At 68.0% G+C, this 57671-nt stretch carries 38 protein-coding genes (1 of these 38 running past the window's edge); 21 read left to right on the top strand and 17 right to left on the bottom strand.

Annotated features, from left to right (window positions below; all coding sequences use genetic code 11):
* The 4 genes in view from AC0IZJ_RS19850 to AC0IZJ_RS19835 are tightly spaced (at most 28 nt apart) and all read left to right on the top strand, a layout consistent with a single transcriptional unit that may run on beyond the window.
* Positions 1-1634: the 3' portion of a putative bifunctional diguanylate cyclase/phosphodiesterase gene (locus tag AC0IZJ_RS19850; RefSeq protein ID WP_471853059.1), read on the top strand. 616 nt of this gene lie to the left of the window's left edge; 1634 of the gene's 2250 nt are visible here — the last part of the coding sequence; its start codon lies beyond the left edge, outside the window; the stop codon is at positions 1632-1634.
* The gene (pyrF, locus tag AC0IZJ_RS19845) at positions 1631-2434 is read left to right on the top strand and encodes an orotidine-5'-phosphate decarboxylase (RefSeq protein WP_471853058.1); all 804 of its coding nucleotides are present in this window, start codon (positions 1631-1633) and stop codon (positions 2432-2434) included. Before AC0IZJ_RS19850 ends, pyrF begins: the two co-directional genes overlap by 4 nt.
* A 2-nt stretch (positions 2435-2436) precedes the next feature.
* Positions 2437-5745 (top strand): PAS domain S-box protein, encoded by a 3309-nt coding sequence (locus AC0IZJ_RS19840; protein ID WP_471853057.1) that lies wholly within the window; start codon positions 2437-2439, stop codon positions 5743-5745.
* A 28-nt stretch (positions 5746-5773) separates the two neighbouring features.
* Positions 5774-6487, top strand: coding sequence for a queuosine precursor transporter (locus tag AC0IZJ_RS19835; protein WP_471853056.1), 714 nt, complete (start codon positions 5774-5776; stop codon positions 6485-6487).
* A 68-nt stretch (positions 6488-6555) separates the two neighbouring features.
* Here the strand turns inward: AC0IZJ_RS19835 and AC0IZJ_RS19830 are convergent, their stop codons facing one another.
* On the bottom strand, positions 6556-8628 hold the full coding sequence (locus AC0IZJ_RS19830; RefSeq protein WP_471853055.1) for an alpha/beta hydrolase family protein: 2073 nt from the start codon (positions 8626-8628) through the stop codon (positions 6556-6558).
* Positions 8629-8700: 72 nt separating this feature from the next.
* Positions 8701-11736 (bottom strand): TonB-dependent receptor domain-containing protein, encoded by a 3036-nt coding sequence (locus AC0IZJ_RS19825; protein WP_471853054.1) that lies wholly within the window; start codon positions 11734-11736, stop codon positions 8701-8703.
* 428 nt (positions 11737-12164) lie between these two features.
* Between AC0IZJ_RS19825 and AC0IZJ_RS19820 the strand changes: the two genes are divergently transcribed.
* Positions 12165-12833, top strand: a complete 669-nt coding sequence (locus AC0IZJ_RS19820; RefSeq protein WP_471853053.1) for an alpha/beta hydrolase family protein — start codon at positions 12165-12167, stop codon at positions 12831-12833.
* Positions 12834-12903: 70 nt separating this feature from the next.
* Here the strand turns inward: AC0IZJ_RS19820 and AC0IZJ_RS19815 are convergent, their stop codons facing one another.
* The 3 genes from AC0IZJ_RS19815 to AC0IZJ_RS19805 all read right to left on the bottom strand — a co-directional run bounded on the left by AC0IZJ_RS19815 (position 12904) and on the right by AC0IZJ_RS19805 (position 16557).
* Positions 12904-14622, bottom strand: a complete 1719-nt coding sequence (locus tag AC0IZJ_RS19815) for a M14 family metallopeptidase (protein ID WP_471853052.1) — start codon at positions 14620-14622, stop codon at positions 12904-12906.
* A 109-nt stretch (positions 14623-14731) separates the two neighbouring features.
* Positions 14732-15490, bottom strand: coding sequence for a LytR/AlgR family response regulator transcription factor (locus AC0IZJ_RS19810; RefSeq protein ID WP_471853051.1), 759 nt, complete (start codon positions 15488-15490; stop codon positions 14732-14734).
* Positions 15487-16557, bottom strand: coding sequence for a sensor histidine kinase (locus AC0IZJ_RS19805; protein ID WP_471853050.1), 1071 nt, complete (start codon positions 16555-16557; stop codon positions 15487-15489). Before AC0IZJ_RS19805 ends, AC0IZJ_RS19810 begins: the two co-directional genes overlap by 4 nt.
* 115 nt (positions 16558-16672) lie before the next feature.
* On the opposite strand from AC0IZJ_RS19805, the gene AC0IZJ_RS19800 reads away from it, so the two are divergent.
* From AC0IZJ_RS19800 to pcaF, 3 genes are read left to right on the top strand one after another with little or no spacing between them, the layout of a single operon-like run.
* Entirely contained in the window at positions 16673-17467 is a 795-nt protein-coding gene (locus AC0IZJ_RS19800; RefSeq protein WP_471853049.1) for an enoyl-CoA hydratase-related protein, read from the top strand.
* Complete coding sequence (locus AC0IZJ_RS19795; protein WP_471853048.1) at positions 17464-18876, top strand: 3-hydroxyacyl-CoA dehydrogenase NAD-binding domain-containing protein; 1413 nt, start codon at positions 17464-17466, stop codon at positions 18874-18876. The genes AC0IZJ_RS19800 and AC0IZJ_RS19795 overlap by 4 nt, the downstream gene beginning before the upstream one ends.
* Positions 18873-20075: a 3-oxoadipyl-CoA thiolase gene (pcaF, locus tag AC0IZJ_RS19790; protein ID WP_471853047.1), complete on the top strand. Its 1203-nt coding sequence runs from the start codon at positions 18873-18875 to the stop codon at positions 20073-20075. Before AC0IZJ_RS19795 ends, pcaF begins: the two co-directional genes overlap by 4 nt.
* Positions 20076-20090: 15 nt before the next feature.
* Here the strand turns inward: pcaF and AC0IZJ_RS19785 are convergent, their stop codons facing one another.
* The 4 genes from AC0IZJ_RS19785 to AC0IZJ_RS19770 all read right to left on the bottom strand — a co-directional run bounded on the left by AC0IZJ_RS19785 (position 20091) and on the right by AC0IZJ_RS19770 (position 30203).
* A complete protein-coding gene (locus AC0IZJ_RS19785; RefSeq protein ID WP_471853046.1) occupies positions 20091-21284 on the bottom strand; it encodes an NAD(P)/FAD-dependent oxidoreductase in 1194 nt (397 codons plus the stop codon).
* 133 nt (positions 21285-21417) lie between these two features.
* Complete coding sequence (locus tag AC0IZJ_RS19780) at positions 21418-24132, bottom strand: TonB-dependent receptor (protein WP_471853044.1); 2715 nt, start codon at positions 24130-24132, stop codon at positions 21418-21420.
* Positions 24133-24944: 812 nt separating this feature from the next.
* Entirely contained in the window at positions 24945-27662 is a 2718-nt protein-coding gene (locus tag AC0IZJ_RS19775; protein WP_471853042.1) for a TonB-dependent receptor, read from the bottom strand.
* A gap of 360 nt (positions 27663-28022) precedes the next feature.
* Positions 28023-30203, bottom strand: a complete 2181-nt coding sequence (locus AC0IZJ_RS19770) for a malate synthase G (RefSeq protein ID WP_471853041.1) — start codon at positions 30201-30203, stop codon at positions 28023-28025.
* Positions 30204-30362: 159 nt separating this feature from the next.
* Here AC0IZJ_RS19770 and AC0IZJ_RS19765 point away from each other — a divergent pair, with 159 nt between their 5' ends.
* Positions 30363-31268: a LysR family transcriptional regulator gene (locus AC0IZJ_RS19765; protein WP_471853040.1), complete on the top strand. Its 906-nt coding sequence runs from the start codon at positions 30363-30365 to the stop codon at positions 31266-31268.
* A 332-nt stretch (positions 31269-31600) separates the two neighbouring features.
* On the opposite strand, the gene AC0IZJ_RS19760 is transcribed toward AC0IZJ_RS19765, so the two are convergent.
* The 5 genes from AC0IZJ_RS19760 to AC0IZJ_RS19740 all read right to left on the bottom strand — a co-directional run bounded on the left by AC0IZJ_RS19760 (position 31601) and on the right by AC0IZJ_RS19740 (position 38347).
* Entirely contained in the window at positions 31601-33295 is a 1695-nt protein-coding gene (locus AC0IZJ_RS19760; RefSeq protein ID WP_471853039.1) for an AMP-binding protein, read from the bottom strand.
* A 141-nt stretch (positions 33296-33436) separates the two neighbouring features.
* Positions 33437-34021 carry an ECF-type sigma factor gene (locus tag AC0IZJ_RS19755; protein ID WP_471853038.1) on the bottom strand — a complete coding sequence of 195 codons (585 nt, stop codon included), beginning with the start codon at positions 34019-34021 and terminating at the stop codon, positions 33437-33439.
* Position 34022: 1 nt separating this feature from the next.
* The gene (locus AC0IZJ_RS19750) at positions 34023-35306 is read right to left on the bottom strand and encodes a tryptophan--tRNA ligase (protein ID WP_471853037.1); all 1284 of its coding nucleotides are present in this window, start codon (positions 35304-35306) and stop codon (positions 34023-34025) included.
* Positions 35307-35343: 37 nt separating this feature from the next.
* The gene (locus AC0IZJ_RS19745) at positions 35344-36366 is read right to left on the bottom strand and encodes a LacI family DNA-binding transcriptional regulator (protein WP_471853036.1); all 1023 of its coding nucleotides are present in this window, start codon (positions 36364-36366) and stop codon (positions 35344-35346) included.
* A 40-nt stretch (positions 36367-36406) separates the two neighbouring features.
* On the bottom strand, positions 36407-38347 hold the full coding sequence (locus AC0IZJ_RS19740) for a glycoside hydrolase family 3 protein (RefSeq protein ID WP_471853035.1): 1941 nt from the start codon (positions 38345-38347) through the stop codon (positions 36407-36409).
* 217 nt (positions 38348-38564) lie between these two features.
* Here AC0IZJ_RS19740 and AC0IZJ_RS19735 point away from each other — a divergent pair, with 217 nt between their 5' ends.
* From AC0IZJ_RS19735 to AC0IZJ_RS19700, 8 genes are all read left to right on the top strand, one after another.
* Positions 38565-41312 carry a TonB-dependent receptor gene (locus AC0IZJ_RS19735; RefSeq protein ID WP_471853033.1) on the top strand — a complete coding sequence of 916 codons (2748 nt, stop codon included), beginning with the start codon at positions 38565-38567 and terminating at the stop codon, positions 41310-41312.
* A 70-nt stretch (positions 41313-41382) separates the two neighbouring features.
* Positions 41383-42729: a GH1 family beta-glucosidase gene (locus tag AC0IZJ_RS19730; protein ID WP_471853032.1), complete on the top strand. Its 1347-nt coding sequence runs from the start codon at positions 41383-41385 to the stop codon at positions 42727-42729.
* Between the two features lie 133 nt (positions 42730-42862).
* On the top strand, positions 42863-44107 hold the full coding sequence (locus tag AC0IZJ_RS19725) for an ABC transporter substrate-binding protein (protein ID WP_471853031.1): 1245 nt from the start codon (positions 42863-42865) through the stop codon (positions 44105-44107).
* A 244-nt stretch (positions 44108-44351) separates the two neighbouring features.
* Entirely contained in the window at positions 44352-45227 is an 876-nt protein-coding gene (locus tag AC0IZJ_RS19720) for a carbohydrate ABC transporter permease (protein WP_471853030.1), read from the top strand.
* Entirely contained in the window at positions 45227-46090 is an 864-nt protein-coding gene (locus AC0IZJ_RS19715; RefSeq protein WP_471853029.1) for a carbohydrate ABC transporter permease, read from the top strand. The genes AC0IZJ_RS19720 and AC0IZJ_RS19715 overlap by 1 nt, the downstream gene beginning before the upstream one ends.
* Positions 46087-47142 (top strand): ABC transporter ATP-binding protein, encoded by a 1056-nt coding sequence (locus AC0IZJ_RS19710; protein WP_471853028.1) that lies wholly within the window; start codon positions 46087-46089, stop codon positions 47140-47142. Before AC0IZJ_RS19715 ends, AC0IZJ_RS19710 begins: the two co-directional genes overlap by 4 nt.
* A gap of 11 nt (positions 47143-47153) precedes the next feature.
* Complete coding sequence (locus tag AC0IZJ_RS19705) at positions 47154-48536, top strand: glycoside hydrolase family 30 protein (RefSeq protein ID WP_471853027.1); 1383 nt, start codon at positions 47154-47156, stop codon at positions 48534-48536.
* A 100-nt stretch (positions 48537-48636) separates the two neighbouring features.
* Positions 48637-50880, top strand: coding sequence for a putative bifunctional diguanylate cyclase/phosphodiesterase (locus AC0IZJ_RS19700; protein WP_471853026.1), 2244 nt, complete (start codon positions 48637-48639; stop codon positions 50878-50880).
* Here the strand turns inward: AC0IZJ_RS19700 and asd are convergent.
* A complete protein-coding gene (gene asd, locus AC0IZJ_RS19695) occupies positions 50877-51710 on the bottom strand; it encodes an archaetidylserine decarboxylase (protein WP_471853025.1) in 834 nt (277 codons plus the stop codon). The two genes, AC0IZJ_RS19700 and asd, sit on opposite strands and share 4 nt — an antisense overlap.
* Positions 51711-51745: 35 nt before the next feature.
* On the opposite strand from asd, the gene trhO reads away from it, so the two are divergent.
* Positions 51746-52546, top strand: coding sequence for an oxygen-dependent tRNA uridine(34) hydroxylase TrhO (gene trhO, locus AC0IZJ_RS19690; protein ID WP_471853024.1), 801 nt, complete (start codon positions 51746-51748; stop codon positions 52544-52546).
* 12 nt (positions 52547-52558) lie between these two features.
* Here the strand turns inward: trhO and AC0IZJ_RS19685 are convergent, their stop codons facing one another.
* Both AC0IZJ_RS19685 and AC0IZJ_RS19680 read right to left on the bottom strand, forming a co-directional pair.
* A complete protein-coding gene (locus AC0IZJ_RS19685) occupies positions 52559-53107 on the bottom strand; it encodes a TOL_0243 family YfiR-like periplasmic protein (RefSeq protein WP_471853023.1) in 549 nt (182 codons plus the stop codon).
* Positions 53095-55005, bottom strand: coding sequence for a TOL_0244 family TonB-dependent receptor (locus AC0IZJ_RS19680; protein ID WP_471853022.1), 1911 nt, complete (start codon positions 55003-55005; stop codon positions 53095-53097). Before AC0IZJ_RS19680 ends, AC0IZJ_RS19685 begins: the two co-directional genes overlap by 13 nt.
* 164 nt (positions 55006-55169) lie before the next feature.
* On the opposite strand from AC0IZJ_RS19680, the gene AC0IZJ_RS19675 reads away from it, so the two are divergent.
* The 3 genes from AC0IZJ_RS19675 to AC0IZJ_RS19665 are packed head-to-tail and all read left to right on the top strand — an operon-like array spanning position 55170 to position 57626.
* The gene (locus AC0IZJ_RS19675) at positions 55170-56498 is read left to right on the top strand and encodes a UDP-N-acetylglucosamine 1-carboxyvinyltransferase (RefSeq protein WP_471853021.1); all 1329 of its coding nucleotides are present in this window, start codon (positions 55170-55172) and stop codon (positions 56496-56498) included.
* A gap of 2 nt (positions 56499-56500) precedes the next feature.
* Positions 56501-57391, top strand: coding sequence for a hypothetical protein (locus tag AC0IZJ_RS19670; protein ID WP_471853020.1), 891 nt, complete (start codon positions 56501-56503; stop codon positions 57389-57391).
* A 40-nt stretch (positions 57392-57431) separates the two neighbouring features.
* Positions 57432-57626 (top strand): hypothetical protein, encoded by a 195-nt coding sequence (locus tag AC0IZJ_RS19665; protein ID WP_471853019.1) that lies wholly within the window; start codon positions 57432-57434, stop codon positions 57624-57626.
* Positions 57627-57671 lie beyond the last annotated feature (45 nt).

Below are 57671 nucleotides of genomic sequence, written 5' to 3'. Positions count from 1 at the left end.
ACGCGCCGCTCGCGCGCGGCGACGCCTTCCATGCCGAGATGCTGCTCGCCCGCAAGGACGGCACGTCCATCTATTGCGAGGTGCGCAGCAAGGCCATCGACCGTAGCGACCTGTCGCGAGGCTCCATCTGGATCACGCAGGACATCAGCGCCCGCAAGCAGGCCGAGATGGAGCTGGTGCAAGCCAAGGCCCAGCTGGAGGCGCTGGTGGAGCAGCGCACCGAGCAGCTCAGTCAGACCGTTGCGGAGCTGGAGCTCAAGGTCGCCGAGCAGCAGGCGACCGAGGCGCGTGCCGAGCGCCTGGCCCTGTTCGACGGCCTGACCGGCCTGCCCAACCGCCACCTGCTGGCCGACCGCGCCAGCCAGGCCATCGACATCGCCCGCCGGGGCGACGAGCCGCTGGCCGTGCTCTTCCTGGATCTGGACCACTTCAAGAACGTCAACGACTCGCTGGGCCACCGCATCGGCGACGCGTTGCTGGCCCAACTGGCCGCGCGGCTGCGCGGCGCGGTGCGCGAGCAGGACACCGTCGCCCGCATGGGCGGCGACGAGTTCGTGCTGGTGCTGCCGCTGACCGACATCGCCGGCGCCGCCCACCTGGCCACCAAGCTGATGGGGCTGGCGAGCGCGCCCTTCCAGGTCGAGCAGCAGGAGCTGACCGTCACGCCGTCGATGGGCATCGCCATGTTCCCGACCGACGGCGACGACTTCGACACGCTGTGCAAATGCGCCGACGCGGCCATGTACCGCGCCAAGCGCGACGGCCGCAACGCCTACCGCTTCTTCACCAGCGAGATGCAGGCGCAGTCGGCGCGCACGCTGCAGCTGGAGAACGCGCTGCGCCGTGCGCAGGAGCGCCACCAGCTCAGCCTGCACTACCAGCCGCAGTTCGTGTTGGAGGCCGATGGCGAGGCCCGCATCGTCGGCGCCGAGGCGCTGCTGCGCTGGCATCACCCCGACCTGGGCTGGGTGTCGCCGGCCGAATTCATTCCCATCGCCGAGACCTCCGGCCTCATCCTGCCCATCGGCGAATGGGTGCTGACCGAGGCGCTCAACCAGCTGCGCCGCTGGGACGACGCCGGCCTGCCGGAGCTGTCCATGGCCGTGAATCTGTCGGCCGTGCAGTTCCGCCACGACGACCTGCCCGAACTCGTTGAGCGCGTGCTGGGCGAGGTCGGCATGCCCGCCAGGCGCCTGGAGCTGGAGCTGACCGAAGGCGCCGCGATGGACAACCCGACCGTGGCCATCGCCGTCATGAACAGGCTGCACGAGCGTGGCGTGCGCCTGTCCATCGACGATTTCGGCACCGGCTATTCGTCGCTGAGCTACCTGAAGAAGTTCCGCGTCAGCAAGCTCAAGATCGACCAGTCCTTCGTCCGCGACCTGACCGACGATGCTGAGGACCGCGCCATCGTCGACGCCGTCATCCGCATGGCCGGTGCCCTGGGCCTGGAGACGCTGGCCGAAGGCGTCGAGACCGAGGGCCAGCTGGCCTTCCTGCGCCGCCAGGGCTGCCAGGCCGTGCAGGGCTATCTGTTCAGCCGCCCGCTGCCGGCCCAAGCTTTTGCAGAATTCGTGCTGGCCCGAATGTCGACGGCCCCCGCCTCCCTCTCCGCCTACGCCGCCCTGCCATGAGTTTCGTTTCCCAACTGCAAGCCCTGACCCCTCAATCGCGCCTCTGTGTCGGCCTCGACCCCGAGCCCAGCAAGCTCCCCGGTGCCTGGGCCGGCGACGCGAGCAGGTTCTACGACTTCTGCGCCGCGATCGTCGATGCCACGAAGGACCTCGTCTGCGCCTTCAAGCCGCAGATCGCCTACTTCGCCGCTCACGGCGCCGAGGCGCAGCTGGAGCGCCTCATCTCGCACATCCACGAGGTCGCGCCCGGCGTGCCCGTCATCCTCGACGCCAAGCGCGGCGACATCGGCTCCACCGCCGAGCAGTACGCGCGCGAGTGCTTCGTGCGCTACCAGGCCGACGCCGTGACGCTGTCGCCCTTCATGGGCTTTGACTCCATCGAGCCCTACCTCGCCTATGAAGGCAAAGGCGCCATCCTGCTGTGCCGTACGTCCAACAAGGGCGGCGACGACTGGCAGATGCAGCGGCTGGCTGACGTGCCCGGCCAGCCGCGCCTGTTCGAGCACCTCGCTCATCTGGCCGAGACACAGTGGAACCGCAACGGCCAGCTCGGCCTCGTTGTCGGCGCGACCTATCCCGAAGAGATTGCCCGCGTGCGCGCGCTCGCACCGACGCTGCCGCTGCTGGTGCCGGGTGTTGGCGCCCAGGGCGGTGATGCGGCGGCCGTCGTGCAGGCCGCCGGGCGCAGCGCGCCGCTGGTCGTGAGTTCGTCGCGCGCCATCCTCTATGCGAGCAGCGGCGCCGACTTTGCCGCCCGCGCCCGCGCCGTGGCCGAAGCCACCCGCATCGCTCTCGCCTGACCATGCCGCGCGTCGCCAGCGACGACCTGAGCAGCCTCGTCGGCCACGCGGCGCCGCCCGAGCAGCAGCGCGAGCGCCTGCAGACCAGCCTGCGCCTGCAGGCCTCGCGCATCTTCCTGCTGGCCTGCGGGCCCGTCTTCGTGCCGGTGGCGCTGCTGCTCTGGGTCACCCGCGAGACGCATGAATGGCAGGGCGGCTGGCTGCCGCCCGGGCTGGCGTTGCTGATCGCGGTGCTGGCCCTGCTGCGGCTGTTGTCGCTGGCGCGCGCGCCACGGCGCCCGGAGCAGCCGCTGGCCGCGCTGGCCATGCTGACCCTGGTGCTGGCGCTGCCGGTCGTTGTGGCGGTCTCGCGCGACCTCGGGCTGTGGTCGCTGAGCCTGCCGTTGATGAGCCTGGTGATCGCCTTCGCGACCGGCCTGCACGGCCTGGCGGCGGGTTTGGCGCTCGCCGCGCTGGCGGCCGCCGCGCTCGCGGGCCTGGGCGTGGCCGAGTCCCTGGGCTGGGCCACGCATCCGATGGGCTCGTCGGCCCTCGGCTTGCGTGCCTTCGTGCAGGCCGCCCTGCTTGCGTCGGGCCTGGTGTCGGGCTACGGGCTGCTGAAGATGGTCAAGCGTTCGCTCGCCGAGGCCGACGAGCGCACGGCGCGCTTCCGCGGCCTGCTGGGCATGGCCGTTGACTGGTACTGGGAGATGGACCGCGAATTCCGCTTCACCCATGTGGCCGAGGAGCGCCCGGGCAGTTCGGGCCTGGACCTGGAGGCGCGCCTGGGCAAGACGCCGTGGGAGATCGACGGCATGGGCATCAGCGAGGACGAGCTCGACGCCCACCGCGCCGATCTCGAATCGCACCGCCCCTTCCACGGCATGGTGGCGCGCCGCCTGGGCCTGGACGGCAGCACGCGCTGGGTGTCCATCAGCGGCGAGCCGCGCCTGGACGCGCAGGGCAACTTCCGTGGCTACTGGGGCGTGGGCCGGGACGTGACGCACGAGGTCACCGCCGAGCAGACCGTGCAGGCCACCGAGACGCGCTACCGCGAGCTGTTCCGCCGCTCGCCCAGCCCGCTGGTGCTGCACCGCTGGGGCCGCGTCGTGGACGCCAACCCGGCGGCGATGGCCATGTTCGGCTATGCGCAGCGCTCCAGCATGATCGGCCAGGACCTGTTCAGCCACTACGAGCCGGGCGACGACGAGACGGCCCGCCAGCAGGCAGCGCGCCTGGAGGGCCTGGCACCCGGCGCCATGCAGCCCATGGCCGAGTACCGGCTGCGCACGCTGTCGCGCCGCCGCCGCCTCGTGCAGGCCACCAGCGTGCGTGTCGAGACAGCCTCCGGCCCCGCCACGCTGACCTTCTTCACCGATCAGACCGAGCAGAGCCGCGCCCAGGATGCACTGCGGCGCTCGGAAGGCTTGCTGTCCCACCTGGTGGCTACCAGCCCCGACGTCATCACGCTGACCGAGGCCGAGAGCGGGCGCTACGCGATGGTGAACAAGGCCTTCGAGGCCTTGACCGGCTGGAGCAGCACCGAGGTGCTGGGCCGCACGGCCGACGAGATCGGCATCTGGCAGAACGTGGCCGACCGCGCGGCCATCCGCGACGCGCTCCGCCGTGACGGCGTTGCCAGCAATGTGCCGGTGAGCTTCCGCCGCAAGGACGGCAGCGCCGTGGCCATGCTGGTGTCGGTGGCGCCCTTCGAGATGGACGGCCAGAACTACCTGGTGCTCTATGCGCGCGACGTGTCCGAGAGCGAGCGCACGCGCCTCGTGCACGGCGCCATCCTGGAGAACGCCTCCATCGGCATTGCGCTCACGCGCGACCAGCAGTTCGTGCTGGCCAACCCCCGTGTGGAAGCCATGTTCGGCTGGGAGCGCGGCGCGTTGATCGGCCAGCATGGCAGCGTCGTCTGGCCCACGGTGGAGGACTGGCAGGCCGCCGGCCAGCAGCTGGGCCCGCGCCTGGTGGCCGGCGAGCAGGCCGAGACCGAGCTCACCATGCGTCGCCGCGACGGCTCCACCTTTCTCGCGCGTCTGCTGGCCCAGGCCGTCGACCCCGCCCACCCCAGCCGCGGCGGCACGATCTGGATCATCGAAGACATCACTGAGCGCCGCCGCGTGGAAGACCAGCTCGCCCACGCCAAGGACGAGGCCCAGGCCGCCAATCGCGCCAAGAGCGCCTTCCTGGCCAACACCAGCCACGAGATCCGCACGCCGCTCAACGGCCTGCTGGGCCTGGGCCGCCTGGCGCAGCAGCCCGACCTCAGCGAGGAGCAGCGGCGCGACTACCTCAACCAGATGATGGACAGCGCCGAGAGCCTGTCCGGCCTCATCTCGGACATCCTCGACCTCTCCAAGATCGAGGCCGGCCGGCTGACGCTGGAGAGCCAGCCGTTCTCGCTGCGCGAGCTGCTGGCGTCCATCCGCCTGGCCTACCTGACGCTGGCTCAGGCGCGCGGCCTGACGTTCGCCGTCGAGATCGACCCGGCCCTGCCGGGCTGGGTCTTCGGCGACCCGCTGCGCACGCGCCAGATCCTGTCCAACTACCTGACCAACGCCCTCAAGTTCACCGCTCACGGCGGCATCACCGTCAGCGTGAAGGCCATGAACCGCAACAGCCAGGGCAGCGCGGGCGAATGGGTGCACATCGAGGTCAGCGACACCGGCGCCGGCATCGCGCCCGAACAGCAGAAGCGCCTCTTCCAGCCTTTCACGCAGGCCGACGAGTCGACGACGCGCCGCTTTGGCGGCACCGGCCTGGGGCTGTCCATCTGCCGCGAGCTGGCGGCGCTGATGGGCGGCGAGGTCGGCATGCGCAGCGTGGTTGGCCAGGGTTCGTCCTTCTGGGCCGAGCTGCCCCTGCCCGGCGCGCCCGCACCGATGGCCCACCAGCCCCGTGAGCCGCGTGCCAGCGGCGCCGCGCCCGAGGCCCTGCATGGCCGCCGCGTGCTGATCGCCGAGGATCACCCCGTCAACATGCTGATTGCCGTGGCACAGCTGGAGCAGTGGGGCATGGAGGTCGCCCAGGCCAGCGACGGCCGCCAGGCCATCGAGGCCGTGCATGCCGCCGCCAGTGTGGGCAAGCCTTTTGACATCCTGCTGATGGACGTGCAGATGCCCGTCATGGGCGGGCACGACGCGACGCGCGAGCTGCGCAAGCACTTCAACGCTGACGAACTGCCCATCGTCGCGTTGACGGCGGCGGCCCTTGTCTCTGAGCGCAACGACGCCTTCGCGGCGGGCATGAACGACTTCCTGACCAAGCCCATCGACACGCTCAAGCTGCACCAGACGCTGCTGAGATTGACCAGGGCCAGTTGACAATGCCGGCTCCAACAGGAGGGAGCCCATGAGCACTGCGCCACAGCGTCATTTCAAGTACTACGACTTGATCATGGCGGCCTGCGTCTGCGTGCTGCTGTGCGCCAACCTGATCGCCCCGGCGAAAGCCGCCCAGATCCAGCTGCCCTGGATCGGCCCGGTCACCTTCGGGGCAGACCTGTTCTTCTTCCCGATCAGCTACATCTTTGGCGATGTGCTGACCGAGGTCTACGGCTACGGCCGAGACCGCCGCGTCGTCTGGGCCGGCTTCGGCGCGCTGCTGTTCGCGGCCTTCATGGCCTTTGTCGTGGTGAACCTGCCGCCGGCGCGCAATGGCTTCATGGACGCCTATCAGTTGCACGTCGAGGCGATGTTCGGCAACACCTGGCGCGTCGTCGCCGGCTCGATGATCGCCTTCGCCGCCGGCAGCTTCGCCAACAGCTTCGTCATGGCCAAGATGAAGATCGCCACCAACGGCCGCTACCTTTGGGCGCGCATCGTCGGCTCCACCGCCGTGGGCCAACTGCTGGACACAGGCCTGTTCCTGGCCATCGCCTTCTGGGGCATCTGGCCGCAGGAGCAACTGCTCGCCGTGTTCGTCGCGCAATACATCTTCAAGCTGATCTGGGAGGCGGTGCTGTTTCCGGTCACGGCGCGCTTCATCGCCTTCCTGAAGCGCGTCGAGGGCCTGGATCATTACGACCGTGACACCAGCTTCAATCCCTTCTCCTTGAAGGTCTGAAGCCGGCCACCGCGGCAGCATGAAAAAAGGGCACCTCGCGGTGCCCTTTGTCGTTGATGGCGGTTGGCTTACAGACCACCCTTGCCGCAGCCGGAGCCGAGGTAGTTGCTGATCAGGTTCAGCTGGTCGGCCATGATCTTGCGCGTCCATGCAGGGCCGTGGGCGTAGTCGGCCAGCGCGTGGTATTCCACGGGCTTGCCGGCGGCCTTGGCCTTGTTGACGAACAGCTCCGACTGGATGATCGGCACGGTCTGGTCGCGGTCGCCGTGGTAGACCATCAGCGGGATCTCCATCTTGTCCGCCAGGTTCAGCGGGCTCAGGCCCTTCACCGTGGGTCCCTGCGCCGACTGGAAGTAGGGGTTGGTGAAGAACTTGGCCCAGATGCGGTCGATGTCGGACACGCCTGCGCCGGCGATGGCGCACTTGTAGAGGCCGTTCGGGCGCACCGAGGCGGCGAAGGCCGAATAGCCACCGTAGGAGAAGCCGAACATGGCGATGCGCTTGGCGTCCGCCAGCTTCTCGCTGACCAGCCACTTGGCGCCGTCGTCCTTGTCGTCCTGCATCTTCTGGCCCCATTCGGCGTCGCCGGCGTACCAGAGTGCCCGGCCCCAGCCCTGGGAGCCGCGGAACTGCGGCTGCAGCACGACGCGGCACTGCGACACCAGCAGCGGCACCCAGCCCGAGCCGTCGTAGTCCATCGTGTCGCGGGCCCAGGGGCCGCCGTGCGGATGCACGACTGCGGCATACGGGCCGGCGCCGCACAGCTGCGGGTTGGGCACGGTCAGGTAGGCGGGGATGTTCAGGCCGTCGCGCGCCTTGTAGTAGACGAAACGCGCCGTGCCGAGGGCACGCTTGTCCACGTCCGGGCGCTCCTTGGCCAGCAGCTGGATGCTCTGGCCACGCAGCAGGTAGTGCTCGGTCGGGTAGGTCAGGCCGCTGACGCGGATCAGGTAAGTGGGCGTCTCGCCGCCCACATAGCCGGCCAGCCGCACGGACACGCCGTCGAACGAACGCACGGCCGCGCGCTCGCCGCTGCCCACGCCGACAAACTCCTGATCGATCTCCTTGATGCCCAGCGCCTGGCCGACGCCGCGCACGACGGAGTCCAGCTTGTCGTTGACCCAATGAGTGTCGCGGCCCAGGTGGCCGTCGTAGGTGTAGCCGTCGTAGCCCTCTTCGGGCGGTGCGTCGTCGGTGCGGAAGGAGCGCACGCCGGTGGCGTCGAAGTACTTGTGCTCGAACAGCGTGGTGCCGGTCTTGCGGCTGGCGATGTCGTACTCGTACAGACCCGTGAACTCGCGGCCCACGTTGCTGGTGATGATGGCCGTGCCGGGCTTGGTGCCCACCGCAATGACGTCGACGACGTCGCGGTTCTTCACGTAGTTGCGGAAGTGCTCTTCCCAGTCGCCATCCTTGTTGCGGAAGTCGATGGCGACAAACGCGCCCTGGCCGTCGCTGTTCAGGCGTGATTTGGCCCAGACGACGCCCTTGCTGTTAACGAACACGTTGCTGTCGGATTCGCCCAGCCGCATGATGCGCACGGCCTTGCTGCTGCGCAGGTTGTAGCGGTAGACGTCGCGGTTGGAAGTGGTGGCCGAGTCGCTGACGACGATGACGTTGTCGGGGTCGGTCAGCAGCCGGTTCAGCACCGTCGGGTTGGCCAGCGCCGCCGCCTTCTTTGCGATCTCGGAGCGCGGGATCTCGGTGGCCGTCATCGGCTCGATCCAGGTCTTGCCCTCGAGGTCGGTGAAGAACAGCTTGTTGATGAAGACCTTGATGAACTCGTCACCGCGCAGGTCGTAGGGCTGGGTCATGTTGACCTGCAGCATGTCGTTCTTCAGGAAGGACACACTGGCGATCTGCATGTTCTTGGCGCCGATGACGGTCGGCTTGGCGGCCAGATCGGCCAGCTTCCAGACCAGGATGGTGCGGCTGTCGCCCTGGCTCTGGAGGGCAATCATGTGCTTGCCGTCCGGCGAGATCTGGAAGCCGGTCATGCCGGGGAATTGCGCCAGCGTCTCCACCGTGGGGACGCGGATGGGCGCGGCGGCCGCTGCCGACTGCGCCACCACGGCGGCCGGGCAGGCCATCAGAGCGGCACCGACGATGGCGAGCAGCCGCTTGTTCAAGTAGCTTTGCATGGAAATCACACCTGAAAAGAAAAAGCCCTGACAACCAGGAGGCTGCCAGGGCGATGGGTTGCTACCGGGTTATCAGAACGTCTTGGAAACGTTCACGAAGACGCGGCGACCGAAGTAGTCGTAGCCGCTGTACAGAGGCGCGTTACCCACGCGGTTGTAGACGCCTGACGAAATCACGGGCGGCTTGACGTCGGCCACGTTGCGAACACCGACAGTCGCCTTCCACTTGCTGACCGTGTCCTTGTAGCTCACGGAGACGGATTGCAGGAAGTAGTTCGGCGTGTCCAGCTTGAAGCGACTGGTGGCCGGGTCTTCCGAGTAGTAGGTGTAGCTCGAAGTCTTGCCGACCCATTCGACGCCGTAGTACAGATCCCAGTTCTTGATCGTGTATTTGACGTCCATGGCTCCGGACCAGGCCGGGCTGCCAACAGTGCCGTTCGTGTCGTCCAGCGCATCTTCGGCGAACAGCTTGTTGGCCTGCTGCTTGTATTCCGTCAGCGTCAGGTCGACCTTCAGCTTGCCGATGCCCACGTCGTTGGTGTAGCGACCCGTGAAGTCATAGCCGCGGACGATGTCCGTGGCCAGGTTCACGTAGCTGTCGTTGACGGTCAGCGCATTGGAGGTCGTGTTGCGGGCATTCACCAGACGGCAGAACCCACCACCCTGGCGGAACTGGGGGTCGTCGTAGCAACGCTGCAGGATGGAGGCGGTACCGGCGCGCGAGACGCCGTTGTCCACCTTCAGGTCGAAGCGGTCCACCGCCAGCGACAGGTCACCCCAGCCAGTCGGCAGGCCCGGCTGCAGCACGATGCCCCAGGAGGCGTTCTTGGACGTCTCGGCCTTCAGGCCGGCGGCGCGGCCACCGGAGTTGACGACGGTGATGCTTTGCGTCGCCTGGAAGCCGGTGGGCAGACCTTCGCTGGCGCAGTTGATGGCGCGCGGCGTACCGGCTTTGGCCGGATCGTCCCAGCTGTTGCAAGGGTCGCCGGTGTTGCTCAGGAAGCCGGTCGTGGGGCCGAGGAACTGCTCAAACAGCGCGGGAGCGCGGTAAGACGTGCCCTTGGTACCGCGCAGCGAGAGCCAGCTGGTCGGCGCCCAGACGGTGCCGAACTTGTAGGTCGAGTCCGAGCCATAGGACTTGTAGTCCGCACGACGCGCCGATGCATTGACCGTCAGCTCCTTGACCAGGGCCAGGTCCTTCAGCAGAGGCACTTCCACCTCGCCGAAGAAGTCGGTGGCCTGGTCGCTGCCGCGCGTAGGCGTGGACGTGGTCAGGTTGTAGAGGTTGCCGATCTGCGAGTCCAGCGCCGGGGTGTCGTCAATGGTGTTGCGGCGGAATTCCGCGCCGAAAGCAGCCTTCACTTCGCCGTAGGGCAGCTTGAAGAGGCCACCCGTCACCGAGGCGGTCACGACGTCTTCCTTGTACTTGGTCACCCCCGTCACGTCTTGGAAGACGTAGTTCACCCAGTCCTGCGGCAGTTGGCCGCCAATCACCCCAGGGGTCAGGGCCGGTGCGGCCACGCAGCCGGTTGCAGCGCCGGCGCAGGCAAAGCCGCTGCCGCTGGCGACGACGTTCAGGCTGTTCGCGAGGCGGTCCGTCAGGAAGGATTGTTGGGTGTACTTGCCCTTGCTTTCAGAGTGGACGGCCGTGAGGTCGTAGTCCCAGCCGGTCTTGGCGATAGCGCCGCGGATACCAACCGCGACACGGCCGAAGTCGACTTCCTGGCTGGAGGTGTCGTTGCCAAAGCCGATGAAGGCGCGCACGCCGACGTTCTGGCCATTGCTGGTGTTGACCGGGCCGGAGAAGGTGCTGTTTCTCAACTGGCCAGCCGGGATCAGCGGGCTGCCCTTGATGTAGTCCAGCGACAGCTGGCGGTAACCGACCTGCGAGGACTCGCGGCGATTCAGCAGCACTTCGTAGTACAGCTCGGCGTCACCAAACGCCTGCAGGTCGATGCCGCCCTGCGCGAACAGGTTGTGGTTCTTGACCGGGGAAATCAGCGAGCGGTTGAGCGTGCGCGGGTCGAAGGTGTCGCGGATGTTGGTGTTGGTGGTCGTGCCACCGCCAACGCCTTCATAACCTACCAAGCCGGTCGTGACGGCCGAGTTCGGGCGCCAGCGGTTGAAGGTAGTACCGGTCGCGCCCTGTGCAGGGACGCCAGCGATTGCGTTGGCGCCACTGAAGACGGCGCCCAAAGTGTTGATGGTCACGCCGTTGGAGCCTGTGCCCGTGATCGGGTAGCACTTGGGCTTGCCAGTCTTGGGGTCGATGGTGTCACCGCTGCCCCATTCACCCACCACACCGCCCACGCTGGTGCGGCGGTAGTCGGTGTTGCAGGTGGTCCAGTCGCGGTCGCCCAGCGCGATGGCGGTCATCTCCAGGTAGTTGTACGACGCCATGAAGCGCGTACGGTCGGTCACAAAGCCGCCCGCAATGGAGAAGTTGTAGGCGTTTCCGCCGCCGTCCACGGGCGCGGAGACCGAGCCGTCGACGGTGATGGAGGTCAGGTCCTTCTTCGTGATGATGTTGATCACACCGGCCACGGCATCGGAGCCGTAGATGGACGAGGCGCCATCCTTCAGCACTTCGATGCGGTCCACAACGGCATTCGGCAGGGTGTTCAGGTCAGCTGCGCCAACCGAGCCTCGAGTGCCGGACGGCGCCATGCGGCGACCGTTCAGCAGCACCAACGAACGCGTCGGCGCGAAGCCACGCAGGCCGATGGTGTTGGCACCTGGGCCGCCGTCGGTGACGTAGCCACCGAAGGCGTTGTTGATCTGGCCCTGGCCGCCGGTCACGGCTGTGCCCTGCAGGACCTGCCCCGTGGAGCTGTAGCCTGCCAGCGAGGCGTCTTCAGTCTTGATGACAAGCAGCGGTGCAACGGTGCTGTAGTTGTCGCGCTTGATGCGCGAGCCTGAGGTGACGACAACCGCGTCCAGCTTCTGGACGGGTTCAGCCTTGGGCGCGGGAGTTTCTGCGGCGGTAGCCGGCTTGTTACTGTCGGCCGGGGTTTGTTGTGCTGCGACATGCTGCGCAAACAACAGGCCGAGAACCGCGAGGGCGACGGGTTTGTGAACGGGTTTGAAACTGGAGAAATGGGTGGGCATAAAAAGGGTCCATCAAGGGGGTGCGTTTCAAAGCCATCCGACACCCGGGTAGGGCGGCGCAGCCTGCGGCTCGTCAACGACTTCGATGCTAGGGGGTGGGCTTAGTTACATGTGACCTTCAGCACGCACCTAGGGTCATTACCGATCCGTCCGGACCACGCGGCGTGACAGCAACGTTGCGGCCAACCAACAAGTGTGTCTCGCGGCTAACGCTCTGTGCCCCTGGCGTCTACCTAGCGGGGCAGCACGGATCCGTGTGGGGAAAATAGACATAAACCTTCGCATATTACGAACTCACAAAACGAAGGCGGCGAAATCAAACTGACTTGAATCTCGCCGAAACCCGTTCTCTTACTGGGCAGACAAATATTCGCGCCTGGTTTCTTACTGAGTTGAAAAAATACGTTGCTGGCGCCGAAAATACGGCCATGAGCCCTGACCAAGCCACTGCGACCCCCGATCTGTTGTTCGCCCTGCTGCCCGACGGCGGCCTCGCGCCTGACGGCCCCGACACGTTGGCGCCGCTGGCCGCGGCCCTGCACGCCCAGTACCCGAACGCCGCGACGCTGTCACTGCACCCGCCACTGCGTGACGCCGAGGGCCGCTGCCGCTGGTGGGCGGATGACACGCCCAGCCTGGAAGGGGTGGAGGCCGCATTGCCGCACTTGATCGGGCGGCTGCGCCTGGAGGCCGCCAAGCTGGGCCTGGCCTGGGAGCGTGTTGCGCTGGCCGGCGTGGGTGACGGCGCGCTGCTGGCGCTGGAGGCCGTGCAGGCGGAGCCGGCCCTGGTGGGCCGCGTGCTGGCCTTTGCCGGCGGCTATCTGTCGCGGCCCGAACACGCGCCGCAGGATGTCTGTGTGCACCTGCTGCACGGTCTGGCGGACCAGCGCTTCCCCTATCGCCATGTCGTCGACGCGGCCCAGGCCCTCGTCGACCTGGGTGCCGACGTGACGGCCGATGTGCTGCCCCACCTCGACCACGGTTTGCACCCGGCGCTCATCGCCAAGGGCATGGAGCAGCTGCGCACCTTCATCCCGGCAAGGCTGTGGCGGGCGGCGGTCGTCGCAGCTCAGGAGAGCGAAAGGTCGGCGAGCTGATGCGCCACGCTGCGCCGGTGATGTCGACCGGCCACAGTCGCCGGCCAGCCGGCGCCGCGACGCTGAGGGCTCAGTCGAGCACCACCTCGGTTCGCACCACCCCTGCCCGCTCCGCGCTCGCACTGAGCGCCAGCCGCGTGCCGACCGGCGCACGCACGACCCACTCGGCCACGGCGCGGTCGTCGGTGGGTTGCTTGTTGGCCAGGAAGGCGAGCTGGCTCTGCTTGGGCGCATGGCCTTCCAGTTGCGGCCCTTCCATGCGCTCCTTGCCGCTGACCAGGCTGATGGCCGGGTCGCCGCTGGGCAGGTGCAGCTCAAACATCACGCCGCGCACCGTCTTGCGCTCCAGCGCGCGCTGCGTCACATAGGCCGGCAGGTAGCCAGAGTTGGCCACGGCCAGGCGCACGCGCCACATGTCGGGGCCGAGCGCGCGCACCTCGGTGCGGATGAGTTCCAGCTTCGGCAGGCTCATCGCGATCTGCGTCATCCAGGCCGGGAAGCGCGCCGCCTCACGCTCGCGAAGGGCGGGCGGCGGGTTGCGCCAGTAGTTCATCTTGTCCCAGCCGCCAATCTCCACAGCGCCCAGTTGCGGATGCTGGAAAGGCGTCCATTCCACATGCGCCTTGCCGCCGCACTGCTCGTCGCTCCACTTCAGCAGCTTGAGGTCATCCTCCACCGAATGCTGGCGGTACCAGTCGATCCACTGGTTGTCCTCGACGCCGGCCTCTTTCTTGGGCGACCACAGCTCCACCACCCAGAACAGCGCGCCCAGGTGCTCGTAGACCCAGTCCTGCGTGCCGGTGATGACGTCCTTGGGGTGGTAGCGGAAGTCCTCGTAGATGCTGATGGCCGGGTAGCCGGTGTGCTTCTCGCCCAGCGCCGAGAACTGCTGGAACAGCCACAGGTCCTCGGGCGTCATGTCCTTGTCGCTGCGCGTGCCGCAGGGGCGCAGGATGACGCCGCTGTGGGTGTGGAAGCTCACCGCCGCGCCAATGTTGGGGTGGCTGGTGATGAACTCCACCATCGCCCGCACCTCGGGCTCGCTGGTCGGGTAGGGGCCGGCGCCGAGCTGCTGGAACTCCTGCCGCCATTCGCCGGGGAAGTTGCGGTTCAGGTCCAGGCCTTCGCGGTCCGAATTGACCTTCACGGTCAGGCCGTCGTGGTGCTTGATGAAGCCCTCGGGGATGAGGCGGTAGTACTCCCCGCCATGCTCGCCGGGCTCGCGCGCGACCATCAGCCGCGGGTCGGCGGCGTGTCGCTTGTAGCCGCCGTGCGGGTCGGGCACGCGCATGGTCAGGATGCGCCCGTCGCCGTCGATGTCCTCCACGGTCAGGCCGTCGACCGGCTCCTCCGTGTAGGGGTAGGCGCGCGTGGAGCTGCGGATGTGGCGCGGCCGCTCGGCCAGGGCCAGCTCGGCGCCGTCAGGGTTCAGGCGCGGCACGATGTAGAGGGTGCGCGTGTCCAGCAGGCGGTTGATCTGCTGGCTTTCAGCCGACGTGCCGCCGTGCTGCGTCAGCAGCTGATGCAGGTAGTACAGGCAGGTGGTGGACGCCGTCAGCTCGGCCGCGTGGATGTTCCCGTCAAGCCACAGCGCCGGCTTGTCGATGTCCATGCCGCTGGCCAGGTTGGTGACGACGACGACCCAGATGTCGCGGCCCTCGTAGCTCTTGCCGATGGCGCGCACCGACACGAGGTTGGGGCGCGCGTCGGCATAGGCGAACAGCAGCGCCGTCAGCTCGTCGTAGCGGTAGAAGTGGTCGAACCGGGGGTTGGGCAGGGCGACGGGCATTTGGCTGGCTTGGGTGGGATGCCCCCAAAAACTAGGGGCCTTTGTAGTGGCGCGGATTGTCCGAACTCGCCCTCCGGCATCTGCCAGGGTTTGCCCCGACCTTTGCCCTTTATTGACCCTTGAACAGCGCCTGGAACTGCCGCGACACCGGCAGCTTCTCGTCCCGGCCGCGCAGCGTGACCACCATCGTCCCTTCGTCCACGCGGATGGCGCGCGCGAGGCAGCGGCTGTTGACGAGCACGCTGCGGTGGATCTGCCAGAACTGCTCCGGGTCGAGCTGGGTCAGCAGCTCGCGCAGCGGCGTGCGGATCAGCGCCTCGCCGCCCGTGTGCACCACGCGGGTGTAGCGCGCGTCGGCCTCGAAGTAGATGACGTCCTCGGGCGGGATCAGCTGCACCTCGCGGCCCACGCTGGCCTGGATGGGGCGGGCCATCGGCCTGTGTTGGACCAGGCCCGCCAGCAGGCGCTGCAAAGCCGCCGTGTCGGGCGCCGGCTTTGCGAGCCGCGCGCGCAGCTTGGCCAGCGCCTGGGCGAGGCGTTCGTCGTCGATGGGCTTGAGCACATAGTCCACCGCCCCGGCATCGAACGCGGCCAGCGCATGGTCGTCAAAGGCAGTCACGAAGACGATCAGCGGCGGTGCGGCCAGCGCCGAGAGCCGGCGCGCCACCTCCAGGCCGGTGAGGCCGGGCATGCGGATGTCCAGGAAGGCGATGGTCGGCTCGTGCGCCAGGCAGTCGTCCCAGGCATCGGCGCCATTGGTGCTGGCGGCGACGAGCTTCAGCTCGGGCCACAGGCGGGCAAGCGCCGCGCGCAGTTGCTCGCGGGGCGCTTCCTCGTCGTCGGCGATCAGGGCGGTGATGGGGTTCATGGCATCAGCGTCAGTGTGGCGACACAGCCGGGGGCGGCGTCGGCCAGGGTCAAGGTGCAGGCGGGGCAGGCCTGGGCAAGGCGGCGGCGCGTGTTGGCCAGGCCCACGCCATCGCTCCAGCCGGGGGTCAGGCCGGGGCCGTCGTCGCGCACCGTCAGCACGAGTCGGTCTTCGTCGCGGCGGCCGGCGATGGCGATGCGCCCGCCGCTCAGCTGCGGCTCGATGCCGTGGGCAATGGCGTTCTCCACCAGGGTCAACACGAGGCCCGGCGGCAACTGCAGGTCTGCGTCAGCCGGCACGTCGATGCTGAAGTCCAGCCGCGCGCCCAGCCGCGCCTGCATGATGGCCAGGTAGCGCTTCACCATCTCCATCTCGTCGGCCAGCGGCTGCAGCTCGCGCTCGAACATCGGCAGCGTGGCCCGCAGATAGGCCGTGAAGTCGCGCAGCAGCGGCGCGGCGCGGCGGTCGCCGGTCTCCACCCAGTGCTGCAGCGAGGCCAGCGTGTTGAAGAGGAAATGCGGCTGGATCTGCGCCGCCGCCAGGCGGGTGGACAGGCGCAACGCGGCGTCCTGCTCGGCCAGCTCGCGCAGCCGCGCTTCGATCTGGTCGACACGGTAGATGGTCACGATCCACCAGCCCGACAGCACGGCCGTCAGCACCGCCAGCAGCAGCGGCGTGCCGCCGACCACCTGCTCGCGCCAGCCGGACTTGATCAGCGGCAGGGTGACCAGCGCGAGCACCACGGCGGCGCCGTAGCAGGCCAGGTTCAGCCGCTTGCGGGTGGGCGAGCGCCAGAGGGCATGTGCGACTGCGAGCGACGCCCAGGCGGTGATCAGCACGCCGGACCAGATCACCGGCCGCATGCCCCGTGGCATCTCGTGGGTGAAGATGGCCATCAGCAGCACGGCGTTGCCGTAGACGTAGTGGTCGATGGCATGGGGCCAGGGCCGACTGCCGGCGCGCGCCATCTCCTCCGCCGTGAACACCCGCTGCGAGCCGGGATAGAGCAGCCAGCGCACCCAGTCCGGGAAGCGGCGCGGGCTCTTGGGGGTAGGTTCGGATGCCATGGAGCGCAGTCTAGGAGGCCCCCCGGCCGGCGGTGGGGCCGTGCGGCGAATGGCGGGCCTGGATGCGTGAACGGCAGGGAGGCTGTCTAGACAAGTGCGGTGCAAGAATGCCGGCATGCCCTGGATTTCACTTGACCTGCAACGCCGCAGCCATGGCGTGGCCGTGCTGACGATGAACCGGCCCGCCGTGTTCAACGCCTTCGACGAGACGCTGATCGCCGAGCTGGACGCGGCCTTCGCGCAGCTGGGCAGCGACGACAGCGTGCGCGCCATCGTGCTGGCGGGCGCCGGCAAGCACTTCAGCGCCGGCGCCGACCTGCAATGGATGCAGCGCGCCGCTGCCGCGTCCGAAGGCGACAACCTCGCTGATGCGCGGCGCTTCTCCGCCATGCTGGCGCGCATTGCCGAATGCCCCAAACCGACCATTGCGCGCGTGCAGGGCGCGGCCCTGGGCGGCGGCGTGGGGCTGGTGGCGGCCTGCGACATGGCCGTCGCGTCGGAGGCGGCAAGCTTCTCCGTCAGCGAGGCGCGGCTGGGCATCCTGCCCGCCGTCATCGGCCCGCATCTGGTCAATGCCGTGGGCCTGCGCGAGGCGCGGCGGCTGGCACTGACGGCGGCCCGCTTCGGTGCGGACGAGGCCTTGCGCCTTGGTCTCGTGCAACGCGCGGTGCCGGTCGACGGCCTGGATACCGCCGTCGACGCCTTGGTGACTGACCTGCTCGCCTGTGGGCCGCAAGCTCTGGTCGAGATCAAGCAGCTCTACGCGAGCCTTGCGCCCGGCGCCGTCACGGCCGAGGTGCGCGAGCTGACCGCACAGACGATTGCCCGCGTGCGCACCACGCCCGAAGCCCGCGAGGGCTTCGCGGCCTTTCTCGCCAAGCGCAAACCGAACTGGACACCTCCCGAATGACCCTCGACAACGCCCGCATCCTCGTCGTCGGCGCCGGCCTGATGGGTGCCGGCATCGCCCAGGTCGCCGCCCAGGCCGGCCACGAAGTCCTGCTGTTCGACGCCCGCGCCGGCGCCGCCGAGGCCGCCAAGGCCAAGCTCGCGCAGACGCTCGGCGGCCTCGTCGACAAGGGCAGGCTGACGAGTGAAGCCGCGCAGGCTGCGCTGGCCCGGATCACGCCGGTGGACGCGCTTGCGCCGGTGGACCTCGTCATCGAGGCCATCGTCGAAAACCTCGACACCAAGCGCGCGCTGTTCGCCGAGCTGGAGGCGCTTCTGGCGCCCGAGGCCGTCATCGCCACCAACACCTCGTCCATCTCGGTCACGGCGCTGGCGCGCGGCATGAGAAAGCCCGAGCGCCTGGTGGGCATGCACTTCTTCAACCCTGTGCCGCTGATGAAGCTGGTCGAGGTCGTCTCCGGCCTCGGCACGTCACCCGATGTCGCGCAGGCCGTCTTCGACCTCGCCGGCCGTTGGGGCAAGACCGCCGTGCACACCCGCTCTACGCCTGGCTTCATCGTCAACCGCATCGCCCGCCCTTACTACGCCGAGGCGTTGATGCTGTTGCAGGAGCGCGCGGCGACGCCCGAGTTGATCGACGCCTGCCTGCGCGCGGCAGGTTTCCGCATGGGCCCCTGCGAGCTGATGGACCTGATCGGCCACGACACCAACTTCGCGGTGACGAATTCGGTCTTCGCCGCCAATTTCTTCGACCGCCGCTTCACGCCGTCGCTGGTGCAGCAGGAGCTGGTCGACGCCGGTTATCTCGGCCGCAAGAGTGGGCGGGGCTTCTATCGCCATCCCGAAGGTGCACCCGCCCTGCCCATCATCAGCATCGCGCCGCCGCGCGCCGGCCGGGTCGTCGTGCATGGCCGCGGCGCGCTGGCCGAACGCTTTGTCGCCAACCTGCCCGAGGCGCTGCGCGAACTGGACAGCGACTGGATCGGCATGACCGCCGATGGCTGCCAGCTGCGCCTGACCGATGGCCGCCGCGCCGCCGAGTTCGGCCCGGGCACGGCCGTCTTCGACCTGCCGCTCGCGCCGGTCGGCGATATCGCCTACGCGGGCGACTCCGCCGCCGCCGCCTGGCTGACCCGATTGGGCCTGGTGCCGCGCGAAGTCGCAGACCTGCCCGGCCTCGTCGTCGCGCGCACGATTGCGATGCTCATCAACGAGGCAGCCGACGCGGTGCAGCAAGGCGTCTGCGACGAGGCCGGTGCCGACGCGGCGATGAAGCTCGGCGTCAACTATCCGGCCGGACCGTTTGAATGGCTGGCCTTCTGGGAGGCCGGGCCTGTCGCCGCACTGCTTGATCGGCTCGACCAACACTACCGAGGCGAGCGTTACCGCGTGTCGCCCTACCTCAAATGACCCACGCATTCATCTGCGACGCCGTTCGCACGCCCTTCGGCCGCTACGGCGGCGCGCTGTCGTCCATCCGCGCCGACGATCTCGCCGCGCTGCCGATCAAGGCGCTGATGGCGCGCAACGCGCACGTCGACTGGGCGGCGGTGGAAGACGTCCTCTACGGCTGCGCCAACCAGGCCGGCGAGGACAACCGCAATGTCGCCCGCATGGCGGCGCTGCTGGCCGGCCTGCCGGTGGGCGTGCCCGGCATGACTGTGAACCGCCTGTGCGGCTCGGGCCTGGATGCAGTCGGCACGGCCGCGCGCGCCATCCGCGCCGGTGAGGCCGGGCTGCTGATCGCTGGCGGCGTGGAGAGCATGAGCCGCGCGCCCTTCGTCATGCCCAAGGCCGAGAGCGCCTTCAGCCGCGCCAACGCGATCTACGACACCACCATCGGCTGGCGCTTTGTCAACAAGGCGATGAAGGCAGCCTACGGCGTGGACGCCATGCCAGAGACGGCCGAGAACGTGGCGGCCGATTTCGGCATCGAGCGTGAGGCCCAGGACCGCATGGCCCTGGCCTCGCAACGCAAGGCCATCGCAGCGCAGCAGCGCGGTTTCTTCGAGCGCGAGATCGTGCCCGTGAACGTGCCGCAGAAGAAGGGCGAGCCGCTGCGCGTGTTGCTCGACGAGCACCCGCGCGAGACCAGCATCGAGGTGCTCGCCAAGCTCAAGGGCATCGTCAGGCCGGACGGGGTCGTTACGGCCGGCAATGCCAGCGGCGTCAACGACGGCGCCTGCGCGCTGCTGCTGGCCAGCGAGGCCGAAGCCGCGCGCCATGGCCTCACGCCGCGCGCGCGCGTCGTCGGCATGGCCACGGCCGGCGTGGCGCCGCGCATCATGGGCATCGGCCCGGCGCCGGCCACTCGCAAGGTGCTGGCGCTGACTGGCCTCACGCTCGCGCAGATGGATGTCATCGAGCTCAACGAAGCCTTTGCGGCGCAGGGCCTGGCCGTGCTGCGCGACCTGGGCCTGGCGGACGATGACGCCCGCGTGAACCCCAACGGCGGCGCTATTGCGCTGGGCCACCCGCTCGGTGCCAGTGGCGCGCGGCTGGTCACGACGGCGATCAACCAGCTGGAAGTGACCGGCGGCCGCTACGCGCTGTGCACGATGTGCATCGGCGTGGGGCAAGGCATTGCCCTCGTCATTGAAAGAGCCTGATGGCCTTGATCAGGCTTACTCGAAGAAGAGTCGGCTGATGCCCTTGACGCTCACCAGGTTGCCCGGGTTGCTGGTCTCGTTGAGCACGCCGCTCATGCGCTTGAGCAGCCGCGGACTCTTCTTGGCGCGCCAGATCAGCAGGTCCGCCAGCCATGGATGGGCGTTGACGCGATTGGCGCGCTCGTAGAGATCGAACTTGGGCTTGAGCGCCGTCAGCCCGGCCTCGTAGGCCGCGCGCGCGGCGGCATCGTCGGTGTGGGCCAGGATGGCATCCGCCGCCAGCATGCCGGTCTCCATCGCCTTGCCGATGCCTTCGCCGGTGAAGGAGTAGGTCGAGCCCGCCGCCTCGCCCGTCACCAGCAGGCCGGGCCGCGACCACTTCGCACCCGTCAGCGTGCAGCGCAGCGGCGCGCCCTTCAGTTCGCCCACCAGTTCGCCCACGCGCATCAGCTCGGCCGCCGGCGCGTACTTCTCGACGAAGGCATCGAAGATGGCGCGCAGATTGACGTCCTTCTTGACGCCCTTGCCGCCACCCAGGTCGCGGTGGCTGTTCGTCACGCCGACGCCGATGTTGAAGTGACCATCCGGTGCCGGGAAGATCCAGCCATAGCCCGGCTGCACCGCCTTGTCCCACACCACTTCGAGCGCCTTGATCTTGCCCACCATCTGCGGTGCCTTCACGTAGCCGCGCAGGGCCACGCCGCTGGGCGTGTGCCGCTCGCACATGCCGGCGGCGGTCAGCGCCTTGGGCACGGCACCCGTCGCCAGCACGACCCAGCGCGCCGCCACCTCGACGATCTCGTCGCCGCGCTTGAGCCGCGCGCCGACGACACGGCCGTCCGCCTCCAGCGGCGCCTCGAAGCGCGCCTGCTCGAAGCGTGCGCCGGCGTCGCGCGCCGCCTGCAGCAGCAGCGCGTCTAGTTCCTTGCGGGGCAGCACCGCCAGCGTGCCCGGCACGTCGATGCGCCCGCCGCGCGGGCCGATGCAGCCGACATGGGCCACGGGCTCGGCGCGCCGCATCACGTCATCCAGCAGCCCCAGCCGTGCCAGCGCCTTGTGCGCATCGGGAATCAGGCCGTCGCCGCAGATCTTGTCGCGGCCTTGGTGGTGCTGGTCGATCAGCAGCACCTCGATGCCGGCCTGAGCCAGCACCCGTGCGCAGGCGCTGCCGGCGGGGCCGGCGCCGATGATGAGGACGTCAACAGGCATCGATTGAAAACTGGGTTGGCAGGTGGCCGATTGTCGGGCAGCGCCGGATGGCGGAGCTTGGCGGTTTGGAGCCCCGAAGGAACAAAGAAAAAGGGCGTCTTTCGACGCCCCTTGGACCCGTCCTAGCCGGCCGTCAGAACTTGTAGGCGGCCTGCAAGTAGTAAGTGCGGCCCAGCGGGCTGGCATAGCGCGGGTCGTACCCGAGCTGATGCGAGCCGGTGTTGCGCAGCGACAGGGGCGGCTTCTCATCCGTGAGGTTGCTGATGCCGAAAGTCAGGTCCAAGCCCTTCATCGCCGTCCACTTCGTCTGCCAGTCGAAGGTGTAGTACTTCGGCACATCCAGCGCGGTCGGGATGCAATCCACACCGTCGTCCACGGCGCAGTTTTCCTCGTCGTGGAAGATGTCCTTGTAGCCACTGCGGAAGTTCATGGACACGCTGTTGGTGACGGTCCCCATTTCCATTCCCAGTGACGCTGAGATGACGTTGCGGAAACTCACCGCAGCGTTGCTCCCGTAGCGGCCCAGGCTCGTTTCCCATTGGTTGCTCGTGCCCGGCAGTGTGTAGCGCGACTTGAGCAGGTGGGTGCCGCCGATACGGGCCGTCATCGTGCCCATGTCGAACGTGGTGCGGCCGCGGAGATCCCAGTCGAGGCCTTCGTTCTGCACGCGACCAATATTGACCGGTACTTGATTGATGGCCACGTAGGTCAGGTTATTGGATGACTTGAACTTGGTGGTGAACGAGCTCAGGTAGGTCGCAGGGTCTGAGAAGTACAGCGCTTCGTCGGGCCGCTGCACTGCGTTCTTGATGCGCACGCTCCAGAAGTCCAGACCCACCGACATGCCCGGGCTAGGCTCAAACACTATGCCGACGGTCCACTGCTTGGACTTCTCGGGCTTCAGGTCAGGATTGCCGCCGTTGAAGACTTCGTGCTGGTTGTCGGTGCAGACATAGCCCTTGCCGAAGTAGCCCAACGGGTCGTATGCCCCGTTGAACGGGCACTTGTAGCTGCCACCGGTGACGCCGAAGTCCACCTGCGGCTGGGCGATTTCCACCATCGAGGCGAGCCGGAATCCGGTGCCGTAGGACGCGCGCATCACCAGTTCCTTGGTGGGCGAATAGCGGCCGCTGACCTTGTAGGTGCCGGCGCGTTGGCTCGTGCCGTAGTCCTTGCCGTCAATCTTGTTGGACACACCGGAATAGTTGTCGAAGCGTGCCGCGCCGGACAGCTCCAGCGTCTTGGTAATGGGCATGACAAGTTCTGCGAACACGCCTGCGCTCTTGCGGCTCAGGTCGTACTCGGCCTGTGGGTCGTCAAAGAGGATCTCGGCATTGGCCACAGCCTTGTTGGCACGCAGCTCGAAGGAGCTGGTGCGGACATCGGCTCCCAGGCCCAGCATGGCAGCGCCGCCCGGAAGCTGGAAGACCTCACGCGACGCATTGGCTTGAACGCCGACCATCTTGATGGTCGTGGTGTTGTAGTTGCCGATGTACTGGGTGCTGCGCAGCGCGTCGAGTTGCGCTTGCGGCATTGTCCCCAGCGTGTATGGGAAGGGATCGAACTGCTGCGCCTGGATGGCGGCGTTGAACTTGTCGGCCAACGGGAAGCCGCCGACGTAGTTCTGTGGCTGCTTTTGGGTCGAGTAGGTGAGCGACGCGGAACCGTCCCAGCCCGCGACCATGCCTTCGATCCCCGCCACAGCGTGCGTTGACTTGGCGGCGTAGTCGTAGGCGCGGTTGCCCATGTCGTACAGCCGGTACTTGACGTTGACCGATTGCATGTTGGCCAGTTGGGCCGCTGTCAGACTGGGCGCGATGTACTTGGCGAAGTAAGGATGGCTGGACGAAAGACCGAACTCTGCCGGATACGGTGCGATACGGGCCAGCGTACTGACGTCGGTGTAGGCCAATTCGCCGAACAGACGCAGGTCGGAGTTCAAGCGCAGCTGCGACGTTACGAACAGACTCTTGCGCTCCTGCTCCGGAGCGATCTCGACGGAGGTGGTGTAGTCGAAGAAGCACTGCCGACCAATAGCGACGTGGGCGGCCGGGCAGTTGCCGTTCGTTTCCAGATAGGGGCTGAAAGAGACGGTGCTGACCTGGTTCGGATTCTCTGTCGTTGGATTGAGATAACGCACGTCCACATTGGGCGGGATCGAGCGCGATGAGCCGTTGAAGAAGGTCAGCTGGCGGCCTTGCTGGTCCTTGAACTCGATGATGCCAGTCCTGGCGAAGTCGCGCTGCGAGGCCTTGAGCTGCCGCTGACGGTCGTAGCTGAGCGTTGCGAAGAGCGAGTAGCCGTCACGGTCGACATCACCCCAGCCCTTGCTGATGGAGAAGTTCTTTTGCCCACCGCCGCCATGCTGGGTCTTGGAGGCTCGGGCCGTGAAGGTAAAGGGCGCCGCGCCTTTCTTCAGGATGAAATTGACGACACCGGCAATGGCGTCCGCACCATAAAGCGCCGAGGCGCCGTCGGTCAGCACCTCGATGCGCTCGATGGCCGCAAGGGGAATGGAGTTCAGGTCGATGGTCGTGCCCGACGTGGCCGGTGCCAGGCGGCGGCCGTTCAACAGCACCAAGGTGTATTGCTCGCCCACGTCATGGATGGACGCGGTGGTAATGCCGCCGCCCCCGCCGCCCACCGAGTCCGCCGACACGGTGAAGCCCTGCATGACGGGCAGTTGTTGGATGAAGTCCGTCACGGTGGTGACGCCCGACTTCTCAATGTCCTTGCGCGAGAAGGTCTGCACGGGAACGGACGCTTCGGCTGCAATGCGCTTGATCGAGCTGCCGGTGACCTCGACGCGCTCGAGTTGGTCTGGCGTCGTCTGTGCAAAGGTAGGCAAGGCAATCAGCCCAAAGGCTACCGTGACAGCGGTAGAGAGCAGGTTTCGTTTGTGCATGTGAACTCCAAATGGGCCGATAGGCCATTGACACCGCGCGAGCCACCCGATCGGGCGTCTACACCCTCATTCCGCTATGGAATTCGCTGGATTGTCAGAAGGAGGAATGGTCGAGGACGCTCAGGGAAAGTCAGGGGGCGGCGTGCAATGGCGGGGTGCCCGGTGCGGCCGCAGGTCCTGGCGATCGCCAACTAACTCATAAGTGACTGATGGCACTTGATTTTTTTGCGGCGCTGCTAATTGGTGCGCGTCTTTTTCGTTTGTGCAAGCTCTAATCTGGTGAGCGGTTTGTGTCAGCAATGAGACAGCAATGTCCTTGTGGCTGCAAATTGCTGTGCAGATTCACGCTTCGATCTGTTGCGCTTGCGCTGGGTTCTGCGAACGCCGCGACGGCGACCCCTCGCGGCTTCAAGAGCTTCGGCAGAGTCCTGAGTCGTTGGCCAAGATCGTCCTCGTCGATTTGATGGCTCAGCTGCTTCTCGACCTCACGGTCGTGCAGAGGTAACTTGGTGAAGAACTCGACGAGTTGCTTGCGATTGAGTTTCCGCGGAGCAACGCCGGACCCTTGCGGTCTGGCCTTGCTAGTGAAACGAAGGCTTGCCCAAATCGATGCCAACCATGGTTACAGAGTCCATGATGACCTCCGCCACAAAGAAGAACACCCCGGAAACCTATGTCACCGGGGTGTTCAGGGCAAACATGAGATGGGGTGACCATCTCATCCGGCCCGCCGAGGCGGGCCTTGCGCCGTCGCCTTAGAAGCCGTAGGCGGCGCGCACGAAGAACGCGCGACCCAGCGGGTCGGTGTAGCGCGGGTCATAGCCACGCTGCGAGCGGGTGGACTGGTTCGAGAACGGTGGGTCCTTATCGAACAGGTTCTTGACGCCGATGGTCAGCGACGAAAGCTTGGTGAACTTGTACGTGGCCGATGCGTCGACCAGCGTGTAGGCGTCCACATCGCCGTAGAACGTTGCACCGCCCACGACGGTGGCGGCATCGTTTTGGTCGCGGTAGCCGCTCAGGTGGCGCATGCTGATGCGGGCGCCAAGCTTGTCAAGCGACCAGGCAGCGGCGAGGTTGTGCTTCCACTCGAAGACCGGGTTGCCATCGCTGTAGATGCCGACGTTTTCCTTGAACGGATCGCTCGGGTTGGTCTGGTACTTGTAGCTCTTCACGTACGTGCCGTCGTAGGCCAGCGCAAGCGCCCCCAGGCCGCCGAGCTTCAGGTTGTAGCCCGCCGAGAAATCGAAGCCCTTGGTCTTGATCTTGCCGATGTTGTCGTTGAGCTGAATGATGTAGCCAATGGCGGGGCTGTTGTTGTCCAGCCCGGAGCAGCGGTTCAGGGTGTTCTGGATGGCAACTGACAGTGTGTTGCAACGCACGAAGTTCGCGGCGTAGCGGGTCGGGTCGGCAATGATGGTGTCCAGCGGCAGAACATTGATCTGATCGCGCAGGTCGATGCTCCAGTAATCGACCGAGAACGTCAGATCCTTCATCGGCTCGAAAGCCGCGCCGATCGTGAAGGTCTTGGACTTCTCCGGCTTCAGGTTGGGGTTGCCGCCGTTTTGAACCTGAGGCTGCAGGCCGCAGTCGCGGCTTTGCACGCCACCCTTGGATGGGATGGCCTTGCCGGCCGAGTCGCACAGCACCGGGTCGTTCTTGGCGCCGGCAGAGAAGGTCACCGTTTGTGGCGCGTTCAGGTCATCCAGGCCAGGAGCCCGAAAGCCCGTGTTGTAGGAGCCGCGCAGCACGACTTCCTTCATGGGCTGGAAGCGAATGCCGATCTTGGGATTTGTTGACTTGCCTGCGTCCGAGTAGTCGTCGGTGCGGATCGCAAGCTGGATTTCGACGTTCTTCAAGACAGGCAGCAGCAGCTCGGCGCCATAGGCCTTGACCGTCCGGTCGCCGCTCTTGTGATTGATCGAGCGGCCGGCCGACGGGATATTGGTGACAACGTCGTCGTTGGTGTCGAAGCGGTAGTTTTCCTTGCGAACTTCGCCGGCCAGGGCGAGCGCGGCTGCGCCACCGGGCAGGTCGAACAGTTCGCGGCTGGCGCGCACGTCAAAGCCCTTGGTCTCGCCCGAGGCGAAGCCGAACACACCCTTGCGCTTGGCCTGCTGGATGACGGCAAGTTCGGCCGCAGTGGCGGCACGGAAGGGGTTGAGGTTGCCGGCGGCGACCTGGGCACGCACGAAGGGCACGCTCACGTAGCCGTCAACGGCTGCATCGTTTGCGGTGCTGCGCGACAGCATGGCGCCCAGGCGGTAGTCCCAGCTGGCGATGACGCCGCTGAGGTCAACGACCGCGCGCTTGGCTTCGGCATTGGCCTCGTTCGTCCGCGGGCCGGCGGGCACCATGCGCCAGCCGACGTTGATGGGCTTGGTCGTGTCCAGGTTGGGCACGCCGATTGGATAAGCCGGGTTGCCTGGGTTGATGGTGATGCCGGACACCGGATCCGGTGCCACGCGCGAGGTGTTGCGGTTTTCGGTCGCCAGGCCTTCGATCGTCAGCGTGTGGTCTTCGGCCAGCCGGAATGCTGCGCGACCTGTGAGCGTCGTCTGCTTGGTGTCGGGAATGATGTCGATCGTCGAGCTGAAGTCGAACACGCATGCATTGGCATTGCTCGGGTTCGGCAGCGACAGAGGCGCGGCGCAGCCGGGTGCGCTCGGGTTGAACGAGCGGCTCTCGCGGCCGGTCGGGAAGTCCGTGGACACCGGCACGATGAAGCTGCCAGTGAAGTTGCCCGGGAAGGTCGTGCCCGAGTTGCCGTTGACGCCGCGACTCGGGATGATGCCGGTCTTGCCGAAGTCGCGGTCCAGGGCATGCACGCCCTGCTGGCGGCGGCTGTCCAGCGATGCCCAGATGTTGAACTTGTCCTTTTCCAGGTCGCCAAAGCCGAAGGTGACGGAGGCGCCTTCCTTCTTGCCGCCTTCCTGGCGGGGCTTGCTTGCCTCGATGACGAACTGGCCGCCGCGGTAGTTGGACTTGGTGATGAAGTTGATCACGCCACCGATGGCGTCGGTGCCGTAGACAGCGGATGCACCGTCACGCAGCACTTCGACGCGCTCGATGACCGCAAACGGAATGGAGTTCAGATCGACGGCGTTGGCGTCGAAGGCGAACGAGGTCATGCGGCGGCCGTTCAGCAGCACCAGGGTCTTGTTGCTGCCCAGCGCGCGCAGGTTGGCGTAGGCGGCACCGCCAGTGCCGGAACCAATGGAGTTCGTGCCCGGCGTGCTGGACTGGCTGGCCGACAGCAACTCCATGATGCCTTCGACGCTGGTGACGCCTTGCTGGCGCAGGTCGTCGACCTTTACAACAGTGATGGGCAGAGCGCCTTCATCATTGATGGAACGCCGGATCGCGGAACCTGTGATTTCGACGCGTTCCAGCGATTGTTGGGCAAAGGCCGGTTGGGTAGCGGCTGCAAGACAGGCCAGCGCAGCTGCGCCGACGGCATGACGTTTGAACATTCATCAACTCCTAACGGTAAGGGCAAACTTGCCACCTGGTGGGTCGCAAGCGGTAGTCCAGCCCGGCGGTGTTGCCGGGAAGCGCGTGAGGAAGTGTGAGGAAAGTTTTCTGTACCGCTTTGCGGGTTCGTCCCAATTGAGCGGTCACTGGCCTCCGGAGTGCACCGTTTTTGGCCGATGCAAGTACAAACCCGGAGGCGCGAGCGGGCGGGCCGCCGCTGTTATGTGGCTCACGGGCAACAACGCGCGGTGGCGGTCCAGCATGAATATGCCGGAAAGCAACACTCCATCCCCTTCATTCGGAAGGGTGCGGTGCGTCGATGGATTCCCCGGCTGGCTAGCCGAGGCCGCCACCAGGCGTCAGGCGACCTTCACCCGCAGGCGCCACGCGTGCAACAACGGCTCCGTATACCCGCTCGGTTGCGCCTCACCCTTGAAAACCAGATCCAGCGCCGCCTGCATCGCCGCGCCTTCGGGGTTGGCGGTCAGCGGCAGGTAGGCCGGGTCACCAGCGTTCTGGCCGTCCACCACCCGGGCCATGCGCGTGAAGGTCTCGCGCACCAGTTCGGCGCTCACCACACCGTGGCGCAGCCAGTTGGCGATGTGCTGGCTGCTGATGCGCAGCGTGGCGCGGTCTTCCATCAGGCCGATGCCGTTGATGTCGGGCACCTTGGAGCAGCCCACACCCTGGTCCACCCAGCGCACGACGTAGCCCAGGATGCCCTGCACGTTGTTGTCCAGCTCCTGCTGGCGCTGTTCCGGCGTCCAGTCGGCGCTCGGGGCCACGGGGATGGTCAACAGCGCATCGAGCAGCCCGCCGCTTTCGGCCGCGAGGTCGATCTTCTCGAGCTCCTGTTGCACGGCGGCGACGTTGACCCGGTGATAGTGCAGCGCATGCAGGGTCGCCGCGGTGGGCGACGGCACCCAGGCGGTGTTGGCGCCCGCCCTGGGATGGGCGATCTTCTGTTCGAGCATCGCCGCCATCAGGTCGGGCATGGCCCACATGCCCTTGCCGATCTGGGCGCGGCCACGCAGGCCGCAGGCCAGGCCGGTCAGCACGTTGCTGCGCTCGTAGGCGGTGATCCAGCTGGACGTCTTCATGTCGCCCTTGCGCAGCATCGGGCCGGCACGCATGGCGGTGTGCATCTCGTCGCCGGTGCGGTCCAGGAAGCCGGTGTTGATGAAGGCCACGCGGCTGGCGGCGGCGGCGATGCAGGCCTTCAGGTTGACCGAGGTACGGCGCTCCTCGTCCATGATGCCCAGCTTGACGGTGCTGTCGGGCAGCCCCAGCAGCTGCTCGACGCGGGTGAACAGCTCGGCGGCAAACGCGACCTCGGCCGGGCCGTGCATCTTGGGCTTGACGATGTAGACGGAGCCCGTGCGGCTGTTACCCCGGCGCTGCAAGTCATGCATCGCGATGGTCGTCGTGACGACCGCGTCCATGATGCCTTCCGGAATCTCGCTGCCGTCGTCCAGCAGGATGGCCGGGTTGGTCATCAGGTGGCCGACATTGCGCACGAACATCAGCGAGCGGCCGTGCAGTGTGACCGTGCCGCTGCCGCCCGGCGCCGTGTAGACGCGGTCGGCGTTCAGGCGGCGCGTGAAGCTCTTGCCGCCCTTGGCCACCTCCTCGGTCAGCGTGCCCTGCTGGATGCCCAGCCAGTTGCGATAGGCGAGCAGCTTGTCCTGGGCATCGACGGCGGCGACGGAGTCTTCCAGGTCGAGGATGGTGGACAGCGCGGACTCCAGCACCACGTCGCTGATGCCGGCGGGGTCGCTGCGGCCGATGAGGGTCTCGCGGTCGATGCGCACGTCCAGGTGCAGGCCGTGGTGCACCAGCAGCAGGCTGCTCGGAGCGTCGGGTGAGCCTTGATAGCCGGCGAAAGTGCCCGCATCGGCCAGGCCGGTCACGTCGCCGGAGGCCAGCGTGACGGACAGCTGATCGCCTTCGATGCGGTATTCCACGGCCTGGCTGTGCGAGCCTTCGGCCAGCGGCGCGGCCTGGTCCAGCACCTGGCGGGCGAAGGCGATGACCTTGGCGCCGCGCACGGGGTTGTAGGCGCCGTCACGGGTCGCGCCGTCGGCTTCGGAGATGGCATCGGTGCCGTACAGCGCGTCGTACAGCGAACCCCAACGCGCATTCGCCGCGTTCAGCGCATAGCGCGCATTCAGGATGGGCACGACGAGCTGCGGGCCGGCCTGCAGCGCAAGCTCGGCGTCGACGTTCGCGGTGGTGGCCTGCACCTGGGCGGGTGGCTCGACCAGGTAGCCAATGCGGGTCAAGAAGCCGCGATAGGCCGGCATGTCGGTGATGGGGCCCGGGTGGGCCTCGTGCCAGGCGTCCAGCTCGACCTGCAGGCGGTCGCGTTCGGCCAGCAGGGCGCGGTTCATCGGCGCCAGCTCGTGGGCCAGCTTGCTGAAGCCGGCCCAGAACACATCGGCGGCGATGCCCGTGCCGGGTAGCACTTCGGTGTCGATGAAGCGGGCCAGGTCGGTGTCGACCTGCAGGCGTTGGCGGGTGGTGCGGCTGGCGGTGGACATGGGGCGGACTCCAGGCAGAAGAGCAAAACACGGATGCCGAAATCTAGCGCTCCGCCGTGTCGGGATTCCCTGTGCGGCACGCCATTCATCTGTGACTTGGACGCATGGATCGTGCCCGGAATGGCGTTCTTTGCATCGGCAACCCAGCACAATCAAGGCATGGACAAGCTCAAGCAGATCGAGTCCTTCGTGCTCGTCACGGCCAAGGGCAGCCTGACGGCGGCGGCGCAGGCCGAGGGCGTGGCGCCCGCCGTCATGGGCCGGCGGCTGGACGCGCTGGAGGCGCGGCTAGGCGTCAAGCTGATGCTGCGCACGACGCGGCGCCTGACGCTGACGGCCGAAGGCCAGGCATTCCTGGAGGACTGCCAGCGCCTCATCGCCGCGCTGGCCGACGCCGAAGCGGCCGTCAGCGCCGGCGGCCTCAAGGCCAGCGGCCATCTGCGCGTGACCGCCCCGGCCGGCTTCGGCCGCCGCCATGTCGCGCCGCTGGTGCCCGGCTTCCTGGCGGAACACGCCGAACTGAGCCTGTCGCTCAACCTCAGCGACCGCGTTGTCGACATCGTTCATGAAGGCTTCGACTGCGCGGTGCGCGTGGGCGACCTGCCAGACTCCAGCCTCGTCAGTACCCGCCTGGCCGACAACCGCCGCCTGTGCGTCGCCACGCCCGGCTATCTGAAGCGCGCCGGCACGCCCAAGCACCCCGACGACCTCGCGCGTCACGCCTGTCTGACGCTCAGCTCCGAAGCCAGCCAGACGCGCGGCTGGGCCTTCCAGATCGACGGCGCCGTGCAACACCTGCGCCTGAGTGCGCGGCTGGATTGCAGCGATGGACAGGTGCTGCACGACTGGTGCGTGGCCGGTCTGGGCCTGGCCTGGCGCAGCACCTGGGAAGTGGAGGCCGACATCGCAGCCGGCAGGCTGGTCAGCGTGCTGGACGACTTTGCCGCGCCACCCAACGGCATCTACGCGGTGTTCCCGCAGTCACGCCACCTGCCGCTGCGGGTGAGGTTGTGGGTGGAGCATTTGCGCGGGCACTACGGGCGGGCGGAGTACTGGCGGAGCTGAGTGGGGGCGCCGGGACGCGGCCGGACGCAATTGCTCCGTGTCCCCCGGCCGCTTCGCGACCTCCTCCTTGACCTGCGCAATTGCGCCCGACCACATCCCGGCTTGTCCACCAGCGGCTTTCGCGACGACAACCCAATGCAACGCCAAGCAGGAGGGCGGGTGGGCCTGATGCGCAGGTAAAGGAGGAGGGCCGCGTACCGGCCCGGTGGACTGAGCCCGGACTCAAACAGTCCTGAGGACTGTTTGTGCCTGGCGAAGGATCGGGCCGCTGGCCCGAGCAACGAAGCATCAGGTCCACCCGTCCTCCTGCGCGCATCCATTCCCGGCGGAAGTCAGTCCCCGAACTGAACCTTCGCCCGCTTGCCCACCCACGCGTCGAACTTGCCCGCATACGCCTCTTCCACCCGGTTGCGCTTGACCTTGAAGGTCGGCGTGATGAAGCCGTTGTCCACGGTCCATGGCGTCTTGATGAGGATCAGGGTGTCGAGCTGCTCGTGCGGGTCCAGCCGGGCGTTGACGTCTTCCAGGTGCTTGGCCAGCTCGGCCTGCAGGCCGACCGCATCGCTGGCGGCGCGCTGTAAACCCTGCGGCGACAGCATGGCAATGCCAAGCGGCTGGTTCAGGTTGGCGCCGGCCACGCAGCAGGCCTCGATGGCGGGGTTCATGCCCAGCTTGTCTTCGATGGGCGCGGGGGCAACGTACTTGCCCTTGCTGCTCTTGAACAGGTCCTTCACGCGGCCGGTGATGCGCACGCAGCCGTCGGCGTCCTGGCTGACCTTGTCGCCGGTGTGCAGCCAGCCGTCGGCGGTCAGCGCGTCGGCGGTGATGCCGGGCTCCTTGTAGTAGCCGATCATCAGCGCCGGGCTGCGCATCTGCAGCTCGCCGTTGGCCGGGTCGATGCGGGTCTGCACGCCGGCATAGGCCGGGCCGACGGTGCCGCGCTGGTTCTTGCCGGGCAGCGTCATGTGCGACAGCGCCAGGTTCTCGGTCATGCCGTAGCCCTCGTTGATGTGCAGGCCCAGCGTGGCGTACCACTCCAGGAGTGCCACCGGCATGGGCGCGGCGCCGCCGACGGCGATGCGGCATTGGTCCAGGCCCAGCGCCTTCATCACCTTCTTGCGCACCAGACCGCCGATGATGGGCAGGCGCAGCAGCTTGTTCATCTTCTGCGCCGGCATCTTGGCCTGCACGCCCTGCTGGAACTTGACCCACAGCCGCGGCACGCTGAAGAAGATGGTGGGCCGCGAGCGTTGCAGGTCGGCGGCAAAGGTCTCCAGCGACTCGGCGAAGAACACCTTGAGACCGACCTTCAGCCAGGCATGCTCGATGAGCACGCGCTCGGCCACGTGGGCCAGCGGCAGATAGGACAGCATGCGGTCGCTGGCGCTCATCGGGAAGCGCAGCAGGCCCTCGTTGATGGCCCAGGTGAAGGCGCCGAAGTTGTGCATCACACCCTTGGGGTTGCCCGTCGTGCCCGAGGTGTAGATCAGCGTGCAGAGTTCACTGGCGCCGCGGACGACCTCGCCCTTCAGCGGCTCGGTGCGGGCGCAGATGGCGTCCCAGCTCTCGTAGTTCTGCTTCACGTCGTCGGGCGACAGCGCGTAGCTGGCGCCGGGCAGGCTGGGCATGACGCCGGGCTTCATGCCCTCCCAGCCGTCCAGCTTGCCGATGAAGACGAAGCGCGCCTCGCTGTGCGTGAGGATCTGCGTGATGGTGTCAGCGGCCAGCGTCGGGTACAGCGGCACGGAAACATAACCGGCCATCCAGATGGCGAGGTCGCTCATCAGCCACCAGGCGCAGTTCTTGGACAGGATGGCCACCTTGGCATCGGCCGGCCAGCCCTCGGCGGCGCCCTTGGCCTTCAGGAAGGCGGCCATGCGGCGCACCTGGTCGCCCACCTGCGCCCAGGTGAAGTCGCGCACCTCGGTGCCTCCCATCGGTTGCGTCAGCGTCACGGTGCTGCCGGCAGTGCGCTCCCAGTGGTAGAGGCGTGGCAACGCGAGTTGGTCGGCGGCGATGGTGGCCATGGGTGTCTCCTGGGGGCTTCTTTTCGGATCCGCGAAGTTACCGCGCGGGAAAGGCCAGCCCCTACGGGTAAACGCTTTTTGGCGTGACGCGCTCCCCACATTCCGTAGAGCGCCCGCTCTAGAAACGCCGACGGCCGGCCATCAGTAGACGGTGTGGGGCGGGTCGCCGAGCAGTTCCTGCAGCAGCGCCCGGGCCTTCAGCAGCTCGCGGTTGATGCTGCGCGTGGACACATCGCGCAGCGTCGCGACCTCGGCGATGGACAGGCCCGCGAAGCCAATCATCTCGATCAGCTCGTAGAGGCCCAGGTCCAGCTCGCGCATGCGCGCCAGCGCCTGATCCAGGCCGATCAGGTCGACCGCCTGGCTCTGCACGGCGGCCACGTCGCTGGCGGCCGAGAGCGTCACCATGACGGCGTCGCCACCGCGCTTGTCGCGGCCGTCGGCGCGCAGGTGGTCGATGACGACCGAGCGCAGCACGCGGCCGACATAGGCGAAGAACTGGCCGCGCGTGTCACCCTGCAGGCCCTGCTGGTCGGCCATGCGCAGAAAGCCTTCATGCACGAGGGCCGTGGTGTTCAGCCCGGCAGCATGGCCGCTCTGCGCCAGGCGGATGCGGGCCACGCGCTTGATCTCCGGATAGAGCGCCGCATAGAGCTGCTGAAGGGCCGCCGCCTCGCCGCGCGATGTGCCGGCGAGAAGCTCGGTGATCGCGGGCGGGGTGACCAAGTCAGTCTTCCTGGAAGGCGGCGAGGGCGGCGGTGATGTCGGCCTCGCTGGCCTCGCGCTGCACCGGCGCGTCGGCGACCCAACCTTCGCGCTTCAAACGCGCCACCCATTGCCCGGCCTCGCGGCCTTGCTCAAAGCCGCTGCTCTGCAGCAGCAGGTCGCCGCTTGACGACAGCAGCTTGAAATAGAACTTGCCGTCCGCCTCGCGGTACTGCTTGAAGACCGGCAGCGCGGCTTTCTCGACCTTGGCGTGGGTGGTCACCGCAGTGGCCGTGTAAGGCCGCAGGCCCACCGCTGCGCGCAGCCGCTGCAGGAAGGGCGCAGCGATGGCGCGGGCCTTGGCGGCACCGGCCTGCAGCGTCGCTTCGAGCTGCTCGGGATTGCTCATCAGCGCCGCGTAGCGCTCGCGCATCGGCCCGATCTGCGCCTCGATCAGCGCGACCAGCTGCTGCTTGGCCTCGCCCCAGCCCAGGCCGGCGCGCAGCGCCGCGCGGAAGGCACTCCGCTGCTCGGGCGTGGCGAAGGCGTCGTAGATGGTGACGAGGGCCTGACCGTCCGGGTCCTTGGGCTCGCCGGGCAGCTTGCTGTCGGTGACGATGCGCGCCACCGCCTCCTTCAGCGCCGCGCTGCCGCCCTCGAAGAGCGGGATGACGTTGTCATAGCTCTTGCTCATCTTGCGGCCGTCCAGCCCAGGCAGCAGCTCCATCTCGGCTTCGGTCACGGCCTCGGGCAGCGTGAACAGGTCCTGGCCCTTGCCGAAGAGATGGTTGAAGCGCTGGCCGACGTCGCGGGCCATCTCGATGTGCTGGATCTGGTCCTTGCCTACCGGCACCTTGTGGGCGTTGAACAGCAGGATGTCCGCTGCCATCAGCACCGGGTAGCTGAACAGGCCCAGGCTGACGTTGGCATCGGGCTCCTCGCCGGCCGCCACGGCGGCGTCCACGGCGGCCTTGTAGGCGTGCGCCCGGTTCATCTGGCCCTTGGCCGTGACGCAAGTCAGCAGCCAGGTCAGCTCGGGGATCTCGGGGATGTCGCTCTGGCGGTAGAAGGTGACGCGCTCCGGGTCCAGGCCGGCGGCCAGCCAGGTGGCGGCGATGGCGCGGCTGGAGTGGGCGATGCGGTCAGGCTCGTCGCACTTGATCAGCGCGTGAAAGTCGGCCATGAAGAAGAAGCTCTCCACCCCCGCCGTGCGGCTGGCGGCGACCGCCGGGCGGATGGCGCCGACGTAGTTGCCGAGGTGCAGGGTGCCGGTCGTGGTGATGCCGGTCAGGACGCGTTGGGACATGGGACTGAAGCCAGAGAGTTCAGCCCGGATTGTGGCGTCAGCTGCGCTTTCTGGAGGGCGGTGCGGCCACTGACGCACGCCAGGTCACGGTGATGTCGAACTGCCGTGACACGGGCAGCTCTTCCTCGTAGCAGCGGTTCAGCAGCCAGTTCAGGCCGGCCAGCGTCACCTCGCGGCTGGGGATGTGCACGGAGGTGAGGCGCGGCGCGGCGAACTCGGCGCTGGGGGAGTCGTCGTAGCCCAGCACCGACACCTCGTGCGGCACCGAGACGCCCCGCTCCTGGAAATGCGCCAGCAGGCCGATGGCCATCTCGTCATTGGCGCAGAACACGGCGGTGGGCAGGCGCTTGGCGCCCAGCAGCACGGCGGCGGCGTCCCAGCCGGCCTGGTTGGAGAAGTCGCCAGGCACGGTCTGCACCTTGGACATGTCCAGCCCGCGAAGCGCCAGCTCGCCCATGAAGCCGTTAAGCCGCGCGACGTTGTCGGGCGAGGTCGTCGGGCCGGAGACAACGGCGATGTCCTTGTGCTTGTGCTGCAGCAGCGCGCGCGCGGCCTGCACGCCGCCCTGCACATGGTCGGCCGTGAAGCACTGCTCCTTGATGCGGTCGAAGTGGCGGTTCAGAACCACCACCTGCCGCGCCGCCGGGCCCAGGGCCTTGATGTCGTCATCCTGGATGGCGTTGGACAGCACGATGAGGCCGTCGCAGTCGCGGTCGAGCAGGAAGCGCATCGCGTCGTTGGTTTCCTTGCGCTCGTCCTCGATGCCCTCGCCGAAGGCCACCACCATGTGCAGGCCCTTGCCGCGCAGCACCAGGTCGATGACGCGCAGGATGGGCGTGTAGTAGGTACCGCGCAGGAAGGGGATGTAGACCCCGATCAGCTTAGACGTGCCATTGCCGAGGGACCGCGCCGCGTGCGAGGGGCGGAACTTCAGCTGCGCGATGACCTTGCGCACCCGCTCGGCCGTGGCCGGCGCGACGGAACCGTTTCCGCTGATGACGCGCGAGGCGGTGCCCACGCCCACGCCTGCCACTCTTGCCACGTCCTTGATCGTTGCCATTCGCCCTCTGCTCTCCGCTGCGCGGATTGAATCACAGGCGCTACAGCGGACAGATGGGCGTCGGGTCGGCCGGCTCGGGCAGGCGCGCCTGCTTGATCTTCTCCTTGCCGCTCAGCCCGCCGCCGACCGGCCACCAGGGCCTGGCTTCATGGGCGCTGAACTGGCAAGGGCCCGCCGGCCACGGGAAGGGCAGCCGGCCGGTGAAACCCGGCCAGGGCTTACCGTCGCCAGACGCAACCAGCACGTCGGCCAGGCCGGCGCCTTCGGTGCCTGGCTGCCAGGCGGCAATGAAGGCGTCGCTCTTGTTGGCAAGGTCGTTCACATACAGCGGCCGGCCGGAATAGAGCAGCGTGATGACCGGCCTGCCGCGGCCGGCCACGCGCTGCAGCACGGCCATGTCCTGCGGGTGGCGCTTGCTGTGGCGCAGGTTCTCGGTGAGGCGCACGTCGCCCTCGCCCTCGGCATAGGGCGTCTCGGCCAGCACCGCAATGACGGCGTCGAAGCGGGCCGGGTCTTGCTGGCTGCCCTCGGCATCGAAGACCACCTGCCCGGCGCCCAGGCGCTGGCGCAACGCGGCGAGCAGCGAGGTGCCCTGCGGATAGTCGGCATTGGTCGTGTCGCGGCCCTGCCAGGTCACGCTCCAGCCACCGGCCTGATGGGGCAGGCTGTCGGCCGCCGCGCCGACAACGAGCACGCGGGAGGTGGGCGGCAGCGGCAGCAGGCCGGACCTGTGCTTCAGCAGCACGAGCGACTCACGCACCGCGCGGCGCGCCAGTTCGGGCGCCTGCATGGCCTCCACCGTGGCGGGCACGGCCGTCGGCACCGACATGCTGAACTTGACGCGCAGGATGCGGCGCACGGCGTCGTCGAGTCGGGCCATGGGGATGCGGCCCTGCTCGACGGCGCGCACGGTGTTGGCGTGGAACGCTTTCCACTGGAAGGGCACCATGACGATGTCCATGCCGGCGTTGATGGAGTCCGGGCAGTCGTCATTCGTGCAGCCGGGCAGCTGGCCGATGCCGTCCCAGTCGCTGACGATGAGGCCGTCGAAGCCCAGGCGCTCCTTCAGCACGCCGGTCAGCAACGTCTTGTTGCCGTGCATCTTGCCGTGCGCGGTGTAGCTCGTCGTGTCGGTCCAGCTGCTGAAGGAGGCCATGGCGGTCAGCACGCCGGCATCCAGCGCGCCGAGGTAGCCGGCGCCGTGCACATTGGCCAGCTCTGCGGGCGAGGCATGGGCCACGCCCTGGTCGATGCCGCGGCGCGTGCCGCCGTCGGCGATGTAGTGCTTGGCGGTAGCCAGCACACCGCGGCCGTCCTTCAGGCCATCCTGCAGGCCTTCGACCGAGGCCTGGCCGAGCTTGCGCACCAGGGCCGGGTCGGCGCCGAAGCTCTCGTAGGTGCGGCCCCAGCGCACATCCTGCACGACGGCCAGCGTGGGCGCGAAGGCCCAGTGCAGGCCCGTCGCGCGAATGGCGCGGGCGGTGGCGCGGCCGATGTCGCGCACGAGGTCGGTGTTGCGCGTGGCGCCCAGGGCGATGTTGTGCGGGAAGAGCGTCGCGCCGCGGACGTTGTTGTGGCCGTGGACAGCGTCCGTGCCCCAGATCAGCGGGATGCCCGGCGTGGCCTGCAGCGCGGCGGCCTGCAATTGTTCGGACAGCGCGCGCCACTGCGCCGGCGTGGCGGCCTTGTCCATGCCCGGCCAACCACCGCCCCCGTTCAACACGGTGCCGATGCCGTAGTCGCGCACCTCGTCGGGCGTGATGGTGCGGATCTCGGGCTGGGTGATCTGGCCGACCTTCTGGCGCAGCGTCAACGTTTTCAGCGCGGCTTCGACGCGGGCTTCCAGCGCGGCATCGCGCCGGGGTTGCCGTGCCGGCCAGGCCTGCACGATGGGGTCGGTTTCGGCGGCGTCGGCGGCGGTGGCCAGCGCGAGCAGGCCGGCGAGCGCAGCAAGTGGGAGGAGGGGTGAGGTGCGGGTCATCGTGGTCTGGGCGGTCGGGGCCGCGACGGTAGGTGTTGGCTAAATGAAACGTCAACCCCCGGGCGACTGCGATTGACAAGCGCAGTAGACACGAATTAGATTTGCGTCGCGGTTGGAACCGGTTCCACTTTTGCTCCACTTCCAGGCCTGGCCAGCCAGGGAGTGGCAGTGAGAGCCGTCCAAACCAGCGAACAAGACGAACCAGGAGAAGACAAGAATGCCTCGCCAATCCCCGTGTGCCACCCCGCACGCCCTAGCGGCCAGCGCCACCTCGCGGCGCCTGCGCCTCACCCCCGTCGCTGCCATCTGCATCGGCTTCCTGAGCGCCTCGGCGCTGGCGCAGACCGCGCCCGCCACGGAGCAGAAGCTCGACACCGTCACGGTGACGGGCTTCCGCGCCAGCCTCGAGTCCTCGATCAGCACCAAGCGCAATGCCGACGCCATCGTCGAGGCCATCTCGGCCGAGGACATCGGCAAGCTGCCCGACGTGTCCATCGCCGATGCCATCTCGCGCCTGCCGGGCCTCACGGCCCAGCGTGTGGCGGGCCGCTCGTCGGTCATCAGCATCCGCGGCATGGCGCCGCGCTATGGCGTCACGCTGCTGAACGGCCGCGAGATCGTCAGCACGGGCGACAACCGCTCGGTGGAGTACGACCAGTTCCCCTCGGAGCTGATCAACGCCGCCACCGTCTACAAGACGCCCGATCCGAGTCTCTCGGCGCAAGGCCTCTCGGGCACGGTCAACATGAAGACGTTGCGGCCGCTGGACTTCGCGACCTCTCAGATGGTCATTGGCGGCCGCGTCGAGCGCAATTCCAACGGCTCGCTCAACCCCGAGATCTCCGGCACCGGCAACCGGCTGAGTGCCTCGTGGGTCACGCAGTCGGCCGACCGCAGCTGGGGCGCCGCCGTCGGTTTCGCTCATCTGGATTCACCCAACCAGGAGAAGCACTACAAGAGCTGGTGGTGGGCCAACACCAGCGTCTGGGGCTCGCCGCTGCCGGGCACGCCGGACGACTCGGTCGCGCTGCAGGGCTTCGAGATCGGCGTGGCGTCGTCGCGCCAGAAGCGCGACGGCCTGATGGCGGTGCTGGAGTACAAGCCCGGCAACGGCCTGCACAGCACGCTGGACCTGTACTACTCCCGCTTCAACCAGACCGAGTCGCGTCGCACGGTGATGTCGGACATGGCGGTCTGGTCGGGCGCCAGCTGGAGCGGGGCACAGACCACCGTGGTCAACGGCGACAAGCTGGTCACCAGCGGCATGGTCAACGACGTCAACCCGGTTGCGCTGACGACCTTCAACAAGCGCAAGGACGACATCCGCGCCATCGGCTGGAACAACGAGCTGAAGCTGGCCGACTGGACGCTGGCGGCGGACCTGAGCTGGTCCAAGGCCAGGCGTGACGAGCAGAACGCCGAACTGGCCGCCGGTGCGCCAGCGCGCGTGAGCCTGGGGCAGGTCAACATCGCCACGGGCGACGGCATCTCCACCTTTCACCCGAGCTTCGACTATGGCGACGGCAGCAAGGTCATGCTCACCGACCCGCCCGGCTGGGGGCGCGACGGCCGCAGCCAGTTTCCCAAGGTGCGCGACCAGATCAAGGCGCTCAAGCTCAGCGCCGGCCGCACATTCGAGGGCTTCTTCAACAGCATCGAGGGCGGCCTGGACTACTCCGAGCGCGACAAGGACATGAACCGCACCGAGGTCTACTACAACCTCAAGAACAACCGTGCGCCGGTGCTGATCCCGGCGAACCTGCTGCGCACGCCGACCGACCTGTCGTTCGCCGGCAGCCCCATCCGCATGGTCAATTTCGACGTGCCCAGCGCGCTGGCGGCGGGTCTGTACGACACGGCCCCTGCGGCCAACGACCAGGCGCCGGGTCGCATCTGGTCCGTGCACGAGAAAGTGACGGCGGCCCACGCCAAGCTGGGCTTCGACGCCGAATGGGGACTGCCGCTGCACGGCAGCCTGGGTGTGCGCGTGGTGCATGCCAAGCAGTGGAGCAACGGCCTGCTGTGGAACCCCAAGACCAACGCCAGCGACCCCACCACCGGCGGTACCAGCTACACCGACGTGCTGCCCAGCCTCAACCTGGCGGCCGACCTGACCGAGCGCACCGTGCTGCGCTTCGGCCTGGCCAAGGTGCTGGCGCGGCCCAACATGGAAGACATGCGCGCCGGCTTCTCCGGCATCACAGTCGGCGAGCAGGACCGCCTGTGGTCGGCCAGCGGCGGCAACGCCAAGCTCGAGCCCTGGCGCGCCGACGCAGTCGACCTGTCGGTCGAGCACTACTTCAGCAAGCGCAGTTATGTGGCGGCGGCGGCCTTCCACAAGCACATCACCAACTTCGTCTACGGGCAGTCGATTCCGTTCGACTTCACCGGCTTCCCGAACCCGACGCAGTGGGTGCCTTTGAAGAACATCGGCACGCTCAACACGCAGGCAAACGGGCAGGGCGGCATGATTGCCGGCACCGAGCTGAGCGGTTCGCTGGACGGCGGCCTCATCAGCCCGGCGCTGGACGGCATCGGCGTGTCGATGAGCTACTCCAACACGCGCAGTTCGCTGCACGAAGAGAACAACCCGAGCAAGCCGCTCGACGGCCTGTCGGGCGTGGCGACCAACTTCACCGTCTACTACGAGCGAAACGGGATCTCGGCCCGTGTCGGCAGCCGCCACCGCTCGCCGTTCGTCACCACGGTGCGCGGCACCTTCGGCGAGAACGTGCCCAGCATGATCCTCGGCGAGACCATCATCGATGCCCAGATCGGCTACGCCTTCGAGTCCGGCCCCTACAAGGGCTTGTCGCTGACGCTTCAGGTCAACAATCTGCGTGACCGGCCCTACCGCACCCGGGTGGGCATCTCGTCCGGTGCCAGCGATCCGAACTCGACATTGCCGGAGCGCTACACGTCGTACGGGCGTCAGCTGCTGCTCGGCGGCTCGTACAAATTCTGAACCTGACCCCATTTTTGTAGTTGCCTGAAAACCGCGCCGGCTTCGCTGCCGGCGCCCTCACATCCGAAGCATGAGCTCCAACACCGCCCCGAAACGCCAAGACTTCCCCGCCGACTTCCGTTGGGGCGTGTCCACCTCTTCTTTCCAGATCGAAGGCGCCGGCCGTGAAGACGGCAAGGGCGAGTCCATCTGGGACCGCTTCTGCGCCGAGCCCGGCCGCATCCGCGACGGCAGCAACGCGCTGGTCGCCTGCGACCACTACCACCTGTTCCCGCAGGACCTCGACATGGCGAAGCAGTTGGGCGTCAACGCCTACCGCTTCTCCATCGCCTGGCCGCGCATCCTTCCCACGGGGCGTGGTGCCGTGAACGAAGCCGGCCTGGCCTTCTACGACCGCCTGGTCGACGGCATGCTGGAGCGCGGCCTGGACCCCTGGGCCACGCTTTACCACTGGGACCTGCCGCAGGCGCTGCAGGAGCAGGGCGGCTGGTTGTCGCGCGACACCATCGCCGCCTTTGTCGAATACACCGACATCGTCACCCGTCGCCTGGGTGACCGGGTCAAGCACTGGATCACGCACAACGAGCCCTGGTGCTCCTGCATGATGAGCTACTGGGAGGGCGTTCACGCCCCCGGCGGCAAGAGCCTGGCGGACGGCATGCTGGCCTGCCACCACGTGCTGGTGTCGCACGGCCAGGCTATTCCCGTCATCCGCGCGAACTCGCGCGGCGCCGACGTCGGCATCACGCTGAGCCTGCACCCCATCACCGCCGCGTCCGGCAGCGCAGAGGACGCTGCTGCGCTGAAGCGCCACGACGGCCTGCGCAACCGCTGGTTCCTGGACCCGCTGTTCGGCCGCGGCTACCCGGCGGACACGCTGGAACTGCTCGGCGACGCCGCACCCACCGTGCTGCCGGGCGACCTGGATGCCATCGCGACGAAGACCGATTTCCTCGGTGTGAACTACTACTTCCCCGAGGCGGTCAAGGACGACCCGGCCGGTGGCCCCATGCGCGCCAGCCTCGCCGAGCGGGACGGCGTGGAGCGCACCGGCTTCGGCTGGGAGGTCTCGCCGCAGGGGCTCGTAGACCTGCTGACCCGCATCCAGCGCGACTACAACCCACCGGTCATCCAGCTGACCGAGAACGGTTCGACCTTTGAAGACGTGCTGACCGCCGACGGCCGCGTGCACGACAAGGAGCGCCTGTCTTATCTGCAGCGCCACCTGGTCGCGCTCAAGCAGGCGATGGATGCCGGCGTGCCGGTCAAGGGCTACTTCGCCTGGAGCCTGCTGGACAACTTCGAGTGGGCCGAAGGCTATCTGCGCCGCTTCGGCCTGGCCTATGTGGACTACGCCACGCAGCGCCGCATCCTGAAGGACAGCGGCCTCTGGTATGGCCAGTTCTTGAATGAATGATTAACGCGTTCAACCCCGCCACTGAAGGGGTACGAGCGGTTTCTAAATGAAATATTACAGGGTCCTCCCTCAGGCGCGCCGCGCCTGACCGGGCGACACTGCGCAGCGCCGCACCACAAGATTCGGAGACAAGATGAAGTTCCCCCGCCACGCCCTGGCCGCCGCCGTGTTCGCCAGCGCGGCCCTGCCCGCCTTCTCGCAAGCCCCGCCGAAAGCTCCGTTGAAGGCTGAAGTCATCCACTGGTGGACTTCGGGTGGCGAATCCGCCGCCGCCAAGACGCTGGCCGAGGCCTACAAGGCCCAGGGCGGCCTGTGGGTGGACACCGCCGTGGCGCTGGGCGAGCAGGCGCGCTCGGTGGCCATCAACCGCATTGCAGGCGGCAACCCGCCCACGGCCGCGCAGTTCAACACCACGCAGCAGTTCCGCGACATCGTCGACCAGGGCTACCTGAACAACGTCGACGACGTGGCCAAGCGCGACGGCTGGGACAAGTTCCTGCCCGAGACCGTGCTGCAGGCCATCAAGGTCAAGGGCCACTACTACGCCGCGCCGGTCAACATCCACAACATGACCTGGTTCTGGTTCTCCAAGGCCGCCTTCAAGAAGGCCGGCATCGCCGAGGAGCCCAAGACCTTCGACGAGCTTTTTGCCGCGCTGGACAAGCTCAAGGCCGCCGGCATCGTGCCGCTGGCCCACGGCGGCCAGCCCTGGCAGGACGGCATCGTCTTCACCGCCACGCTGGCCCATTACGGCGGCCGCGAGCTCTACCTCAAGGTCTTCCGCGACCGCGACTCCAAGGCCATCCTGGGCGAGGACTTCAAACGAGTGCTGCTCGCCTACAAGCGCCTGCAAAGCTACACCGACAAGGGCTCCCCGGGCCGCAACTGGAACGACGCCACCGCCATGGTCATCAGCGGCCGCGGCGGCGTGCAGATCATGGGCGACTGGGCCAAGGGCGAGTTTGCCCAGGCCAAGCAGGAAGCCGGCAAGGACTACGGCTGCGCCCCCGGCTTCGGGCCCAAGGCGCCGTACATCATCCAGGGCGACGTGATGGTCTTTCCCAAGACCGACAAGCCCGACCAGATCAAGGCCCAGCAGCTGCTCGCCAGCGTCATCACCCAGCCCGCCACCCAGGTCGCCTTCAGCATGAAGAAGGGCTCCATCCCCATCCGCACCGACGTGGACGTCAGCAAGATGGACATGTGCGCGCAGATGGGCGTGGCCGCGATGAAGGACAAGTCGCGCCAGCTCGGCAATGGCGAGATCTACATCACGCCGGACCAGAACGGCGCCTTGCAGGACGTGATCACCGCCTACTGGAACCGCAGCATCCCGGTCGAGAAGGTCCAGAAGGACATCGTCTCCGCATTGCGATGAGGCCCCTCGCCCACTCTCGCCGCGCTGAACGCGCGCGAGCCCGGTCGGTCTTGCAGACCGCGCAGCCGACGGAGCGGCTGCCCTTCGGCAGTCACAACGAGTCCTCAGGACTCGCCGTGTCCTGCCTCAGCCCCCGCGGGGACGGCGATGCTCGCGGCATCGAGCCGCAAGCACATCGCCCGACGGGCCGGCTTGGGAGCGGCCCGGCGCTCGGCCCGAAACACTTCAGCTGGCAACGATTGACATGAAGATTCGCTCCCTCGCGGCCTGGGGCGCCTTGCTGCCCCTGGCCGTCATCGTCGGCGTGGGCTATGTGGGCACGGTGCTATGGACCTTGCGCACATCCATGTCCAGCTCGCGCACCTTCCCGCGTGACGACTTCGTCGGTCTGCAGCAGTTCGAACGCCTGCTGGAGAGCGACCGCTGGCAGCTCGCCATCCACAACCTCGCCGTCTATGGCGCGCTCTACATCGTCGCGGCCATGCTGCTGGGCTTCCTGCTGGCCGTCTTCATCGACCAGAAGGTGCGCGGCGAGGGCGTGCTGCGCACGGCCTTCCTCTATCCCTATGCGATGTCCTTCGTCGCCACGGGCCTGGTCTGGCAATGGGTGCTCAACCCGGAAAGCGGCCTGCAGAACGCGATGCAGCAGATGGGCTGGAGCAGCTTCCAGTTCGACTGGATCGTCGACCAGGACATGGTCATCTACACCGTCGTCATCGCCGGCACCTGGCAAGGCGCTGGGCTGGTCATGGCGTTGATGCTGGCCGGCCTGCGCGGCATCGACGAAGAGATCTGGAAGGCCGCGCGGCTGGACGGCATTCCGACCTGGCGCGTCTACCTGTCCATCGTGCTGCCCATGATGGGCGCGACGCTGGCAACGGTCTTCACGCTGCTGGCCGTGGGCGTCGTCAAGGTCTTCGACACCGTGGTCGCCATGACCCAGGGCGGCCCCGGCATCGCCAGCGACGTGCCGGCCAAGTTCATCATGGACCACCTCTTCAGCCGCGCCAATCTGGGCCTGGCCTCGGCCGGCGCGGTCGTGCTGCTGTTGACCGTCCTCGCCCTCGTCGCGCCGCTCGCCTACGTGCGCAGCAGGCAGGCCGCGAAGGGAGGCCATTGATGGCCAAGCGCAAAGCGACCGCCCGTTGGGCAAGGGTCGGCGTCTACGCCTTCCTGCTGTTCGCCGCAGCCTTCTTCCTGCTGCCGCTCTACATCATGCTGACGACGTCGTTCAAGAGCATGGACGAGATCCGCCTCGGCCAGATCTTCGCCCTGCCCTCGGCGCCGTCGCTGGACGCCTGGCGAGCCGCGTGGAGCGAGGCCTGCACCGGCGTCAGCTGCGAGGGCGTGCGTGGCGGCTTCTGGAACTCGGTGGCCATCGCCGTGCCGTCCATCGTGCTGCCCATCCTGCTTGGCGCCGTCAACGGCTATGCACTGAGCTGGTGGAAGCCCAAGGGCGGCCAGTGGCTGTTCGGCATCCTGATGATGGGCGCCTTCATCCCCATCCAGGTGATGATCTATCCGCTCGTCAAGCTGGAGGCGGCCATCGGCATCTACAGCAGCCTGCCCGGCATCGTCGTCGTGCACCTGGTGTTTGCGATGCCCATCATGACGCTGCTGTTCCGCAACTACTACGCCAGCCTGCCGAGCGAGCTGTTCAAGGCGGCGCGCGTGGACGGCGGCGGCTTCTGGCGCATCTTCGTGCAGCTGGTGCTGCCGATGTCCACGCCCATGCTGATCGTCGCGGCCATCATGCAGATCACCGGCGTGTGGAACGACTACATCCTGGGCCTGACCTTCGCCGGCCGCGAGCACCAGCCGATGACGGTGCAGCTCAACAACGTCATCAACACGACGACGGGCGAGCGCCTCTACAACCTCAACATGGCCGCGACGATCCTCACGTCCGCCGTGCCCTTGTTGGTCTATCTGATTTCCGGCCGCTGGTTCGTGCGCGGCATTGCAGCGGGCGCAGTCAAATGAGTGGCGTGAACATCCAGAGCCTGAGCATCCGCTTCGGTTCCAACGAGGTCATCAAGAACCTCGATTTGCAGGTGCACGAGGGCGAGTTCCTCGTGCTGCTCGGCCCCTCGGGCTGCGGCAAGTCGACGCTGCTGCACAGCATCGCCGGCCTCATCGACGTCAGTGGCGGCAGCATCCACATCGGCGGCCAGGACATGACCGACGCCGAGCCCTCGGAACGCGGCATCGGCATGGTCTTCCAGAGCTATGCGCTGTACCCGACGATGACCGTCGAAAGGAACATGAGCTTCGGCCCGCGTGTAGCCGGCGTGCCCAAGCCCGAGATCGAACGCCGCGTGAAGCGCGCGGCCGACATGCTTCAACTCACGCCGCTGCTGGGCCGCAAGCCGGCCCAGCTGTCGGGCGGCCAGCGCCAGCGTGTCGCCATCGGCCGGGCGCTGGTGCGCGAGGCCGGGGTCTTCCTGTTCGACGAGCCGCTCTCCAACCTCGACGCCAAGCTGCGCGCCGAGTTGCGCCGCGAGCTCAAGCTGCTGCACCAGACGTTGGGCAACACGATGATCTACGTGACCCACGACCAGGTCGAGGCGATGACGCTGGCCTCGCGCATCGTCGTCATGAAGAGCGGCGTCATCCAGCAGATCGGCACCCCGAGCGATGTCTACGAGCAGCCAGCCAATCTCTTCGTCGCCGGCTTCCTGGGCTCACCGGCCATCAACTTCGTGCCGGCCAGGGTCGGTGCGGACGGCGTCTCGCTCGAAGGCGTGCTGCCACTGCAACTTGCCGCCGGCCGCGTGAAGCCGGGCCAGAACCTCGTGCTGGGTGTGCGACCCGAGCATGTGCGCCTGCAGGAGGGCGGCCGCTGGCGCGCCACCGTCCAGCTCGTCGAGCCCATGGGCAACCACCAGGTCGTCTGGATGACGCTGGGCGGTCAAGGCTTCTCCGTCCTCGTGCACGACGGCCGCCGCATCAGCGCGGGCGACGTGCTGGCCTTCGACATCGACGAGTCCTTGCTGAGCGTCTTCGACGCTGCAAGCGAACTGCGCCTGAGCTAACCCACCGCCGCATGAAACACCTCCTTCTGGCCCTGACGGCCGCGATCGCCGCAGCTGCTAACGCTGCACCTGTACGGGCTTTCCTGACCACGGCCGACCAGCAGCAGTTGCTCGCGCCGAGCGCGGTCATCTCGCCCACGAAGGCCGACGCCGTCATCCGCATCGACCCGAAACGCCAGCACCAGCGCATCGCCGGCTTCGGCGCCGCCATCACCGAGGGCTCGGCCTGGCTGATACGCCACGGCATGAGCGAGACGCAGCGCGACGCGCTGATGCGCGAGCTGTTCACGCGCGAGAACGGTGGCGTCGGCTTCGAGCTGACCCGGCTGACCATCGGCGCGTCGGACTTCTCGCGCCGCCACTACAGCCTGGACGACATGCCGCCGGGACAGACCGACCCAGAGCTGAAGAACTTCTCGCTGGCTCCCGAACGCGACGACGTCATCCCCGCGACGAAGCAGGCGCTCGGGCTGAACCCGAAGCTGCAGGTCATGGCCTCACCGTGGAGCGCGCCCGGCTGGATGAAGACGACCGACAGCCTCGTGCAGGGCCAGCTCAAGCCCGAGTTCTACGGCGCCTTTGCCAAGTACATGGTGCGTTACGTGGAGGCGATGAAGGCCGAGGGCGTGCCCATCTTTGCGCTGACGCTGCAGAACGAGCCCCACTTCGAGCCGCCCGACTATCCGGGCATGCGCATGACGCCGCGCACGCGGGCCGACGTGGTCGGCAAACACCTCGGCCCGCTGCTCAAAGCCAAGGGCATGACCACGCAGATCCTGGAGTGGGACCACAACTGGGACGAGCCCTGGAGCCCGCTGTCCATGCTGTCCGACGCAACGGCGCGCCAGTACGTGTCGGGCGTGGCCTGGCATTGCTATGCCGGCGACGTGGCTGCGCAGTCACAGGTGGCCCGGCATTTCCCCGCGCTGGACGTCTGGTTCACCGAGTGTTCCGGCGGCGAATGGAAGCCGCAGTGGGCCGAGACCCTGCCCTGGATGATGCGCAACCTCATCATCGGCAGCACCCGCCACGGCGCGCGTGGCGTGCTGATGTGGAACCTGGCGCTGGACCCGCAGCACGGCCCGCATCTGGGCGGCTGCAAGGACTGCCGCGGCGTCGTCACCATCGACCCCAAGACCGGCAAGGTCACGCGCAACATCGAGTACTACGCCTTCGGCCATGCCAGCCGCTTCGTCCACCAGGGCGCGCGGCGGGTCGATTCCACCGGCGAGGTGAAGGGGCTGGACCATGTCGCCTTCACCAACCCCGACGGCAGCACCGTGCTCATCGTCAGCAACTCGGGCGCCAGGGCGCAGCGCTTCACGGTGCAGGCGCCGGGCAGGCGCTTCGCCTACGAACTGCCGGCCAGCGGCGTCGTCACCTTGACCTGGTGACGCGCGCGGGCCGTCCGGCCCGCCGTGACATCCGGCCGAACTTCTGACAGGGAACTTTTACCCATGGCTTGATCCGGGGCGGCGTCGCTAGGATGCCCCGATGACCGGGTTCCTCTTGATCAGCGCCAGCTTGATCGCCATGCTCGGCGTGGCGTTGCTGGTGCTGGCCAAGCTGGAGCCCGGCCATCCGCACATCAGCGACTGGGGTTGGAGCCACGTGCTGCTGGCCCTGGGCCTGACGCTGGGCGTCGCACTGGCGCCACCCGACCTCAACGCGCTGCGCTACCAGGCGCAGGCCACGGTCGCCACGGCCTGCATCCTCGCGTCGCTGGCGCTGGAACTCGCTGGCGCCGCCCGCTACAGCGGCCGGCCCTGGCGCTGGGCGCGCAATGCGCCGATGTTCGGCGCGCTTCTGGGCGTCATCCTCGCCCTCGCCCTGTTGGACCAGCGCTACGCCGTCGTCGTTGCGGCCCTGGTGCTGACGGGCGGCGCCTGGCTGGCGGCAGCCTGGCTGTGGCGCGGCGGCGCCCGGGCGGAGCGCTTCGTCGCCGCCTGCTTCATTGCCTCGGGACTGGTCCATCTCAGCGGCCCCGTGCTGGACCCGCTGGCCCGCTCCATCGTCACCCACATCCTGGGCACCTATGTCCATGTGGCGCTGGCCATGGCACTCATCCTGATGTCGGTGCGGCGCGCGCATCGCGAGACCGAGCGGGTCAATTCACGGCTGCGTCAGGTCTATGAGCAGTCCATGCAGGGCCTGGTGGTCATCAGCGCGGGCCGTGCCGTCTACGCCAACCCGGCCGCACTGACGATGTTCGGCCTGGAGCAGGTCGGCGTCCGGTCCATCGAGTCCGTCATCGCGCCGGCCGATGTCGACGCCTCCCGCGCGCGCTATGCCCAGCTGATGCGCCAGCGCGGTGGCCAGGTCGCCTGGGAGGGCGAACGCTACCGGTCCGACGGCAGCGCCATCTATGTGCGCGGCGTGTCCAGCTACTTCGAATGGGATGGCGGTCCGGCCCTGATGGTGCTGATGCTGGACGACACCGAGCGCCACCGCGCGACCGAGGCCTTGCGCCGCCAGGCGCTGCACGACGAACTCACCGACCTGCCCAACCGCCACGCCGCGCTGGCCCGCCTGGCCGATCTGACGGCGCCCGGCAGCCCCGGTTTTGCGCTCCTGTCGGCCGACCTGGACCGCTTCCAGCTCGTCAACGAAAGCCTGGGCCATGAGACCGGCGACGCGCTGCTGCAGGCCATCGCCACGCGCCTGCGCGCGGCCCTGCCATCCGACGCGCTGCTGGCCCGCCTGGGCGAAGACCAGTTCCTGTTGTTGCAGCCCGGGGTCGTTGACGACGCCGCTGCCGTGCTGGCCGGCCAGCGCCTGTTGGCGCTGCTGAACGCCCCCTTCACCGTAGGCCACCGCGCGCTGTATGTGCACATGTCGGTTGGCATCGCGCGCTTCCCGGCGCATGGGGCGGACGGCGCGGCCCTGCTCAGCGCCGCAGACATCGCCATGCACCAGGCCAAGCAGCAGGCCGGCCCGGCGGCCGTGGCCTACCAGCCCGGCATGGCGGCCGGCGCGGGCGGGCTGCTGGAGATCGAGCAGGCGTTGGCTGCGGCCATCGAGCAGCAGGAGTTCCAGCTCGACTACCAGCCCAAGTTCGCCGCCCACACCCGCCATCTCGTCGGCTTCGAGGCCCTGGTGCGCTGGCAGCGGCCGGGCCAGGGCCGCGTCAGCCCGGCTCATTTCATTCCAGCCGCCGAGCGCACCGGCCAGATCGTCGCGCTGGGCGCTCTCATCCTGCACCAGGCCGCCCAGCAGCTGCGCGCCTGGCAGCAGCGCGGCCTGGCGGTGCTGCCGGTGGCCGTTAATGTGTCGCCGCTGCAGTTCGAGGACCCCGGCTTCGCCGACTGGCTGCTGGCCCTGATGCAGGCCCACGGCGTGGCGCCGGCGCTGCTGGAGGTCGAGATCACCGAGACCGCCGCCATGACCCACATGGACCGCGTGCTGCCCCAGCTCGCCCGGCTGCGCGAGGCCGGCGTGGGCGTGGCCTTCGACGACTTCGGCACCGGCCAGAGCTCGCTGACCCTGCTGCGCCGCCTGCCCATCACCACGCTCAAGCTCGACCGCAGCATGGTCGACCCCTTGCCCGAGCCCTCGGCTGGCGCCGTCGTGCGGGCGGCCTGCGTGCTGGCCGGGTCCCTGGGCCTGGCCATCGTCGCCGAGGGCGTCGAAACCGAGGCCCAGGCCGCCGAGGTGGAGCGGCTGGGCTGCACGCATCTGCAGGGCTGGCTGCTGGGGCGCCCGCTGGCAGCGGACGTGGCCGGCGCGCTGTTGGCCTAACGTGCCATCCACTCGCCCAAGCGGATCGCGCCGCCGGGCTGCCAGGCGGGGTTGAACTGCAGGTCGCTCTTCTGGAACAGCATGACGACCGTGGAGCCCAGCAGGAAGCGGCCCATCTCGTCGCCCTGGGCCAGCGTGACCTGGCCGGGCTGGTAGTTCCACTCGCGCACCGGCCCGCGCCGGTTGACGGCGCCATGCCAGACGGTCGTCATGCTGCCGACGATGGTGGCGCCAACCAGCACCAGCACCCAGGTGCCTAAAGCGTCGTTCTCGAACACGCAGACGACCCGCTCGTTGCGCGCGAACAGCCCCGGCACGCCGCGCGCCGTCGTCGGGTTCACCGAGAACAGCGCGCCCGGCACATGCACCATGCGCACCAGGCGGCCGTCGGCGGGCATGTGGATGCGGTGGTAGTCCTTGGGGCTGAGGTAGAGGTTGGCGAACAGGCCATCCTGGAACCTGGCCGCCAGTTGCGCGTCGCCGCCCACCAGCGCCGTGGTGGAGAACGCCTGGCCCTTGGCCTGGAAGACCTGGTCGCCCTTGATGCGGCCGACCTGGCTGATCGCGCCGTCCACCGGGCAGACCAGCGGTGCTTCGGCCAGCGGCCTGGCGCCGGGCTTGAGGGCGCGCGTGAAGAAGTCGTTGAAGGTCGCGTAGGCGGTGATGTTGGGTTCCGCCGCCTCGGCCATGTCGACACCGTAGCGCGCCACGAAGCGACGGATCGTCGACGTCGTCATGCCGCCGCGCGGCTTGCTGGCAATGCGCCCGGCCAGGCGCGTCATGGCGCCCTTGGGCATCAGGTATTGGGGGATGACTTTGAGGCGGGACATAGGACGGGAAGTTTACGAGTCGACAATTCGCGGGTATGCCCCTCCTGCACAGTTCCTTCTACCGTTTTACCCCGATGGCCGACCCCACGGCCTTTGCCGGATGGCTGCGCGAGCGCGGCGCGGCACTGGCGCTGGGCGGCGTGGTTCTCGTGGCGGAGGAGGGCATCAGCGCGGCTGTGGCCGGTGAGGCGGAAGCGGTCCACGCCTTCGAGGCGGAGCTGCAGTCGCAACCCGGCCTGGCCGACCTGCACGTCAAGCACAACATCTGCGAGCGCCGGCCCTTCAGCCGCTTCAAGGTCTCGGTCAAGCGGGAGATCGTCGCCTTCGGCATCCCTGGCGTCAGCGCTGAGGACACCGGCAGCCACGTCAGCCCGCAACGCTTTCGCGAGCTGCTGGCCGACCCCGACACCGTCGTGCTCGACAACCGCAACACCTTCGAGTTCAAGCTCGGCCGTTTTCGTGGCGCCATCGACCCCGGCGTCGCCCACTTCCGCGACTTCCCGGCCTATGTCGAGGCGCACCGCGATGAGTGGCAAGGCAAGACCGTCGCGATGTACTGCACCGGCGGCATCCGCTGCGAGAAGACGGCGGCGTGGATGCAGGAACGCGGCCTCAAGGTTGCCCAGCTCGACGGCGGCATCCTGAATTTTCTGGACGCTTTTCCCGACGCGGCGGCCGACTGGAAAGGCGAGTGTTATGTCTTCGACAAGCGCATCGCCATCGATGCAGCAGGACGCGAGACCGGCACCACGGCCGAGCAGGTCTTCAGCGACCCGGCCGATGCCTGGCGGCTGGCGCGGGCCAAGCGGCTGGACCCGGAGGACGGCGCCGCCTGAGATGGAGCACGCTCAACGCGCCGCCGCATGCACCTTGTGCGCGACGGACAGCAACCGCGAGCTCAGCTTCAGGCCGGCGCGTTCGGCACCCTCCAGCAGCACGTCGAAACGCACGCGCCCGCCCACGACCAGGAAATGAATGACGCTGGCACGCGGCGGCGGCTCGCCCGGCGCGCCCTCGCTGACCACCATCAGCCCGCGCCGCGCGTTGGCCGTCTCGCCCTGAGCCAGGAACAGCAGGTGCAGCCCCTGGCCGGCGTCGGCCGCGCGGACGCGCCGCAGCTGCACCGGCCGCGCCAGCACCGTGCGCCCCTGCACGGCCTGGCTCAGCTCGCCGAACATGGCTTCCGAGCCCTGCACGCCAATGACAAAGGGCGCATCCGCCGCGCCCAGTGCGCCGTCGGGCCAGTCCACATAGGCCGTGAACTTGTAGATGAACTCGGCCTTGAGGCGCACCTCGCCGCCGTCGTCGTCTTGCTGGGCGCTGCTGCTGTCGGCCATCAGCAAGCCCAGCGCGAGGGCCAGCAGCGGCCGCCTCTGTACCCCCGTCACGGCGTCCATCGCAGTTGCGCGTAGGCCTCGGGCCCGAAGACGCTGCGGCCCGGTGCGGCATTCGCCTCGGCATGGCGGCCGTGCAGCAGGTTGCGGCCGCCCAGCGTCAGCGCCAGTCGGGGCGTGGCGCGCCAGCCATAGCTGAAGTCCAGCACCGTGTAGGCAGGCACGGCCGGCTGCGGCAGCGCGGCGACATGGCGCAGCGCCACATCCAGTTCATGGCGGTCCGCAGGCTGAAGCGTGGCGCGCAGCTGCCATTGCCGAGGTGGGTCGTTGCCCAGCGCTGATGGCCCCACCGGGTCGGGGCTGCCCGGCTGCACCGCCAGGTTCTGCTGCAGGTGGTTGATGCCCGCGCTCCAGCGCAGCCAGGGCAGCGGTTGCCAGTGCCCCCAGGCTTCCAGGCCCCAGCTGTTGCCGGCGATCATGTTCTGCACCATGGCATTGGGCGGCGGCTGGCCGCTGCGCAGCCCCTGCCACTCGTGGTGGTAGAGCGTCAGCGCATAGCTCAGCGTGCTGCTTGGCTGGCCGCGGTGGCCCAGCTCGACCACGCGCGCAACCTCCGACTTGAAGCCCGGCCCGCCCGCGATGATGAAGGGCGGCTGAGGCGGCAGGCGCAGGTCGCGGTCCAGCCGCGCCGGGGCGCGCACCGCGCGCGACAGCGAGGCCCACCACTGCCAGCGTGCCGACGGCGACCACGCCACGCGCAGCGACGGCAGCGTCTCCCAGCCCGTGTAGTCGTTGTGCTCGAACTTCGTGCCAGCCGTCAGTCGCCAGCCGTCAGCCAGCTGCAGCTCGTCCTGAACGAACAGGTTGTGCCACTGCTGCCGGGTGCGGTCGGGCACGAAGCCGAACAGCAGCCCAGGCGCGATGTGGTCGCGCGCGCTGCGCCAGCCGCTGCCCCAGTCGATCTGGTGCGAGCCCCAGGCCAGGCTGTGCTGCGCCTCCAGGTCCAGCACCGAGAAGCGCGGGCTGTAATAAATCGCATCCTGGCGCCGCGCATGGTCGTAGTAGGCCTGCAGGCGCAGCCGCGAGCCGCCGTCCAGCCGCCCGGTCCAGCGCGCCAGCAGGTTCTCGCCCGACGTGCTCACGCCGCCGCGGTTCTGTGCGCCGGCCATGCGGTCCGCCGTGTCGCCACGATAGACGTCGCCCTGGACGGTCAGGCCGTCGCCGCCCTTGAGCCAGTCGGCGCGCCAGCCCAGCTGCCAGCGCCGCGACCTGTCTGTCACGGTCACGCCAGCTTCGGTCTCGCCGGCATCGCGCTGGAGCAGCTTGGCGTAGGCGCGCCAGTGGCCTTGCAGTGGCAGCTGGCCGCCATGGCGCAGTGCAGCCGCGCGCTCGTCGGTGCCGACATCGACGCGCAGCAGCAGCCCGGCATCCGCAGCCGGCCGGCGGATGATGTTGATCACCCCGTTGACCGCGTTGGTGCCCCAGACGCTGCCGCCTGGGCCGCTGATGACCTCGATGCGGGCGACGTCGTCCAGCAGCACATCCTGCTGGTCCCATTGAACGCCGGAGAAGTACGGCGCGTAGACGGTGCGGCCGTCGATCAGCACCAGCAGCTTGTTGCCCACCGTGTTGTTGAAGCCCCGTGCGCTGATGGCGTACTGGTTGGCATCGATCCGCGCGACCTGCAGGTTCGGTGCCAGCTGCAGCGCCTCGGGCAGGCTGCGCGCGCCGGAGCGCCGTATCGCGTCGGCGCTGATCACGTACAGCGAGGCCGGCACCTGTGCCAGCTTCTCGCGGCGGCGCGACACCGAGCTGATCTCGACGTTGGACAGCTGCTCCAGTGACAGCTCGCTCAGGTCCTGCGCGGCCACAGGGGCAGTCAGCAGCGCCAGCAGCATGGTGGCGCCGCCAGTTCGGCAGTGGCTGGGGCGAGGCTTGTCCTGGTGAGTTGGCTGGCGCACGGATCACCTCCCTGTCGTCCTGGAGCCGGCATGGCCCGGACGGGTCGCGCCAGCATAACAACGCAGTCCGTGGGATGCGGGTTGCGGGCGCACGTCGATAAGCCCGTGGCCGACGGGTTCGCGCGAAAGCCCGACAATCGGCGTCTCTTCGCGAGCACCATCTCATGTCCCACCTGATCGTCCATGGCGGCACGCCCCTTTCGGGCCGCATCACCCCCTCGGCCAACAAGAACGCCGTCCTGCCTATCCTGTGCGCGACGCTGCTGACGAAGCAGCCCGTGCGCCTGCGCGGCGTGCCCGAAATCACCGACGTGAAGAAGATCGTCGAGGTCTTCCGAAAGCTCGGCTCGCAGGTCGAGCTGGACTTCAAGACCGGCATCCTCGACGTCCACCACCGCGACACGCATTTCGACCCGGCGACTGACCGCCTGCCCGAGGAGATGCGTTCGTCCATCATGCTGGTGCCCGGCCTGATGGCCCGCTTCGGCGCGGCGCGCATCGAGGACGACGTCAAGGGCTGCACGCTCGGCGCGCGCGAGATCGACCCGCATGTGGAGGTGTTCCAGCGCTTCGGCGCCAGCGTCGAGCGCCATCCCGACGGCCTGGTGGTGCGGGTGGTGCACCAGGCGGAGGTGGGTGCCCCCAGCGGCCGACTGCAAGCCAACGACCACTGGACCGACTACGCCTCCGTCACGACGACCGAGAACTTCGTCCTCTGCGCGGCGCTGGCCAATGGCGTCTCCACGCTGACCAACGCCGCCAGCGAGCCGCATGTGCAGGAGTTCTGCAACTTCATGTCGCTGCTGGGCGCGAAGATCGACGGCCACGGCACGTCCAAGCTGAAGATCACCGGCGTGGCCGAACTCGGCGGCGCCGACTACACCTTCACCGAGGACTTCCACGAGATCGTCACCTTCCTCGCGTTGGGCGCCATCACCGGCGGCAATGTGCAGGTCAAGAACGGCGCGCCGGAGATGTTCCCGCTGCTGGACCGCACCTTCGCCAAGTTCGGCGTGCAGATCGTTCATGAAGACGGTTGGAGCCGCTGCGTGACCGACGGCCCGCTGAAGGTGAAGGAGCCGTTCACGCGCAACATCCTGCAAAAGGTGGAGGCCGCGCCCTGGCCCTATGTGCCGGTGGACCTGCTGCCCATCTTCGTGGCCCTGGGCGTCAAGGCCGAAGGCAGCGTGATGTTCTGGAATAAGGTCTACGACGGCGCGATGGGGTGGACGAGCGAGCTGGCCAAGTTCGGCGCGCATGCCTTCCTGAGCGACCCGCACCGCATGATCACCTTCGGCGGCAAGCCGCTGAGCCCGGCCGAGGTGGAGAGCCCCTACATCATCCGCGTCGCCATCGCGCTGCTGATGGTGGCGGCCAGCATCCCGGGCAAGAGCGTGATCAAGAACGCCACGCCGATCCGCCGCGCCCACCCGAATTTCGTCGAGCACATCGGCGAGCTCGGCGCGCGCATGGAGTGGGTCGAGGGCGATTGACCATGCGCCGGGCATGGGCCCTCGCGGCCCTGCTGATGGCGGCAGTGGCGCACGCCGACACCATCCGCTGGGTCGCACAGGACGTGTCGCCGCATTTCAGCTTCGTCCAGGGCCACGCGCCGCGCAACGTTGCCGAGCTGGGCCACGGCGAGGTGGACGGCTTCATGCGCGTGCTGCTGGCGCGCATGCCAAGGCAGCAGCATGAGTTCGTCGCGGCCACCACGACCCGCTATGAGGCGCTGAGCCGCAGCGGCGCAACGCTGTGCTCCACGCTGCATGTGCGCACGCCGGCACGGTCCAGCTGGCTGTACTTCTCGCACCTCTATCCGCCGCTGGTGTCGCGGGAGATCCACGTCATCGTGCGGCGGGACGCACTGGCGCAGCTCACGCCAGGCCGGCCGGCGGACGGCCGCGTCGTCTTGGCCGACCTGCTCAAGCGCCAGGACCTGCGCCTGCTGCTGGCGCGCGACCGCGCCTTCGGCCCGCAGATCGACAAGCTGCTGGCGCAGCAGGTGGTGCCGCGCCTGGCCGTGGGTGCCCAGCTCAGCAACCAGCTGCTGGACATGCTGCGTGCCGGCCGCATGGACTACGTGCTGGAGTACCCCTCCGTCGTCGATGACTACCTCAGGCGCGCAGGCACGCCCGATGCCCTCGTCGCGCTGCCGGTGGCCGAGGGCCGCAGCACGCTGCTGGCCACCGTGTCCTGCAGCCGCACGCCGGAGGGCCTGCGCCACATCGAGGCCATCGACGCCGCTGTGCGTGCGCTGGCACGCGAGCCCGATCGCGACGCCTGGGTGCGGCAGTGGCGCGGCGACAAGGTCGACCCGGTCGACATGAAGCGCCTGAACGCCTACATGGACGAGCGCGCCCGCGGCGGCCCGCGCATCGAGTAACCCCAACCCCGACGGTCGACCGCTCGCCATGACCCGCACCATGAGTTGCCTTGACACCCGCATGTCGCCGGCCGACCGCATCACTTCGGCCACCAGCGCTGCACGCCCGCTGGACGGGCGCTTCGGCCCGCTGGCCGCGTTGCTTCTCCTTGTGGGCGTTCGCCCACGTCGTCGGCGCGCCTTGCCATCGGCCCGCCTCGCCCGCCCCTCCGACGTGCCCAACCGCCGGATCTAGGTTGAAAAAGGCGCGCCCCGCCGAAGCGGGGCGCGCCTGTCGGCG

This window comes from Roseateles sp. AC306, from assembly GCF_979253795.1.
Note: the sequence above shows the minus strand (reverse complement) of the source record. Positions and strands in the feature narration are given on the sequence as shown.

Bases quoted from the DNA above. Each gene is read 5' to 3' on its own strand.
- AC0IZJ_RS19710 (WP_471853028.1), top strand. From the start codon at position 46,087: ATGAGTGGCGTGAACATCCAGAGCCTGAGCATCCGCTTCGGTTCCAAC.
- AC0IZJ_RS19740 (WP_471853035.1), bottom strand. From the start codon at position 38,347: ATGACCCGCACCTCACCCCTCCTCCCACTTGCTGCGCTCGCCGGCCTG.
- AC0IZJ_RS19805 (WP_471853050.1), bottom strand. From the start codon at position 16,557: ATGGCATCCGAACCTACCCCCAAGAGCCCGCGCCGCTTCCCGGACTGG.
- AC0IZJ_RS19795 (WP_471853048.1), top strand. From the start codon at position 17,464: ATGACCCTCGACAACGCCCGCATCCTCGTCGTCGGCGCCGGCCTGATG.
- AC0IZJ_RS19700 (WP_471853026.1), top strand. From the start codon at position 48,637: ATGACCGGGTTCCTCTTGATCAGCGCCAGCTTGATCGCCATGCTCGGC.
- AC0IZJ_RS19670 (WP_471853020.1), top strand. From the start codon at position 56,501: ATGCGCCGGGCATGGGCCCTCGCGGCCCTGCTGATGGCGGCAGTGGCG.
- AC0IZJ_RS19765 (WP_471853040.1), top strand. From the start codon at position 30,363: ATGGACAAGCTCAAGCAGATCGAGTCCTTCGTGCTCGTCACGGCCAAG.
- pcaF (WP_471853047.1), top strand. From the start codon at position 18,873: ATGACCCACGCATTCATCTGCGACGCCGTTCGCACGCCCTTCGGCCGC.
- AC0IZJ_RS19715 (WP_471853029.1), top strand. From the start codon at position 45,227: ATGGCCAAGCGCAAAGCGACCGCCCGTTGGGCAAGGGTCGGCGTCTAC.
- AC0IZJ_RS19720 (WP_471853030.1), top strand. From the start codon at position 44,352: ATGAAGATTCGCTCCCTCGCGGCCTGGGGCGCCTTGCTGCCCCTGGCC.
- AC0IZJ_RS19705 (WP_471853027.1), top strand. From the start codon at position 47,154: ATGAAACACCTCCTTCTGGCCCTGACGGCCGCGATCGCCGCAGCTGCT.
- AC0IZJ_RS19735 (WP_471853033.1), top strand. From the start codon at position 38,565: ATGCCTCGCCAATCCCCGTGTGCCACCCCGCACGCCCTAGCGGCCAGC.
- AC0IZJ_RS19760 (WP_471853039.1), bottom strand. From the start codon at position 33,295: ATGGCCACCATCGCCGCCGACCAACTCGCGTTGCCACGCCTCTACCAC.
- pyrF (WP_471853058.1), top strand. From the start codon at position 1,631: ATGAGTTTCGTTTCCCAACTGCAAGCCCTGACCCCTCAATCGCGCCTC.
- AC0IZJ_RS19800 (WP_471853049.1), top strand. From the start codon at position 16,673: ATGCCCTGGATTTCACTTGACCTGCAACGCCGCAGCCATGGCGTGGCC.
- AC0IZJ_RS19675 (WP_471853021.1), top strand. From the start codon at position 55,170: ATGTCCCACCTGATCGTCCATGGCGGCACGCCCCTTTCGGGCCGCATC.
- AC0IZJ_RS19825 (WP_471853054.1), bottom strand. From the start codon at position 11,736: ATGCCCACCCATTTCTCCAGTTTCAAACCCGTTCACAAACCCGTCGCC.
- AC0IZJ_RS19750 (WP_471853037.1), bottom strand. From the start codon at position 35,306: ATGTCCCAACGCGTCCTGACCGGCATCACCACGACCGGCACCCTGCAC.
- AC0IZJ_RS19685 (WP_471853023.1), bottom strand. From the start codon at position 53,107: ATGGACGCCGTGACGGGGGTACAGAGGCGGCCGCTGCTGGCCCTCGCG.
- AC0IZJ_RS19835 (WP_471853056.1), top strand. From the start codon at position 5,774: ATGAGCACTGCGCCACAGCGTCATTTCAAGTACTACGACTTGATCATG.
- AC0IZJ_RS19775 (WP_471853042.1), bottom strand. From the start codon at position 27,662: ATGTTCAAACGTCATGCCGTCGGCGCAGCTGCGCTGGCCTGTCTTGCA.
- AC0IZJ_RS19730 (WP_471853032.1), top strand. From the start codon at position 41,383: ATGAGCTCCAACACCGCCCCGAAACGCCAAGACTTCCCCGCCGACTTC.
- AC0IZJ_RS19830 (WP_471853055.1), bottom strand. From the start codon at position 8,628: ATGCAAAGCTACTTGAACAAGCGGCTGCTCGCCATCGTCGGTGCCGCT.
- AC0IZJ_RS19665 (WP_471853019.1), top strand. From the start codon at position 57,432: ATGAGTTGCCTTGACACCCGCATGTCGCCGGCCGACCGCATCACTTCG.
- asd (WP_471853025.1), bottom strand. From the start codon at position 51,710: ATGTCCCGCCTCAAAGTCATCCCCCAATACCTGATGCCCAAGGGCGCC.
- trhO (WP_471853024.1), top strand. From the start codon at position 51,746: ATGCCCCTCCTGCACAGTTCCTTCTACCGTTTTACCCCGATGGCCGAC.
- AC0IZJ_RS19820 (WP_471853053.1), top strand. From the start codon at position 12,165: ATGAGCCCTGACCAAGCCACTGCGACCCCCGATCTGTTGTTCGCCCTG.
- AC0IZJ_RS19785 (WP_471853046.1), bottom strand. From the start codon at position 21,284: ATGCCTGTTGACGTCCTCATCATCGGCGCCGGCCCCGCCGGCAGCGCC.
- AC0IZJ_RS19810 (WP_471853051.1), bottom strand. From the start codon at position 15,490: ATGAACCCCATCACCGCCCTGATCGCCGACGACGAGGAAGCGCCCCGC.
- AC0IZJ_RS19840 (WP_471853057.1), top strand. From the start codon at position 2,437: ATGCCGCGCGTCGCCAGCGACGACCTGAGCAGCCTCGTCGGCCACGCG.
- AC0IZJ_RS19815 (WP_471853052.1), bottom strand. From the start codon at position 14,622: ATGCCCGTCGCCCTGCCCAACCCCCGGTTCGACCACTTCTACCGCTAC.
- AC0IZJ_RS19770 (WP_471853041.1), bottom strand. From the start codon at position 30,203: ATGTCCACCGCCAGCCGCACCACCCGCCAACGCCTGCAGGTCGACACC.
- AC0IZJ_RS19745 (WP_471853036.1), bottom strand. From the start codon at position 36,366: ATGGCAACGATCAAGGACGTGGCAAGAGTGGCAGGCGTGGGCGTGGGC.
- AC0IZJ_RS19725 (WP_471853031.1), top strand. From the start codon at position 42,863: ATGAAGTTCCCCCGCCACGCCCTGGCCGCCGCCGTGTTCGCCAGCGCG.